Here is a 57,671-nt window from a genome sequence, read left to right on the forward strand (position 1 = left end):
GATGTGGGTGTCAAAAGTATTCCCACAATGAACTTTGCTACGAATAAAACTATGTATATCAGTGGTTATGCTGTAAAATAGAAGCAAATAAATTTTATCTATTTGAGGTTATTCCTATGTCTTTTGTTAGAAATGATTGTCAGCAGTTATCACTTTTTGATTCCCTTGGATTTCTTTCTCAGCGCAAGCTGCAGATACTTAACAAGTCATGGGCTAAACCCTTTTCGGATTACATCTTCACAAAAATTGATGAGATGATTTTTGCACCGTTATACAGTCAGAACTCCAATTCCCGTCCAAATGCACCGATCAACGTAATAGTTGGATGCCTGATTCTGAAAGAACTTAATGGTCTTACAGATGACGAGATACTCGAAGAATGTGAGTGCGATTTCAGATATCAGTATGCACTCCATACAACAAGTTTTGAAAACCAGCCAATCAGTGATCGAAGCTTCAGCAGATTCCGTCAAAGAGTCTATGAGTACGAACTTGTAACCGGTGAAGATCTTATCCATACCTGCATAACTGACCTGGCTGAGCAGATCCGTAAGTTCATGGATATAAGTCCGATGATCAAACGCATGGACAGCATGATGATTGAATCCAACATCAAGCATATGAGCCGTTTGGAACTGATATATACCTGCGTTTCAAATCTCGTTTGCACTATCGACAGAGACGGTGCACATGATCTTGTGAAAGGTTTTGAAGAGTACCTCGACCCTAACAATCGTAATCAGGTTGTCTACTATAAACAGGATATACCACAAAGCGAAAGACTTCAAAAGGTTATCGATGATGCAGCAAAACTCCTTCCTCTTTGTGAGGAGGACTATGGAGAAACTACCGATTATCAGCTACTGGTTCGTGCTATTTCGGAACAGTGCAAAAAAGATGAAAATGGAAATACCATTCCTAAAAGCAAGGGCGATGGTATGGGATCTTCGGTTCTTCAGAACCCGTCAGATCCGGATGCAACATATCGCTCCAAAGCCGGCAAAGAGCATCGCGGATACGTAGCAAACATTGTTGAAACTGTAAATGCCAATGGCTCTGTTGTCACTGATTATGATTATGACGTAAACATTCACAGTGATCAGGATTTCATCAAGGAGCACCTTGAGAAACAACCTGTTACAAATGAACACGAAGCAATAATCGTTGACGGAGCATATAACAGTGAAGAGATCCGTACATTAGCTGAAACAAAGAACATATCAGTACTTTCAACAGGACTTATGGGTCAAAAACCGAAAAAGATTATTGGCAAGTTCGAAATGAGTGAGGATTATAAAACTGTCTTCACATGCCCGGAAGGACATGAAGTAAACAGCACTTATTATGAATCCCGGGATCAACTCAGGATTTCACTTCCAAGTTGTCATTGCAACGGATGTCCTCATCAGAAAGAGTGTAATCCAAGTCTCGGTAAAAGAGTTGCCAGTCTGCTTCTGCCCATGAAAACAATCAGAGCAGAAAAGCGTAACTCCGAACTTGATCCAGAAACTCGAAAAATGATAGGCCGGATAAGAAACGGAGTTGAAACAGTTCCATCGGTCATTCGAAATAAATATCTTGTGGATACAATGCCAGTACGTGGGAAGCTGAGAACAAAACTGTTCTTCGGCTTTAAAGTTGCGGCCTTAAACTTCCAAAAACTCAGAAGATTTATGGATGGCAAGGAATTATGCAGAGGATTTGCCCTGTGATAGGGGCTAATCTCTCTTACTCCTAAGCCCATAACTCGGATTTTCATAGTTTTATTCAGTTGACAAGGTTCAAATGTATATAACTGAGTGTCAATTGCTCACAAAAATGGACTTTTGACCCTCACATCATAGTAATGGTTTATTCAGAAAACTCATTTGTATAATTGTCTCTATGACATATACTGTGGGGATAACATATTGCTCTAAAAATATTTCCATTAACAACTATAAAACTTTTATAATTATGTGTATAGCAAATATAGTATTAAATATTTTGGGCGATATATTGCAGATACCATTTTCGCAGAATTATTATTTCGCTTCTTTAAAAAATGATTATTTGTTAACTACACATAAAGCAGGTTTGTAGATGATAAAGATATACAAGAAAAAGGCTATCCCGCAATCATTGGAAATGATAAGGATCAATGACCAGTATTTCAATAAATATACTGTAGAACTGCTTGATGAGAGAGCGGAGGATATTATTTGGAGTATAGATCGGTCAAAAATGATCGATAAGTACTATATAGAATCGAGATTTGATGGTGCGAAGCTTAATATTGATAAGCTTTCTACCGGATACAGAGAATCAGTATGTCATAATTGGAAGAAATCCGAGAGGTCTGATGCTTACCCAAGATGATATTAATGAGCTTGATAGTGATAGCAAAGATGGACTGACGGTGTTTAAGCTGAAGAAAGCATTTGCATAGAATGTTGTGCAGGGGGACGCTTAATATTGTAGGATTTTCTTAGGGGTACCTGACACCCCCCCGGTTGGAAGATAGATTGGAGTTGTTTTTAATGGATGACGAAAGCCTTTTGACAACAGAAGATATATCGCAGGACCAATGGTGGTTAATGCTTTGGTCATTAATGACTGATATTCCTGCAAATGAATGGAATGAATTCACCTACGATCTAATCTATAAGAATCGATTCTCTTCATCACATAAAGTCATTGATGTTATCAAGGATTTTTCTGAGAGAAGGACAATTATAATCAAGAAAGGGCAAGTCCTTTATCGTGCGAGGGTATACCATCAGGAACCTCTTAAAGAATTCCTTTCGACTTTGGTTAGCGCTACAAACGAAAAGAATGCTTATAACCACGTATTGATAAATGATGAATTAGAATAAGACGTACAGAGTAGGAGTCGATATAATATGCCAAAATCCCCTGATTTTCAGAAACCCGTGACCAAAGCCGTGGAGTGTCCCTTTTGCGGAAAGACTTTTGATTACAGTTTGTATCCGGAGATAGTTATCCCAAGAGATAGGAAACTGAAAAAGAAAGTTCTCAATAAGTCGCTGTTTTTTCCCAGGTGTCCGCACTGTAAGGAAGAAATAAAGCTGAAAGCTGTATGTATGTACCGGGATGACAGTAAGAGGGAATGGTTTGTACTTACGGATTCAAAAGATAAAAAAGTATCGGAGATGTTGAAAACCGGAAACATTAAGTTTGATGAAGTTTTTTCAGAGGATAATATAGTTGATTTAGTGAAAGGCTTCTATACTCGTAGAGTTGTGTTTGATGTTGATTCTTTTAGAGAAAAGATCTTGCTGTCGGATTGCAATTATGATGACAGAATCATAGAGCTTATGAAATTATCGCTATCAACTATTCTTGAAGAGGATATTGGCCAGCCGGTTTATAGGATTTTTTTGGAAGAAACCTCGGGCAACCAATTGGTTTTTACCGCAATAATGGGGAACTCTGCACCTTTTGATTATGTAAACATTAAGACTATACCGAGTGTTTATTTCGATTATAAGGATAAATATTTGGGAAAGCTTGGAGATCCTAATATGGACGAATATATCCTGACAGATCAGCAATGGGCGATGAAGTCTGACTTGTTAAAGGATGAGGATGCCGGGGTTATAATACCGTTTGATTAAGATCAATGGGGGCGTCTTAAATTTTTATAAACGGTATCCACAGATTTGTTCGACAGTATCTGACAAATTTAAAGTTTATTGTTATGAGTGTGGACTCATTTTTGAAGATCGATAGGAGACGAATGTATGAGTGATATGGAATTGAAGCTCAGGAAGGAAATGTATAATCCATATAAACCCTTAACCAGAGAAGAAGTAATAGAACAATTGGCTATTGCAAAAAAACACGCTGATGAAGGCAGAGTCATGGAAGGGCATAGGGCATCTGCGAATATTAGGGAAAAGTATGGATTTTGATGGGGAAATTGAGACTGAAAAAGGAACTACTTTCTGAACGAAATAATATGCATTTGGTTTCCTATAGCAGGTTACATGCTTGATCAAAAATCAAAGATAGTACCGTTTCTGTCTGTGAAGACAGATGATGACTAAGTTTTATATTCTTCTTGCATGGAATGATACTTGGAGTAAGAAGCAAAGAACTAAGCTATTTGCGATATTTTACTGTTTTGAGTAACTAAGTGAGTATTTGAAATATTATAGATGTAGATTTTTAAGAGAGGCGATAGATTGTATCTGATAGAACAATTTAAAGAATTAAATAAGCCAGAAAGAATGGTCTTGACACAGCATAGTAGAAAACGACTATCGGAGAGAGGAATTAAAGTACTAGATATTGTCAATGCCATAAATACTGGAGAAATCATAGAGGATTACCCGGAAGACTACCCTTTTCCAAGTTGTCTGATACTTGGAAAGACTGAGGAGAAGGTTGTACATATCGTGGCAAGTATAAATGATGAAATGATATATCTGATCACAGCATATGTACCTGATTCGGATAGATGGGAAACAGATTGGAAAACCAGAAAGGAGCAGTTATGAAGTGCATGAAATGTGGAAAGGAAATGTTCAAGAGTACTACAACTGAAGCAATTGAACTCGGATTTGGCGTTTTGGTTATTCGTAACATTCCATGTTATAAATGTACTGAATGTGATGAGATTTTCTATACAGGAGATATTGTTCAAAAGATCGAGGAGATTACAGAACGCGTAAAGCTGCTTGTTCAAGAAGTTACAGTTGTGGATTTCGAGAAAGCCACATAGGAGAAGATCATGACTATCAGTGAAAGGATATTTGAGAGATTAAGGCAGCTTTCTATGACACAGCGGGAATTTGCAGAGGAAGCAGGGATACAGCAGAGCACGATCAGCGAGTGGAAGAAGAACAAAACAAATCCATCATCCGATAAGATACTGGCAATATGTAAAGCTCTGGATGTGTCTCCGGAATGGCTTTTGTCAGGGGTTGATCCGGCAGAGAATCGAGGGAAGAACCAGGCATACTATACTGTGGATTTAAATACAGATAGTGGGATACTTGTTTCTGAGTTTAATAAACTGGAAAAATCGCAAAGAGACAGGATTTTAGGATATGTTGCAGCTTTTTCTGCAATGAAACAGGATAAGTAAAAAGGTGGATCTCCAAAGTTTAGTGGGGTTTTCCAAAGTTGTTTGGGGTCACCCCACACAAGTTTGGAGACCCTGGCTTTTTTAGGTCTAAAATTTCTGGAAGTTAACATGAGAACTGAGAAAAATTTGAAGAGATTAAACTGGAAATAGCGGGATTTCTTGATGGTAAGAAATGAGACAAAATGTGAGGTGCACCTAGAAAGTGAAGGGAATTCAATGGTAATCAATGAAGTAAATAAAAAACATATTCATCATCAATTGTGTTAATAGGTAATTTTTCACCTGTGTTGTTTCAACCTTATTGGTTCAAATATTGTGATATCCCTGGGAGCAGAGATGTTCCGATGAACCCTTTTTTCTATAAAAAAAAGCACCAGCAAGAGGTGCTAATGGCTTAAAAAAGAAATCGGGAACATCGACAACCGAAGTTGTATGCCCCCTTTAAGAACGAAGTTCTTTCAATAGTATCTATAAAGTATCATCTCCCAGCTATGCTGTCAAGGATTTTTTTGACAAAGCTATAAGAACTGGTAATTATGTTATTGCTCATAAACCAGTCTTTGTTTTGAACCATGCGGCCCTCAAAAAATTCTTCAAGTTCATCGTAACGCTTCTGTTTTGCTAGAAGAGTTGTATACCAATGGGTTTTTTGATGTCGTAAAAAATGAATGTAGTGGAAATGTGATTATAGCTTATTATGATTTTGTGGTTGCTTTTCAAAATGAACATTTTTATTGTGGTCCGATTATACGAACCGAATTATTAAGAAATCTGTTGATTAATTTGGCCGAAGAAATTCGAAACGCAGAAGAAGACGTGAATTTTTGTGGATAGCTTATTACACAACGATTTATTATGGACCGCAACAGTTAGTTCTTTCGGATGTTTCAAAGAGGAATTTCATGAGGTTGTTGCGACAGTTGTAAAAAATGAGCAGATGATGCCGATAGAATTTGATTTTAGGGATGAGTAGAGAAACTATACGAGAATATAACAGGTACGGGAAGGAAAGCGGTGTAAGTATTTCGTGCGATAGAGAGCTTTTGGCTATTGAAGGTGATCGGTGGGAAGAAAATATTCAAAGTAATCCCGGAAAAATCATAGTTATAGATGAGGATAGCAAATGAATATACATCCGATACCTCCTTTGTACGATGAAAACTCGAAAGTGCTTATTCTCGGCAGCTTTCCCTCAGTTAAATCACGAGAGGCACAGTTTTTTTACGGGCATCCACAAAACAGATTTTGGAAGGTCATGGCCGCTGTTTTTCATGAAAGAGTACCTGATACAGTTTCTGAAAAACGTGATTTTCTTTTGAGGAATCATGTTGCTCTGTGGGATGTTATTCATTCCTGTGAGATTGTAGGCTCATCGGATTCAAGTATAAAGAATGTTATGCCAAATGATCTTAGTATCATACTTGATGCAGCACATATTGAAAGAGTGTTTGTGAATGGTAAGACTGCAGAAAAGTATTATAAGAAATATATAGAAAAGACTCTTGGAATCAAAGCTTTTTGCCTGCCCTCAACAAGCCCGGCCAATGCTTCGTGGAGCATTGACAGGTTGATTAATGCATGGAAAGTAACAAAGTGGGAGTAAGACCCCCATGCGAAAGTATGAGTGTTAGGTTAAGAAAAATCAAGGATGTATGTATTATGCTCAAATGGAGAGAATTGTTCCGTTCTCATATTCTTGAAAGGGGCTGGGATTACGCCAAAGAAGGTAATGTCACAGACCTGGTAAAGACGGATGACAGTATTTCCGCAGTTGTCAAAGGCGGTGAACATTATAAAGTAAAAATCAGGTATTCAGGTTCTGAGATTACCGACGGATACTGTTCATGTCCATATGCCGCGAAGGGCGAATGGTGTAAACATATGGCAGCAGTACTATTCCTTGCGGAGTCAGGGAGTTCTTCAGACGTTAAACAGATAGAAAAGGAAATTGATGGAGTCTTTTACGCCTATGGCGATAGGACGGGATATATAGATTATTATAATGCTATGTCATTTGCATCTGATCTTGATAGTCTCATTAGAAACAGGATTGGTGCACTTATCGATGATGAGAGTTACATGGATGCTTTTAATGCCTCCATTTATGCATACACTAAGCTTGGAAATTGTGATATAGATGACGATGGAGAGATTGCATCGATTTCCAGCACGTGTTATGAGTTGTGGCAGAGCATAATAACCAGCTGTGATCCTAAGGACCGCGAATGTATTAAGGAGTGGTTTGAGGAACATTCAGACGATGGCACGGTTATCGACTATATGGAAGACATGCTGCAGGATTTTCTGAAGTATGAATTGGCATCAGAAGCAGAGCTCAAGGAAATAATAAAAGGACTTGAAGAAAAGATTGAGAGCAGCAGGGGACAGATACAGTGTCCGGGGATTTTTACTTCTTATTATGGTTACAGTATTGATGCGATTAAACTTCGTAATATATTTGCAAGGCGAATAGGAATAACTGAGGAAGAAATTGATAAGTACATGCGAAGGTACATGAGTTTCAGATCGGTACGAGACTATTTTATAAAAAAGGCCACGGAGCAGAACAATACGGATGAAGAAATCAAAATCCTTACACTTGGAAAGGAATTTGAAAAGGATTCTGCTTATACTATGCATTCATATTCAAAACGTCTCATTGAACTATATGTTCGAAATAAAGATAAAGTGGCCGAGAAGTTAGAAAGGAAAGCGGATCTTTTGATTAATCAGGGAGCACCTTTGGAGGACTACAGGGCATATCGGGCTATGTGTAACGATGAGGAGTGGCTGGAAGAAAGATTAAAGATAATAGAATCACGTAATAATGTTGACAAGAGATGTGAACTTCTTGCTGAGGAGAAGATGTATGCCAAGCTGTTTGATACGATTTGGCAACAGAAGGATAAGCTGGGGTTGGTGAATAAATATGGCTTTACTTTGGAAGGTGATTATTCGGAGCAGATTTTGGATTTTTATGCTGAATTTGTTTCCGGATTGGCAGAATCTGCATGCAATCGTTCGCGGTATGATGAACTGAATAGATATCTGATGCGTATGTCACAGTACCCGGGTGGGGAGGAACGGGTAAGACGGTTGGCATTGGAGTGGATAGACAAGTATCCTACGAGGAAAGTTATGGTGAAGATGCTTCAGGGATACCGGAGACATTGTCATAAACAAATCGAAGACTCTGCCTCAGATTGAAGGCAGAGTTTCTGCTTCCGTGATGCGTCTGAGAAACTGTTCCGTGCAGACAAATCATATTTGGGTAACAATACGCTGCGTGTAGCATCTTCAGAAGCGGCGGCAAATAAGATCTTTACAAAATGGAGGATTACATATGATTAAAAATCAATGGTATGCAGTTCTTTCATCACATCAACTCAGGAAGGGAAAGATTATAGGCGTCAGGAGATTCGGTGAGGATATAGTTTTTTTCAGGACAGAGAGTGGAGAGATAGGCTGTCTTAACAGTAGGTGCGCGCACAGGAAAGCCTCTCTTGAAAAAGGCTGGATCAGTAATGAACATATCAAGTGTCCGTTTCACGGCATAGAATATGATATCAATGGTAAATGTGTGTATGTTCCGGCTGAAGGAAGAGCTTCGGTTTATGACCATTCAAGATTTCATATGAGACATTATCATACAAGGGAGATAGGTGGTATCATCTTTGTATGGTATGGTGAGGGAGAACCTGATAAAGATCCGGATGTATTTGATGTGATTAAGGATTCATCCTACAGCTATGATCATATGGAGGACTTTTGGTCTGTTGACTACTCGAGGGTCATAGAGAATCAGCTTGATGTTTCGCATCTTGCATTTGTTCATCGTGATACCATTGGACGTGGAAATAAAACACTGTGTAACGGACCGAAGGTGGTATGGATTGACAGAAACACACTTGAGACCAGTGCCGACAATGAAGTTGATGTGGGACAGACTCCTAAATCTTCTGAAGAGAGCGTGCTAAAAAGTACAAATCTGACATTTAAGTTTCCCAATATGTGGCTTAATCATGTCACCGATAAGCTGATGATACTTGCGTTTTTTATACCGGTTGACGATGAACATGCAATTATCGCATTGAGATTCTACAACAGATTTACGGGAATTAAGGCTATAGACAGGGTGATAGCCATATTAGGAAGTATTGCCAACAGAATCATTGAACGGCAGGATAAACGGATCGTAGAGACTGAGCTTCCGAAGAAAACCGGAATGTTCATAGGAGAATGTCTTTTGGCGTCGGATCTGCCCATACTTGAATACAGAAGGAGAAGGGCTGAACTTCAGAAGGAAAGTACAGTGAAGGATGATGCTTATGCATCGGCTTCTTCTGATGATAAATCAAATGTTGGAGCCGGAACTTTTGATCATGAGTTTTTGAGGAACGTGAGTTTTCGGAAAGGAGATGTGACTATGTCTGAAAACAACATTGTAACTGATGGCAATGAGGCTGGTAAAAAAGTGGAAATGAACACCAAAGCGATGTACAGGCTTTCCTACGGGCTGTTCGTATGTACGGTGAAAAACAGCGAAAAGACCAATGGCTGTATCATCAATACTGCGATTCAGGTGGCATCTTCGCCTAACCGGATTTCGATTGCGGTAAACAAGGCAAATTACACCCATGACATGCTGAAAGAAACAGGTCGCTGCAATGTTTCTGTCATAAGTACAGAAGCGGAGTTCGAACTTTTCAAACACTTCGGTTTTCAATCCGGAAGAGACGTTGATAAGTTTGACGAGAGCTTCAATGCTAAGGATTACAGGATTGCGGAAAATGATATTCCTTATATAACAAAGGGAACCAATGCTTACTTCTCATTGGAAGTGAAAGAATCCGTGGATCTGGGCTCCCATACCTTGTTTATATGTGAACCGGTCATGATGGAGGTGCTGTCGGATGCTGCTTCCTGCACCTATGAGTATTATCAGAAGAACATCAAACCAAAGCCCCAGCCTGTTGGAAAAACAGCAACAGGGAAGACTGTATGGAGATGTACCATCTGCGGATACGAATGGGAAGGGGAAGAGCTGCCGGATGATTTCATTTGTCCGATATGCAAGCATCCTAAAGCGGATTTTGAAAAGATAATAAGATGATGAGCAGCATAACATTTACAGACGCGCAGCCATTTATCTATGCGCAGTGATACACGAATGATTAGTCTCGTAAAGAGCCAGATGCGGAAAAGCCGCACGTCCGGACCGCATCCATAAGTATAAGGTGAGTTACGATAAATTACTATATTAGAATTAATGATCAATGTTATACTGTACCTATACAAACATTTTGTCCCGTGTACATACAGAAAGGAGATTGCACCATGTCAGATAACAAATGGAGATGCAGAGCCCAAGACCTGAAGGGCACAGAAACCGAAAAGAACCTCCAGGCCGCTTTCGCCGGAGAGTCAGAGGCCAGAAACAAGTACACCTTCTTCGCTTCCAAGGCAAAGAAGGAGGGTTATGTACAGATTTCCAATATTTTCGCCGAGACAGCAGCCAACGAGAAGGAGCATGCCGAAATCTGGTACAAGATATTGACCGGCATCGGAAGTACTGTTGACTGCCTCAAGGAAGCAGCAGACGGTGAGGGATACGAGTGGAAAGAGATGTATCCTTCATTTGCAAAGAAGGCAAGAGAAGAAGGCTTCGACGAAATAGCCGAGCTCTTCGAGGGTGTTGCCGCCATTGAAAAGGAACATGAAGAGAGATACAGAAAGCTCCTCAAGAACGTTGAAGACAAGCTTGTATTCTCCCGTGACGGCGACTGTGTATGGCAGTGCAGCAACTGCGGACATATAGTGATCGGAAAGGAAGCTCCGGAAGTTTGCCCTGTATGCAATCACCCGAAGGATTATTTCCAGTTGAAGGCAGAAAACTATTAAAGATATTTACAGACTACCGGCTCCGGTTCGATGAAGAACCACCGGTAGATCAAGGTATGACGATTTGCAGGAGGTAATGTAATGAAACTTGAGAATGTAAGCAATGTAGAAGGTCTTTTTAAAGTTCTTGACAGCTGTAAGGGCAAGATTGAGCTTGTCTCAGAGGAGGGTGATCGTATCAACCTTAAATCAAAGCTCTCTCAGATGATCCTGACAGCCAATCTGTTAAATACAGCAACTATCAAAGAGCTTGAGCTTCTGGTTTCGGATCCTGAAGATATGAAGAAGGTTATATCATTTATGATGCGCGGCGCTGCGGAATAAATACAGCAAAATCTCATTGCCTTTTTAGGTGCTTTATCATATTCTGATATTAGTGATATTCGTGATCCGGACTATGGTAAAAGGAGGAACTAGGACATGAAATTTTATAAGATTGATGACCAGATCGTGATTTCCGACAAGAGCTTATCCGTTGGTGAAGAGCTTGTGACCAATACAACTGATGCGGCTCAGGAAAAGCACGTTCCGGTTGTTAAGGTGGATGGAGATACGGTTTCTGTGTGTGTAGGTTCTGTTGAGCACCCTATGCTCGAGGCGCACTTCATCGGATGGATACTGCTGGAGACTGAGGCAGGATTCCAGATTCACTATCTCAAACCGGGTATGAAGCCTGAAGCAAAGTTCAAGGTTACAGAAAAAGTTGTGGCAGCTTATGAGTATTGCAATCTCCACGGTTTGTGGAAGGCAACTGTTTGATGAATCCGGGAGGTTAAGATATGATGTACGTTTGTAATGTTTGCGGTTTTATCTATGATGAAGAGAATGGAGACCCTGATAACGGAGTAGCAGCAGGAACAAAGTGGGAAGACGTTCCTGAGGACTATGTTTGTCCTTTATGTGGTGTAGGTAAGGATCAGTTCTCACCACAGTAAGAAGAGTTTCTGAGGCAGGTGCGGCGGCACCTGCCTTTTTTCTGCCCATAGATTTGCATAAGTCAAAAAGAGGCTGTATACTAACGTGATAAAAGATATAAGCCGCTGTATATGGTTTCCAAATATGATATACCGTTTCTGAAACCGGAATAAGTTACAGATGGTGCTAACAAAACCAAGGACTGGACGAAGGGTAGTATGACAAGAAAAGAAAGATTCAAAAACAAAATAAAAGAGGTCTATACCTTCATGAGTCTGGTTATAGCATTCATTACAGCAGCGCTGATATGGTATTGGAATGTTGCCCCCGGCTGGGGCGAAGGCTTCTTTGGCTACAGAACCCTCACTTTGGTCGGTATAATGTTTGCCGTTGTATATTTCTTTTTCGCAAAGATGTACGACGCCCACAAGATCGGCCTTTACCGACTCCAGGAGCTGGCATTCTCGCAAATGCTTTCCTTCAGCATCGGTGACTTCTGCCTCTTCGTAGCAACCTTCTTCTGGTTCCACAACTTCAGCCGCATTAGCCTCCGGTTCTTCCTTCTCGGATTCGTCCTTCAGTTTACAGGCATTGTCCTCGTGACCTTTGTCTGTAACCGCCTCTACGCAAGATTCGACGAGCCCCGAAAAATAATGATCGTATACGGTTCACAGGACTATCTCAGACTCCTGAAAAAGATGAAGGAGAAGAAATATCGTTACGAAATCCTGGGAACCTATGAGGATACGACGGATCCGGAGATCATATTTAAAACCCTCAGCAAATGCAAAGACATTTATCTCTGTGATGTTTCCGAGGAAGTAGAGAAGAGAGTGATGATTTTCTGCGACGCTCATCACAAAGACATGCATACGTCCATGGACATGTCAGACCTTCTGAAGCTGAGTCACGAGGTGTCCCACACTTTCGACACCCCTTACCTCAGAAACAAGAAAATGCCGGAGGCCTGGTACTACGCGGGAGTTAAGCGAACCGCCGACGTAATCATTGCCCTCCTCGGCATCCTGATTCTGTCCCCGGTCCTCATCATCACAAGCGTTCTCATCAAAGCCTATGACGGAGGTCCGGTGCTCTATAGCCAGAAGCGTCTCACCAAGGATGGCAGAGTTTTTGATATTTACAAGTTCAGAAGTATGAAGGTGGATTCCGAAAATGGCGTCGCCCGTCTCGCAAGCAAAAACGATGACAGAATCACTCCCGTGGGAAATGTCATCAGAAAGCTGAGAATCGACGAACTCCCACAGCTTTTCAATATCCTGAAAAACGATATGTCCGTCGTCGGTCCGCGCCCCGAGCGCCCTGAGATAGCTGAACAGTACGAAAAGGAAATACCCGAATTCGGCCTCAGACTCAAAGTCAAAGCCGGCCTCACCGGCTACGCTCAGGTCTACGGCAAATACAACACCACCCCCCTGGACAAACTGAAATTGGACCTGCTCTACATCTCCCAGAGGTCTGTCCTTTTTGACCTCCGTATCATCTTCTATACCCTGAAGATTGTCTTCATTCCCGAAAGCTCCGAAGGCGTCTCCGAGGATCAGGTCACAGCCCTTGAAAACAAGTAACAGTTCAGCCGGGATGCCTTATTTCCGCAGTGAACAAGGCGTTACATTGACCCATGTTCCGGTTACCTGCATTTGAGTCATCCTGAATGGCAGGTCACATTGACTCAATTTCATGTAATCAGAATTTGGGTCATCCTGAATGGCAGGTCACAATGACTCAATTTCATGTAATCAGGATTTGGGTCATCCGGAATGGCAGGTCACAATGACTCAATTTCATGTAATCAGGATTTAGGTCATCCTGAATGGCAGGTCACAATGACTCAATTTCATGTAATCAGGATTTGGGTCATCCCGAATGGCAGGTCACATTGACTTATATTCTGAATTCTGAGTTTCAAGGTCAATCTGTGGTTCCAATAACTCCGGATGGTGGGGGAAAGAGCCGACCACGGTCTTCGCGAACCATTGCCGGCTGAACTGTCACCAGAGGTTTCTTCCCTTTACAGAAAAGTAAAGAATTATCTGTAGATTTATGAGCCTCAACTGTGTTAATCTTATTAGGTTAGAGAAATAAAAGGAGTATTAACATATGGAAATGGAAATGAGAGACGAAGTTGAGATCGATCTTCTTCAGTTATGTTTTTTATGTTTGAGAAAATGGAAGGCCATCCTTCTCGCGGGAGTGGTACTTGCGCTGGCCCTTGGAGGTTACAAGGGAGCAAGAGAACTCAGTAAGGTGGGAACGGAAGTTGCTGTCGAGGCAGAGGAAACCGCCGAGGAAAAGGTGACTCAGTATGACGCAACATTAGCCTCATATAAGGCACAGTTTGACCGCCTGAGCGAGACCTTTGAGAAGAATCAGGTTTATGAGCAGGAATCCATAATCATGAACATGAATCCCAACAATTACTTTTCAGGCTCAAGCACCTACTATATAAGTACAGATTACAAGATCATGCCTGACATGACCTATCAGGACGTGGACTATTCAGAGGATATCGCGCAGGCTTACCTGTCTTATCTTACAAGCAGCGAATGTCTATCCTATGTGCAGTCAAAGCTCACCGAAAAGATTCCTGTAAAGTATCTTTCAGAGCTTATAAGGGTTAATGTCACCGGCCGCGTGCTCACCGTCAAGGTTGTGGGAGATACCTCCGGGAGAACTACAGAGATTCTTAATGCTATAAGCGAGGCCATTGATGCCTACAAGAAAGAGGTCGACACCAAGATACATGAGCATAAGCTCGACCTTATGGAGTATTCCGAAGTAGAAAACACTGCTTCTTCAGATGGCTCTGAGTCCGGTTCCGGAAATGATAACTATGTAGCTGATGTTCAGAAACAGTTTTCCGACAGCCAGATCAATCTCACAAACCAGATTTCAACCTTCTACGATAAATACACAAAACTTGCGGATACAAAGGTAAGCGCAGGAAGCAGCAGCGGCAGTGGTATCACAAAATCCCAGGCTGTTAAATCCGGTGTCAAGTTCGGAATCATCGGTCTGATCCTGGGATTTTTCGTAGCAGCAGGCTTTATCGTATTTAAGGCAATAATCGAAGACAAGATCGTAAATGCCGGCGAGATTTCTTATCTGTTCGGACTTCGTATCTTCGGAGACTACAAGTCCGGTGCCAAGTCAGGAGCATTTGACAAGCTTCTTTACAAGCTGTCCTACGGAGATGCATTGCCGGATAAAGAGAAGTTCTATGAAGTAGCTGCCGCCAATGTCAAGACCTTCGCCGCAGCCTTCAAGGATGAGGACATCAAGGAAATCTCCCTTATCGGAAGAATCGACTCCGAAGCCCTGAGCCGCATCGTGAAGTCCATCAACGATATAAACGGCGACGACACCGTTAAGCTGGCCGGCGACATCATCACCGATGCTTCCGCCATCAACGCCATCCGCGATGCAAAGTACACCCTGATCGCCGTTGACCGTACCACCTCCAAAAAGGATCTCCGCACCCAGCTCGAAAAGCTGAAAGGCCTCAAGAAGCACGTCGCCGGAGTCCTCCTGTTCGACTAATTATCATAGATTAATACACCAAGCGCCCAACTTTTGATATGTCCCCGGAATCCTGGACACATATCAAAAGTCGGGCGCTTTTTAATTATCACTCATCTTCCTCGTCATCACTTTGGTCGTCGTCCTCATACCCGTCACGCTCTACAACGTTGCTTGTCGGGGCATACTCCCTGAGATCTGCGGTAGGAGAGACTGTCTGAGATGAATAGCTCTTTGGAATGTTTCCACCCGGCCCAAAGGAATCATCACTTGTGTTATCAACATCAGGTTCTGAATAGGAACTTGATTTTGTACTGCTTGTGTCCGTTGTGCCATCCTCTGAATCCGAGTCAGATGAGCTGCTGGATTTACCTGTTCTGTATATCGTTGTAACAATTTCCGATGATGCAACACCGCTGACTTTAGTTGACTTTGAACTGCTTGAGCTTGAACTCGAACTCTTGCTTGAACTGCTCTTTTTAGAACTCGAGCTATTTGAGGATTTTGTCGTTGTTGAATCCGAGTCATCCGAGCTGCCTGCGTTCTTCTTTTTAGGAGTCGTATACCTTTGTGTGACAAGCTGCATTCCATCAGCTGAATAAACGTAGGAATCATTACCGGTGTTGACATTTGCCCCCATAGGCGTCGGAGCGATGGAAGCCCCATGGATAAATGCTCTCGTCATGGGGACGATACCTTCGTACCAGGAACCGTCCGGCCCCACTACATAGCCGTCCGGCGTCACAGTATTCGTGTAGAGGTAGCCCCTCTCGTCGAAGGCGTAGCACATATAGATCCCGTCGCCGTCATTATCTATCCATTCCCATGCATTTGCGGGATATGTGCCATCGTCGTGAACATACCAGTACCCGGTTTCATTCGCCATCCAGTACCCCGCAAGCCCTGTAAATGCACAGGCAGCGCTCAATGTGATGCACGCCAGTCCGGTCTTTATTAATCTCAATAAACATTGCTTTCTCATTTTTTCTCCCTCACTTGGGGGTCAGACCCCGTTACAAACCACTTACGACTCAATACGAAATCGTTACATTTAAGCTTGCGCTAAATCTTTCTTCTTTGTGCATACAGCAAGCTTACTTTTTAACTTTATGTTATATAGACTCTGAAACAGGTATCATACTTCTTTGAATCGGCTGATTACAGTGACAAAAAATCTTTGCCTGTGAGTCGTCTCACTGCTTCTGCTTTCTATATATTATTTCGCTTTTTTTCAGACCAAATATAACATTTTCGCCCTTGAAATAAGATGAAATTTAGTTTTCAAAGTCTTAAGGTTTTTGTAGGGCGTTTTAGACTTTTTTTAGGTTTGTATGCGGCTTCATGGGACGATCCTGCAATAAAAAACAACGAAGCCTCGTTGTTTGAGTACTTCGTTGTTTTAGGTTTCAATCCTCCGCATATATCCTTATCGCCTGCGGAATGACCGAAACTGTAACTTCCTTCTTTGCTCCGCCATATTCCCCGTCAATAGTCCAGTCGATATCATTATCCGATCTGAATGTCACTTCACTTGTGCGGAAAATCTTTATATGAGGATTGTCAAAACTGCCGTCCCCGGCCGCCATAAGAATCTCACCGATTTCCTGAAGCGCATCCGGCGCCTTAATGAGGATGACCTCGAAGAGACCGTCGCTGAGGGAAGCATTGGCAAGGGCAGGAGTCTTGAAGCCGCCAACCGATGTTGCGTTGGAAACCGCTCCGAAGACATAATCCCCCTCCTCGGTTATGCCGTCATGGCTCACCTCCAGATGATAACGGGTCTGCAGAGAAACCGGCGCCGAAGCCAGCCCGTTTACGAGATATGCCAGATACCCGAGAAGATTTTTCTGATCCTGAGGTGTGGCGTAGCTGACATTTGTAAAGGCCCCGAAAGCAGCCACATAATTAAAATATTTATCCGAAAAGGTGCCAATGTCCAGACGGTAAACCCGGCTGTGCTCCACCCCGTGAATAACCTTTTCAACATCCCCGCTGAGCCCGAGAGTCTTTGCATAATCATTGGTGGTCCCGCTGGGAATGTAAAGCACCGGCAGACTCGACTTTTCCTTGTCGGTTGCCGCCATAAGAGCATTGACCACATGATTCAGAGTCCCGTCGCCGCCGACGCAGGCCACCAGCTTCACACGACTCTTGTATGCCTCAATGATATTCTCTGAAGTGATATTCATCTTCGGAATGATTGGATAAGTAATGACTTCATACCCAAGCTTCACAAGCCCGCTGATGAGTCTGAATACCTTCCCCTTCGCATTCCCCGTCCCCGCATTCTGATTCACCAGAAGGAGAGCCTTCTTGAGAGGCTTCTTCCATTTCTTTTCCTCAGTGCGCGGGTTTTTGGTCAGATTTGTTGAATTGGTTCCATTTGTTCTTGGATTAACGTCAATTTTTTTTGAATTGCTTTCTTTTGCGCCTGCTTCAATATCCATTTTTGCACCTCACAAATCCGGTGGTTCTGTTAGTCAGAGTTGTTTCAACTGTTCAGCTGCTATTATTAATATTCAGCTATTATTATAGATGTTCTATATTTCAAAAAGCAACGAAACCGCCGTAAAACCATATTTTTGTTGACTTTTAAAGAAATACGGCAGCGGCATATACAGGTCTAAACCGGAAATTATTCATTAGTTGCACGCAAATATGACTCCTTTCGCAGAATATGTGATTTTCCCTCCCATTGTGCTATACTACCCTCATCTATAAACGTTTTTTTTCGCCATTTATTTCTGATACAAATATGTAGATTTAATTGGCTGTAAAACAACGTAAACAAAGGAGAAAAGAAACATGTCAAAATATGATTATCTCGTAGTCGGATCCGGCCTTTACGGCGCAGTATTCGCCCACGAAGCCGCAGCCGCCGGCAAAAAAGTTCTGGTTATCGACCGCCGTCCGAACATAGCGGGTAATGTCTACACCGAAGACGTAGAGAAAATCCACGTCCACAAGTACGGCGCCCACATCTTCCACACAAATGACGGAAGAGTCTGGGGCTACGTTCAGAAATTCGCCACCTTCAACCGCTTCACCAACTCCCCGGTTGCCAATTTCCACGGCGAGCTCTATTCCCTCCCCTTCAACATGTACACTTTCAACAAGATGTGGGGCGTGGTAACTCCCGAGGAAGCCGCCGAGAAGATCGAGTCCCAGCGCCGCGAGGCCGGCATTACCGAGTCGAAGAACCTCGAGGAGCAGGCCATCTCCCTGGTGGGCACAGACATTTACGAGAAGCTCATCAAAGGCTACACCGAGAAGCAGTGGGGCCGCCCCTGCACCGAACTTCCGGCCTTTATCATTAAGCGACTCCCCGTTCGCCTCACCTTCGACAACAATTATTTTAATGCTCTCTACCAGGGCATCCCCGTTGGCGGCTACACAAAGATGGTTGCCGCAATGCTTGGCGGTGCCGCGGTCCAGTCCGGCGAGGATTTCGGCAAGAACGCAGCTACTGTCGCTGCCAATGCTCATCCCTGCGAGGCCTATGGCAAGGACGCATCAAATTCCGGCTGCGGAAGCATCGAAGTTCACGTCGGCGTTGACTTCTTCGACGAGTCCGGTGCTCCCCGAAAGGACCTCATCGCCCTCGTCGACAAAGTAGTTTACACCGGCGCCATCGACGCATACTTCGGCTACAAGCTCGGCTACCTCGAGTACCGCTCAGTAAGATTCGAGAACGAACTCCTTGACAAGCCGAACTTCCAGGGTAATGCTGCCGTCAACTACACTGACCGTGAAACTCCCTGGACCAGAATCATTGAGCACAAATGGTTTGAGTTCGGAAAGGATGACGAGGGCAATGACATCCCGAAGACTGTCATCTCCCGCGAGTACTCCAGCGAGTGGAAGCCCGGCGACGAGCCTTATTACCCCGTTAATGACGAGAAAAACGGCAAGCTTTACGAGGAGTACAAGAAGCTTGCAGATGCCGAAACCGGCGTGATCTTCGGCGGCCGCCTCGGCGAGTACAAGTACTACGACATGGACAAGGTTATCGCTTCCGCCCTTGACATGTGCGAGAGGGAACTGAAGTAGTATTGTGAGCTATGGGGGACAGTATTGTGGGTCAATGTTTAAAAGAAAAATCAGTGAGATATGGTGATATTTCCGATTAGCTTATGATTAAAGTAGAAAACATTGAGAAATGGAGATAGTACTGTGAGGTTAGTTGTTAAAAGAAAAGTTTTGAGAATAATTTGTGTTGCATCACTCATCGCGGCCGCCATCCTTCTCCCCGCCTGCGGAAAATCAAACAAAAAAGGAAAAACCGCCAAAAAGCCTTCCTCATCAGCAACCGCTGCATCCCAGGAACGCCGTGTTGAAGTAATAACCGGCACACTTCCGGGAGAAGAGGACGGTTCGGATATGTTGAAGGACAGTTTGGCCGAAAACGGCGGCCTTGACATGTCGGGAAAGACCGGAAGCGACATCGCCACAGCCGGAAACATTAAAAAAGGAGATAATGCTTCCGACGAAACAGGTGATGGAAAGTCGCACGGTGGCACTGAGGAATCAGCTTCTCCCGAGGAGATTCTTCCCATCAACCCCGACGACATGATTGAGTTCACCACGGATTACGGCGACGTGCAGCTCATCCACGACGAAGGCGCCATCAACAACCTGACGGGTGAAGTCGGCGAGGAAAGATACCACGACGGGGACTTGGGATTTTATTACAATGCAAAAGCCGGGATAAAGGCATTGGTCCCCGGGTACTACAATTACTACCAGACAGACGAGCTGGGCTACGACCACTTCTACGTTTTCAGCAATTCCTCCTACCCGCAGATTTCCTTCATGAGCTTCACCGAAGGGGACGGCGAAGAGCTGACGGCCGGCAATTACAAGAGCTATCAGGACAAAATCCTTGACGCCTGCCAAAAGGAGCTGGAGGGCTTCTATCAGGAACGGGCCCGCACCAGCTTCACTATCGGCGATTTCAAGCTGCGTGAATCCGTGTTCAGGGGCCGGCGCGACGGAAAAGCTGTCACCGCCTGCTTGGAACTTTTGTGGAATGCTGACGACCGGTCCATCCTCGGAATCAGCTTTTTCGAATACGATACCGACGGCCAGGCCTACATGGATGACTTCGTAACCATGATTACGGACCATCTGTCTAAAGCTTAAAAATGATGGGCTTTTTGCTGCTTTTTAAAAGAATGGATAGAGTTTCGTTATTTTATATTAATTTTGATTTTGCAAATATCGCTGAATGACGCGGTAATATACGCTCAGATTTCCAAAAATCTAAATTTGCTATAAAATTAAATACAAAGAATTTTAATATTTTCACAATTGAAAATGTCATACTCTTTTGAAAAAAAGGTGGTATAGTATGTCTACGTAAAGGTTATTTGCTAAAACAAAACCGAATTTATGGAGAGAAAAAATGAAGAAAATGAACTTAATCAAAAAAATAGTAGCAACCGCAACCATAGCAGCACTCAGTGTTTCAATGTTCGCAGGAACAGTTATTGCAGGACAGTTTAAAACAACTGAAAAGGGAATCTGGTATGAGAATGATGACGGATCATGGCCTGCAAGTGTTTGGAAGTGGATCGACGAAGACGGAGACGGAAAGTTCCTTTGCTATGCTTTTGATGAGAACGGTTACGTTTATTCAGGCACAACAACACCTGATGGTTTCACAACCGCAGCAGATGGTTCATGGATTAAGGATGGTGTCGCTGTAGTTCGTGATAAATTAGAGAATCTTGATACTACTGCTATAGCAAGTGCAGCTGCACAGACAGCTCAGATGCTTGCAAACGGTGATTCAAAGGCAAGCCAGCAAGAAATTGACAAGCTTAATGGTATACAGACAATTCAGACTTCAGAGACTAAGCAGCTTAGTCTGACTCGCCATACTACAACAAATGTTGATTCAAGCGAGATTGTTCAGACAAAGTATATTTCAAAGAAAACAACTGTAGGTGCAGCAGGTGCAACAACAAGCACAGAGGACGACGGTCCTGATATGAGCCAGACAAGCTTTGATACAAACGGTCCAAGCGTTCCTGAAGGAGCAGCAGTAAGCTCAGCAGCACCTCTTACAGACACTTCAACTATCAACTTCCCTGGTCCTGACGGAAAGTATTCAGATGGTTCAGACGAAGAGTGATAGAATACGCAAATTAGTCTTTACAAGGAAAATTAAATAGGTATTTTGAGTCCATCAACCATCTGCGACAGCACAAAAATGGCTGATGGACTTTTTTGGTATATAACAGAATGGATTACGAAAGCCATAGAATATCTATCTGACAGACCTCCATATGATACATTGAAGAAGATCAAAAGGATGAAGAGGGGAAAATAGCATCTCTATCGAATGTCCCCCCTTGATGTATTTAAGATTCTATAGATGTAAAGGTGAACAACATTTCCGGCAAATCAAATAGCAGGATGACCGACACCGGTCAACCTGCTATTCGGAAGGGAGTTAATTACTAATGAAGGGAATTGAGGCCGGGATTGATGGGTTCCCGCCTCTTAATTAATAGTATTCACAAGTATCTTTGAAATAAGAAGTTGGCGTCATTCTTATTTCCATTTCTCTTTTGTTGACTTAAATATAACTCATCAATCATCACAAAAGTGTCACAGATTTTACTGGATATTTGCTTATCTCTATGTTAGAATTTCTCCTTGTGAGTTATATATTTGAAACTACGGAGGATGTTTTATGAACGCAGTGGGCTGGATAATCTATGTTGTTGCAATCGTTGCAATGTTTTATTTTATTGGTGTCAGACCTTCACAGCAGGAACGTAAAAAGCAGCAGGAACTTCTTGCATCTGTAGCTGTAGGCGATACAGTTCTTACAAGCTCAGGTTTTTACGGAGTTATCATTGACATGACAGATGATACAGTTATCGTAGAGTTCGGTAACAATAAGAACTGCCGTATCCCTATGCAGAAGGTTGCTATCGTTCAGATAGAGAAGCCAAATTCAGGTTCTTCAAGCGACGACAAGAAATAAGAATCGGCTACAATTGAATAATAAAAAATGAAGGCGAGCAGCACACGGATCGATCCGTCAGCTGCCCGCCTTTTTGCCGTCATGACCGAAATTCGTAATAAATACGTAAAACGTAATTGATTGTTACTATACGTCAAATAGCGTAACATAGGACTTAGATAGATTTAGTGATTTTGAGGCGGTGGTGATGAATCTTAAGACTCTTAGAGAGCTGAAGGGAATAAGTCGAAAAGAGCTTGCAGATATGACGGGGATATCTTTCCGCTCGATACAGGATTATGAGCAGGGACATAAAGAGCTTAGTTCGGCAAAGGCAGATACGATCCTGAAAATGGCAGGGGCACTGGGCTGCACCATGGAGGATCTTATCTCGGATTTTGACCTCAGTTCCTTAAAGCCAAGCGAGCTTAAAGAGATGGTATCAGACGAGAATCAGAAATCCAGAGTACTGAGTGCACAGGGTGAAGGTTCATACATTCTAATGCATAAAGACCGGGAAGTAGCCGGCCTTGTACTCGAGTCTGAGACGGGTTCGATCGTTTCGGTGACCCGTGTTATGGATGAAACCCGTATGCCTATAGGAACGGTCGGGGAGGACCGCTTCCTAAAGGCATGGTGGTACCACAGAGCCGCACCGGTTACACAGGGAAATCTGGCGTCAACATTGGAAAAACTCGGATTCCTGTCGCCTCAGGCATATCTTCTCAGGAACCTGGGACTGTCCCTCAACGACGACTACTGGCTGAAACCCCAGGGCAGCAGTCTTACATGGGACGATGTGAACCTTTATAACAATGAATTCGACGATGTTGTTGGTGCAAGCCATTTCACCGGTCTCCCCGTTGATGAGGATTTTTCTATTACGAAGGAGCTTTTTCCAAGCGGGTCAACCAAGGGTAATGTTCCCAAATCCTGGGTTTGCGTGGAAGGGAAGAGATATCTCGTCAAGGGTACCGAGGGCAACAAAACCCAGCAGATCTTCAACGAAGTCGTAGGTGCCTACATTCACAGAAAGCAGCAGAAGTTTGATTTCGTGGATTATGAGTTCTACACCATAGATTACGGTCATGGCAAGAGACTTGGTGTGAGTGCCGAAGCATTCACCTCCGCGGACCTCGAGTTCGTATCTGCACGTGAACTTATCCGGGCAGGAAGGAGGATGCACAAAGGCGCATCGGATTATGACATTTTTGTTAATGCTTGCGAAGATGGCGGAATCCCTAAATCTGATGTGGAAGCATTTCTGGATTATCAGATCCTGACGGACTTCATCATTTCCAATACTGACAGGAACTATGACAATTTCGGAGTGCTGAGAGATGCGGAGACTCTCAAGTTTGTAAAATTAGCACCCATATTTGATTCGGGAAACTCCATGTTCTACGATCTTGACATGAACCATGGAACCCTCGAACTCAACAATATCCCGGTGGACAGTTTCGCCGAGAATGAATTCGGCCTGTTGAGACTGGTCAAGGATCCTTCCATAGTTGAAATGGATAAGCTCCTTACCAACGACGAGCTCAGCAAGGTTCTGGCAAGCTCCAATCGTACCCCCGAGCAGGTGCGAGTGCTTCTTTCCATCTACGACCGAAAGAAGGACATGCTTTTCAAATTAAAGCGCGGTGAGCTGGGCTGGCTGAAGAAGTAAACTGAATTGATTATTGGTTGTTATGGTCTGAAAAGATTCTGACAACTAAGAATATACCTAAAACCTCTTTTTCTCCAAGCGCTGAGATCTGAGCCTTTCTCCTACATGATCTCAGCGCACTTTTTTTGTTTAGTGTTAGTCTTTAAATAGGTCTCTTTTTTTTATATTTAGCCAAGATGTGATTTGATGAAAGCCTACGGCTGAAACTCCGTCTTGCATTAACGCTCCAATGTAGTAAAATCTCTTTAAACATTACCCTTTAGAAAGGAAAGCTCCGGTCGCAACCCTGCGTCCGGATGGCATCTGAAAATATGAAGCAGACATTAATGGCGGTTTTCGGAGGAAGATCAACAGAACATGAAGTTTCCTGCAAATCCGTAGTAAACATTGTAAAAAATATAAATAAGGAAAAATACGACGTGCTCCTGGTGGGTATCACCAAAGAAGGAGAGTGGCTCCTTGCTGAGTCTCTCGATCAGATCATCGACGAAAGTTGGTACAAATCCGGCATCAAGGCCTGCCTTCTTCCCGACGCAAAGCTTCAGTCACTTCTTATAAAGGACAAGTCCGGAGCCATTTCCCTCAGAAAGATCGACGTGATCTTCCCGGCTCTTCACGGCAAAAACGGTGAGGATGGCACCATTCAGGGACTTTTCGAGCTGGCTAAGATTCCTTACGTTGGCTGCGGCGTTCTCGCCAGCGCGGTTTCCATGGACAAGCTTTACACCAAGATCATTTGCAACGAGCCTCTCAGGAAGGTTGGCGTTCGCCAGGCGGAGTATGTTTCCGTTGTCGGCAACGAGATCAAAGATATGGACGAATGCGTTCGCCGCGTTGAGAAGGCATTTGAATATCCCGTTTTCGTCAAGCCCTCCAGCGCCGGCTCCAGCTGCGGCGTGACCAAGGCTTACAATCGCGAACAGCTCATCGAGGGCATCAAAAAAGCCTACGAGGTTGACTACAAGGTTCTTATCGAGGAGACCATCATTGGCCGCGAAGTTGAGTGCGCCGTGTTCAGAGACATTGACGGCAACATCAAGGCCAGCGGCGTCGGAGAGATCAAGGCAGCAGCCGATTTCTATGATTACGATGCGAAGTACAACAATCCGCAGTCCGAAACCGACACTGACCCTGATATTAATGAAGACGACCGGGAACTCATCCGCAAAGCCGCAAAGGTGGTTTTCGATGCAGTTGACGGATTCTCACTTGCCAGAATCGACTTCTTCCTTACGGAGAACGGCCCGGTTTTCAACGAGCTTAACACTCTTCCCGGCTTCACCGCCATCTCCATGTATCCGATGCTTTGGGGCGTAAAGGGAATCGATAAACCGAGACTGGTGCAGGCGCTTATAGATACTGCATTTACCCGACCGACTACCCAGGGGTGACGACCCTAAGAAATTCTTAACTTTTACTTTTGGATTCCTTCAAACACTTTCGTGCAGCCGGTGCTATATTATCTACATAATAAATGTACGAAATACACAATCCTTTATCCTTTTAAATGTTTAAGATTTCAGATAGCCCCGGTCGTTGACCGGGGTTTCTTGTTTCCCATAGACCGTAAGAATTCTGCAAGGGGGTCTGACCCCCTTACAGACTCCTCACGGGGGCGGCTCTTGCCGTAAGATTTTTGTAAAGGGGTCTGCCCCCTTGCATTGTGAATAATTCTGGAGGAAAAATGCGGGTCAGAATAGAGATGAAATCCCGCCAGACAGTAAATGGCGATACAGATATTTTTGATACGGTTTCCGACGGCATATTGAGAGAAGTCGGAGACGGCACACAGATCCTGACCTATTTCCAGGACGGAGTCCACAACGAAATGCGGGTGGACACAGCCGGAAAGGAAGTGACAGTGGTCAGGAACTGGAAGCATGACAACGCTTTCCGCTATAAGGAAAACACAAAGCATGTCATGAACTACGAAACCCCCATGGGTTACATGGAGCTTGGCTTTGACACAAAGCGTGTTGAGATCGACCGGATTCACGCAGAGCTCGTGATGAATATCTTCCTTTCTTACAGCATCACCCAATATGGCAATCCTGTTTCGGAAAATGAGATAGAGATAAGGATCGCTAAGGCGTAGGCGGTGTAGTCCTAAGAATCATAATTGCTAGAACAGTACCGACTCTTGCATAAAGCTAAAATGGACAAAACCATGACTCGGATAGATAAAAATCCGGTTTAGGTCATATAAAGAAACCCACGGTGATGACTCATATTGAAAAATACATGATTTAGGTCATATAAAGAAGCCCACGGGGATGACTCATATTGAAAAATACATGATTTAGGTCATATAAAGAAACCCACGGGGATGACTCATATTGAAAAATACATGATTTAGGTCATATAAAGAAACCCACGGGGATGACTTATATCGAAAAATACTTGATTTAGGTCATATAAAGAAGCCTACGGGAATGACTCATATCGGATAAATATTCAATTGAGGTCATGCAAAAGAACTTTCGAGTATGACTCGCATTAGAAAAAAGCTGAATGCGGTCAAACGATTGCGGTCAAACAGATGGTTTTTTCCTTGCATTTTAACAGCTCAAATAGTAATATTAGGTTCGGCAGTTTATCCGCCACCATGTATTTTTTTGAAAGTCGAGGATTTAATATATGTTTTTAATGGCTATATCAATAGGTACCGTAGGAAAGGTACTTCTCATCATACTTCTGATTCTTCTTGTTATTCTTGGAGTTCTTTACTATTTTGGACGTAAGATGAGTCAGCAGCAGGCAGAACAGCAGCCTATGATCGAAGCCAATACTCAGAACGTTACAATTCTGGTTATAGATAAAAAGAAGATGTCTATAAAGGAAGCTGTAGCAGCAGGACTTCCCAAGCAGGTTGAGGAGCAGACTCCTATGTACTTAAAGCTCAGCAAGCTTCCGGTAGTTAAGGCAAAGGTTGGCCCTCAGATCATGACACTTATGGCTGATCCAAGCGTATTTGATCAGATTCCTTTACACAAAGAGTGTAAGGTGGCTGTTGCCGGAATCTATATCCGTAAGATCCTTTCAGTTCGCGGCGGCGCAATTCCCAAGGCACCTGAGAAAAAGGGCTTCATGGCGGGCCTCAGAAAAAAGGCTGAGCAGCAGCTCAATGAATCAAAGAAATAAATCAAATCATACAAAGCGGTTCACTTTCCGGTGAGCCGCTTTTTTTAGCTCCCCCGACCAGCCCAACCTCTACGCATCACTTCTCCGGCGCCCCGACCTGTCGGCCCCTGCACATTTCTCCCCCGGCGCCCCCGATGCTCCGGGCATCCTGGCCTCGCGCCACTTCTCGCCCATGCCCCTTCTCGACACAATGAAAAACCTCCAACCCATTGCAGTGGGTCGGAGGCTTTCATAAGGAAGTAATTATGAGATTTGTTTATGAAAAATGCTATGCATCTATCTGGCTAAGGTTAGTACATTGCTTTTTCTTTCTTACATGTATAAGTTATCACGAGTAATGTCACAAAAGTGTCACAGATTTTGTATATTTATGAGAAAATTATTTTTTTAAATGCACCCCTTGACTTGAGTCCGCTTCCTGCGATAATATGTATGATACCTATTTTGGGGCCCTAGGCGTATTGCGCCCATTTTTCGGCTTTCAAAATACATGTAACTATTAGGAAACATTTAACCAGATTCATTGAAATGTTGATACATCGAAATACAATGCTCGTAACGATGAATGCACATTTTGAGAACATCCACATCTTTCTATGAATCACAAAGATCAAGCGGGTTTCCCGCAATGGGGTGAACGGTCAATGGAAAAAAGCAAGATGCGTGTCGTTAAAAACGGCAAAAACGTCAGAATGACATTTGCACAGCATGAAGAAGTGCTGGAGATGCCAAACCTGATTGAAGTCCAGAAGGATTCCTACGAGTGGTTCCTTTCAGACGGCCTCCGCGAGGCATTTGATGACATCTCTCCGATCCAGGATTTTGCTGGACACCTTTCCCTTGAGTTCGTAGGCTACAAGCTCTGCGAGAACGAGAAGAAGTACAACATTGAAGAGTGCAAGGAGCGTGATGCAACTTACGCAGCACCTCTCAAGGTAAAAGTACGTCTTATCAACAAGGATAAGGAAGAGATCAACGAACATGAGATATTTATGGGCGATCTGCCTCTTATGACAGATACCGGCTCATTTGTTATTAACGGTGCAGAGCGAGTTATCGTTTCACAGCTCGTTCGTTCTCCGGGCATTTACTATGGTGAGGATCACGATAAGATCGGTAAAGAGCTTTACTCATGTACAGTTATCCCTAATCGTGGTGCATGGATCGAGTATGAAACAGATTCCAATGACGTATTTTTTGTACGTGTAGACAGAACCCGTAAGGTTCCTGTATCTGTATTTATCCGTGCCCTTGGTGTCAGCTCCAATGCCGAGATCATTGACCTCTTCGGTGAAGAGCCGAAACTCATGGCTTCTTTCGAGAAGGAGTCACCTGAGGCTCAGAACTACGAGGGCGGTCTTCTTGAACTTTACAGAAAGATAAGACCCGGTGAGCCGCTTTCAGTTGATTCAGCAAGCTCACTTCTTAATGGCATGTTCTTTGATCCACGCCGTTATGATCTTGCAAAGGTAGGACGTTATAAATTCAATAAGAAGCTTCACTTCAAGAATCGTATCAAGGGACATACTCTCGCTGAGGATGTTATCGATGAGACAACAGGTGAAGTTATCGCACAGGCAGGAGAGGAGATTTCCCGCGATAAGGCTATCGAGATCCAGGACGCAGCAGTTCCTTATGTTTGGATCGATGGTCCTACACGTAAGGTGAAGGTTCTTTCTGCAATGCAGGTAGACCTTAACAAGTACGTTACTTTCGACGCTTCAGAGATCGATTACGATGAGGCTAAGGAGTACGAGCACGTTAAGGAGTACTTTGAAAAGCAGGCTGACCGCACACATGCATCATTAAGCGAAGAGGCTGAGAAGAAGCTTTGGGATGCCCTTACTCTCGAAGAGAAGCAGGCACTTATCGACCAGGATAAGCCTGATGAGCTCGTTTACTATCCTGAGCTTGCAAGACTTATGGAGGAGAATGCTGACGATCAGAGAGCTCTCCGTATAGCCATCATGAAGGATATGCATGAGCTTGTTCCTAAGCACATCACAAAGGAAGATATCTTTGCTTCCATTAACTATTGCATGCATCTTGAGGAAGAGGTCGGAACCAAGGATGATATCGATCACCTCGGAAACCGTCGTATCCGTGCTGTGGGAGAACTTCTCCAGAACCAGTACCGTATCGGTCTTTCCCGTATGGAGCGTGTTGTCCGCGAGCGTATGGCAACACAGGACATCGAGGAGATCACACCTCAGAGCCTCATAAACATTAAGCCCGTAACAGCTTCTGTTAAGGAGTTCTTTGGTTCATCACAGCTGTCACAGTTCATGGACCAGAACAACCCGCTTTCAGAGCTTACACATAAGCGTAGACTTTCAGCCCTCGGACCGGGCGGTCTTTCAAGAGATCGTGCAGGATTTGAGGTTCGAGACGTACACTATACTCACTATGGACGTATGTGCCCTATCGAGACACCTGAAGGACCTAACATCGGTCTTATCAACTCTCTCGCATCCTATGCACGTATCAATGAGTACGGATTCATTGAGGCTCCATACCGTATGGTAGATAAGTCTGATCCACAGAACCCTAAGGTTACCAGAGACGTTGTTTACCTTGCTGCAGACGAAGAGGATAACTACGTAGTTGCACAGGCAAACGAGCCCCTTGATGCAGACGGACATTTCCTTCATGACAATGTTTCCGGCCGTTTCAAAGAGGCTACCCAGGCATTCCCTAAGGCCTCTATCGATATGATGGACGTATCACCTAAGATGGTATTCTCAGTTGCTACTTCCATGATTCCGTTCCTCCAGAACGATGACGCTAACCGTGCCCTCATGGGATCAAACATGCAGCGTCAGGCCGTACCTCTTATGGTTACCGAGAGAGCCGCAGTTGATACAGGTATCTCTGCCAAGGCTGCCGTTGACTCGGGTGTTTGCTGTGTTGCAAAGTCTGATGGTGTAGTTGAGATCTCTGCTTCAAACAAGATCATCATTCGCCGTGACTCCGATGGAACTCTTGATGAGTATAAGCTTACAAAGTTCATGAGATCCAACCAGTCCAACTGCTACAACCAGAAGCCTATCGTATTTGCAGGTGACCATGTAAAGAAAGGTGATGTTATCGCCGATGGTCCTTCAACCTGTCAGGGTGAGATCGCTCTCGGTAAGAATCCTCTTATCGGATTCATGACATGGGAAGGTTACAACTACGAGGATGCGGTTCTCCTTTCAGAGAAGCTCATCCAGAATGATGTTTATACATCTATTCATATTGAAGAGTACGAATGTGAAGCCCGTGACACCAAGCTCGGACCTGAGGAGATCACTTCCGATGTTCCCGGCGTAGGTGACGATGCATTAAAGAACCTTGACGAGCGCGGAATCATCCGCATCGGTGCTGAGGTTCGTGCCGGTGACATTCTTGTTGGTAAGGTAACTCCTAAGGGAGAGACGGAGCTTACCGCTGAAGAGAGACTTCTTCGTGCAATCTTCGGTGAAAAGGCAAGAGAAGTTCGTGATACTTCATTAAAGGTACCTCACGGCGCATACGGCGTTGTTGTGGATGCCAAGGTATTTACAAGAGAAAATTCAGACGAACTCGCTCCGGGAGTTTCAGAGTCAGTTCGTATTTATATCGCACAGAAGAGAAAGATCGGTGTAGGTGATAAGATGGCCGGCCGTCACGGAAACAAGGGTGTATGTTCAAGAGTTCTCCCTGTTGAGGATCTTCCATACCTTCCTAACGGACGCCCTCTCGATATCGTGCTTAACCCTCTCGGCGTGCCTTCCCGAATGAACATCGGACAGGTGCTTGAGTTACACCTTTCTCTCGCTGCAAAGGTTCTCGGCGTAGATGTTTCTACACCTATCTTTGATGGTGCTACAGAGCCGGATATCAGACAGACTCTCATCCTTGCTAACGATTACGCTAACAAGTCATGGGAAGAATTTACAGAATTACACAAGGAAGAGCTTGATCCTGAGGTTTATGAGTATCTCGGTGCTCATCTCGATCACAGAGAGGAGTGGAAGGGTGTACCTATCGGAACCGATGGTAAGGTACAGCTCCGCGATGGACGTACAGGACTTCCGTTCGATGGCAAGACATCTATCGGATTCATGCATTACCTTAAGCTCCACCACCTTGTAGATGATAAGATCCACGCACGTTCAACCGGTCCGTACTCACTGGTTACACAGCAGCCACTTGGTGGTAAGGCACAGTTCGGTGGACAGCGTTTCGGAGAGATGGAAGTTTGGGCCCTCGAGGCTTACGGTGCTGCATACACACTTCAGGAGATCCTTACCATGAAGTCCGATGACGTTGCAGGACGTGTTAAGACCTATGAGGCTATCATCAAGGGACAGAATATCCCTGCTCCGGGTGTACCTGAGTCCTTTAAGGTTATGCTTAAGGAACTTGAGGCACTCTGCCTTGACGTTCGTGTACTTGACGATCAGCAGAATGAAATCGAGATCACAGAGGATCTCTACGATGCTAACCAGGATATGCACCGTCTGCTTTCAGGCGGAGACAACCGTTATGATAAGAATGAGAACCTCGGCCAGTATGGCTTCGCAGCTCAGGAATTCAAGAACGGTGAGCTTGTTGACGCTGATGAAAATATGTCCGCACAGGGTGTAGAGTTGTTCTCGGATGGTGACGATGAGCTTGTGTCAGCATTAGGCGCAGATCTCATGGATGATGGTTTCGGGGATGATTCTTCAGAGGAAGATGATTTCTTTGAGGATAGTGAAGATATCGTTTCGGAGTCTGACGATTTCTCAGACGACGATGAAGTATAATAGGAGGAATACATGGCACAGCTTGATAAAATAAATGAGCCTGTTCAGTTTGATTCGATCAAGATCGGCCTTGCCTCTCCGGAGAAGATTCTGGAGTGGTCTCATGGTGAAGTTAAGAAGCCTGAGACGATCAACTACAGAACTCTGAAGCCTGAGAAGGATGGACTTTTCTGTGAGCGTATCTTTGGACCGGTTAAAGACTGGGAGTGCCACTGCGGAAAGTACAAGAAGATCCGTTATAAGGGTGTTGTTTGTGACCGCTGCGGTGTTGAGGTAACAAAGTCCTCCGTAAGACGTGAGAGAATGGGACACATAGCTCTTGCAGCACCTGTTTCTCATATCTGGTATTTCAAGGGTATTCCTTCAAGGATGGGTCTGATACTTGATATCAGCCCCCGTGTCCTTGAGAGAGTTCTCTATTTCGCAAGCTATATAGTACTTGATAAGGGTGAGACACAGCTTGAATACAAGCAGGTTCTTTCTGAGAAGGAGTACAGAGATGCGGTTGAACAGTACGGCTATGGTTCCTTCCGTGCAGGAATGGGTGCTGAGTCTGTACTTGAACTTCTTAAGAGCATTGACCTCGAAAGAGAGTATACAGAATTAAGACAGGAGCTTGATGACGCTTCCGGTCAGAAGAGAGCAAGAATCGTAAAGAGACTTGAGGTTGTTGAGGCATTCCGCTCATCAGGAAACCTTCCTGAGTGGATGATCCTTACACAGCTTCCTGTCATCCCGCCTGATCTTCGTCCTATGGTACAGCTTGACGGCGGACGTTTTGCAACATCTGATCTTAATGACCTTTACAGAAGAATCATTAACAGAAACAACCGTCTCGCCCGTCTCCTCGAGCTTGGCGCACCTGAGATCATCGTACGTAACGAGAAGCGTATGCTTCAGGAGGCTGTTGATGCTCTTATCGATAACGGTCGTCGCGGACGTCCTGTAACAGGTCCCGGAAACAGAGCTCTGAAGTCACTTTCAGATATGTTAAAGGGTAAGCAGGGACGTTTCAGACAGAACCTTCTCGGTAAGCGTGTTGACTACTCAGGACGTTCTGTTATCGTCGTAGGACCTGACCTTAAGATCTACCAGTGCGGTGTTCCTAAGGAGATGGCTCTCGAGCTTTTCAAGCCTTTCGTAATGAAGGAGCTTGTAAATACAGGCAAGGCACACAACATAAAGAATGCCAAGAAGATGGTCGAGAGACTCGATCCTATGGTTTGGGATATCCTTGAAGGCGTTATCAAGGGACACCCGGTTATGCTTAACCGTGCTCCGACCCTTCACAGACTTGGTATCCAGGCATTCGAGCCAACCCTCGTAGAAGGTAAGGCTATCAGACTTCATCCGCTCGTTTGTGCAGCGTTCAATGCTGACTTCGATGGAGACCAGATGGCTATCCACCTTCCGCTTACACAGGAAGCTCAGGCAGAGTGCAGATTCATGCTTCTTGCACCTAACAACCTGCTTAAGCCTTCAGACGGTGGTGTTGTTGCGGTTCCTTCACAGGATATGGTACTTGGTATCTACTACATCACACAGGAGAGACCCGGTGAGCCTAACGAGGGAATGTTCTTCAAGAGCATTAACGAGGCTATCCTTGCAAAGGAAAACGGCTACATTACCATGCACACAAGGATCAAGGTACGTATCAAGAAGAACCTCAAGAACGAGGACGGTACCGAGAGAACTGTTGAGGGCGTTATCAATACAACTGTAGGTCGTCTCATATTTAATGAGATCATCCCTCAGGATCTCGGATTTGTTGACCGTACAATTCCGGGCAATGAGATCCTTCCTGAGATCGATGAGATAGTTAAGAAGAAGAACCTCAAGAAGATCCTTGAAAAGATAATGGACGTTCACGGTGCTACACAGACAGCATTAAGCCTTGACGACATCAAGTCCATGGGTTACAAGCAGTCTACAATTGCAGCCATGACCGTTTCCATTTCAGATATGACAGTGCCTGCATCAAAGCAGCAGCTCCTTGATGAAGCTCAGAAGACTGTAGACAAGATCGCACGTAACTATCGCCGTGGTCTCGTAACAGAGGAAGAGAGATATCAGGAAGTTATCGATACATGGAAGAAGACCGATGATCAGCTTACTCATGACCTTCTCAGTGGTCTTGATAAGTACAATAACATCTTCATGATGGCTGACTCCGGAGCCCGTGGATCCGATAAGCAGATCAAGCAGCTTGCAGGTATGCGTGGACTCATGGCAGATACAACCGGACGTACCATCGAGCTCCCTATCAAGTCAAACTTCCGTGAAGGTCTTGACGTACTGGAGTACTTCATTTCCGCACACGGTGCTCGTAAGGGACTTTCCGATACTGCGCTCCGTACAGCCGATTCCGGATACCTTACCCGTCGAATGGTTGACGTTACACAGGATCTCATCATCCGTGAGCTTGACTGTTCAGCAAACAAGGACAAGATCCCGTTCCTTGAGATTTCAGAGCTTTCTGACGGACAGGAGAAGATCGAGTCACTTCAGGATCGTATCACAGGACGTTACATCGCTGAGGATATTGTAGATCCTGAGACAGGCAAGACTGTTGTTAAGGCTGACCACATGGTTACACCTAAGCGTGCACCGCGTGTTATCAAGGCTCTTAACAATATGGGCAGAAAGACCATCAAGATCAGAACCGTACTTACCTGCCGTTCAAAGAATGGTGTATGTGCTAAGTGCTACGGTTCAAACCTTGCAACAGGTCAGCCGGTTCAGATCGGTGAGGCAGTAGGTATCATCGCTGCTCAGTCAATCGGTGAGCCGGGTACACAGCTTACCATGAGAACCTTCCACACCGGTGGTGTTGCCGGTGGTGATATCACACAGGGTCTTCCCAGAGTTGAGGAGCTTTTCGAAGCTCGTAAACCTAAGGGACTTGCAATTCTTACAGAGATCCCGGGTGTGGTTGAGATCAAGGAAACCGCTAAGAAGAGAGAAGTTGTTGTTACTGATGATGCTAATGCTCAGTCAAAGACATACCTTATTCCATACGGTTCCAGACTTAAGGTACAGAACGGTCAGGTTCTTGAGGCCGGTGATGTACTTACAGAAGGTTCCATTAACCCTCATGATCTCCTGAAGATCAAGGGCACCAAGGCAGTACAGGATTACATGATCTCTGAAGTTCAGAGAGTATACCGTCTCCAGGGTGTTGAGATTCAGGACAGACATATCGAGATGATCGTTCATCAGATGATGAAGAAGGAACGTATCAACGAAGCAGGTGATTCACACTTCATTCCTGGTACAACTGTTGATCGTCTTGATTTCGAGGATGAGAACGAGAGGCTTATCGCAGAAGGCAAAAAGCCGGCAGAGGGAACAAGAATCATGCTTGGTATCACCAAGGCATCTCTTGCAACAGACTCCTTCCTGTCAGCAGCATCCTTCCAGGAGACAACCAAGGTTCTTACCGAGGCTGCCATCAACGGAAAGAGAGACAACCTTGTGGGACTTAAGGAGAACGTTATCATCGGTAAGCTCATTCCTGCCGGTACCGGCATGAAGCGATACAGAAATGTAGAGCTTTCACAGGATATTGAGGATATCGAGGACGAGACAGAGCAGCTCTTCACACCTGATGAGGCATTCGACATCGATGCTGAAGGCGTTGAGAGAATCGCAGCCCGTCACAGAATCGAGAACCAGAAGAATAATGTACTGTAAATAGTTCTGACTGATGAAGTGTTTAACACTAAACAGTCCGTAACCAAACAGTAATAATAGAAGAAAGGGATCGCGGCTTGCCGCGGTTCCTTTTCACCTATATTCACAAAAAAAGAATATGGGTCAAGTAATCCCCGATACTCAAATGACCTATATCAGCAAAAACGCAATATGAGTCAAGCCCTTTCCTGATACTCAATGACTTAAATCCTCAAAAACGTAATATGGGTCAAGACTATACCTGAAGCTTAATGACCTAAATCTCCAAAATTGAAATTAGAGTCAATACTTTTCCCGGTTTTTAATGACCTATATCCTAAAAAAGGATAAATGAGTCAAGATTTGGACTGATTTTTTATGACCTATATATTTTAAAATGTGATTATGAGTCATGTAGTCTCAGGTTTCACAATGACTCATATCACAAAAAACAGATTATGAGTCAGTTAATAGTGTGGTTTCTTTTGTTATATGAAAATTATATAAATTTGATTGACAATAAAATGTGGTTGAAGTATAGTACTTAGGCGTGCGTGAAAAAACACGCCCTGTTTGGTATTTCAGGTTAAAAAATATACATATTATAAATCTATTGAAAGGAGAACCAAATGCCTACATTTAACCAGTTAGTAAGAAAGGGCAGAACTTCTCAGAAGAAGAAGTCTACCGCACCTGCACTTCAGAAAGGATTCAACTCTTTAAAGAAGGTGGCAACTAACATTTCCGCTCCTCAGAAGCGTGGTGTATGTACAGCTGTTAAGACAGCTACACCTAAGAAGCCTAACTCAGCTCTTCGTAAGATCGCCAGAGTAAGACTTTCAAACGGTTTCGAAGTTACATCATACATTCCGGGAGAGGGACATAACCTTCAGGAGCACTCTGTTGTTATGATCCGTGGTGGCCGTGTTAAGGATCTTCCTGGTACAAGATACCATATCATCCGTGGAACACTGGACACAGCCGGCGTTGCAAACAGAATGCAGGCCCGTTCAAAGTACGGCGCAAAGAGACCTAAGGCTAAGAAGTAATTTAGATTACCTTAGTAAGATTCAGTAATTAAGACATGGTTAAAATGACGGATAATGGAACTCATTATTTATATAAGGTGTGTCCTTGTCCGCATGAACTCGCAAAACACTACAATTAAGTAGCAGTTGCGTAGAGTACCGATGATCTAAAACAAATTTTTAAGGAGGGAAGTAACGTGCCACGTAAAGGACATACTCTGCACAGAGACGTTCTCGCAGACCCAATCTACAATTCAAAGATTGTAACAAAGCTTGTTAATTCCATCATGCTTGATGGTAAGAAGGGTGTTGCACAGAAGATCGTTTATGGTGCATTCGACATCGTCGCAGAGAAGAGCGGCAAGGAAGCTACAGAAGTATTTGAAGAGGCTATGAACAACATCATGCCTGTTCTTGAAGTTAAGGCTAAGCGTATCGGTGGTGCCACATATCAGGTACCTATGGAGGTTAAGCCTGAGAGACGTCAGACACTTGGCCTTCGTTGGCTTACAGAGTTTTCACGTAAGAGATCTGAGAAGACTCAGGCTGAGAGACTCGCTAACGAGATCATGGACGCTGCAAACAATACCGGTGCAGCTGTTAAGCGTAAGGAAGAGATGCATAGAATGGCTGAGGCTAACAAGGCATTCGCGCACTACAGATTCTGATAGGAGGAAAACACTTTGGCTACCAGAGAATATTCACTTGAGCATACAAGAAATATTGGTATCATGGCACATATCGATGCCGGTAAGACTACATTGACAGAGCGTATCCTCTTCTACACAGGTGTTAACCACAAGATCGGTGACACACACGAAGGAACAGCAACCATGGACTGGATGGCACAGGAGCAGGAGCGTGGTATCACTATCACATCCGCTGCTACCACATGTCACTGGACACAGGAGTTCGAGCACAAGAAGATTGAAGGTGCTCCTGAGCACAGAATCAACATTATCGATACTCCGGGTCACGTAGACTTCACAGTTGAGGTTGAGCGTTCCCTTAGAGTACTTGACGGTGCTGTAGGTGTGTTCGACGCTAAGTCCGGCGTTGAGCCACAGTCTGAGAACGTTTGGAGACAGGCTGATACATATCACGTACCAAGACTGGCATTCATCAACAAGATGGATATCGTAGGTGCTGATTTCTTCCATTCTGTTCAGACTATCGTTGATCGTCTTGGTAAGAACTGCGTTATGGTTCAGCTTCCTATCGGACGTGAGGACACATATGTAGGTCTCATCGACCTTATGGAGATGAAGGCTTACTACTATAGAGATGACAAGGGCGAAGACATCGAGATCACAGCTGTTCCCGATGATATGAAGGATCAGGCTGAAGAGTACCACACAAAGATGGTAGAGCAGATCGCTGAGCTCGATGAGGAACTCATGGAGAAGTACCTTGAGGGTGAGGAGCTTACTATCGAAGAGATGAAGAAGGCTCTTCGTAAGGCTACAATTGCAGGTGATGCAATTCCTTGCCTCTGCGGTACAGCTTACAGAAACAAGGGCGTACAGAAGCTTCTTGATGCTGTTATCGATTATCTCCCGGCTCCTACAGATGTTCCTGATGTTACAGGTACAGATATGGACGGAAATGAGGACACAAGACCTTCATCAGATGATGCTCCGTTCGCAGCTCTTGCATTCAAGATCATGACTGACCCGTTTGTAGGTAAGCTTGCATATTTCCGTGTATATTCAGGTACACTTAAGACCGGTTCTTACTGCCTGAACTCTACAAAGGACAAGAAGGAGAGAGTTGGTCGTCTTCTTCAGATGCATGCTAACAAGAGACAGGAACTTGATGAAGTATTCTCAGGTGATATCGCAGCTGCAGTAGGATTCAAGATCACTACAACAGGTGACACAATCTGTGACGAGCAGCACCCTATCATCCTTGAGTCTATGGAATTCCCTGAGCCTGTTATCTCTGTTGCTATCGAGCCTAAGACCAAGGCTTCACAGGGTAAGATGACAGATGCTCTTGCAAAGCTTGCTGAAGAGGATCCTACATTCCGCGTAAGAACTGATGAAGAGACAGGACAGACAATCATTTCAGGTATGGGTGAGCTTCACCTTGAGATCATTGTTGACCGTCTTCTCCGTGAGTTCCACGTAGAGGCTAATGTTGGTGCTCCTCAGGTTGCCTACAAGGAGACATTTACAAAGGCTGTTGATGTACAGGGCCGTTATGTTCACCAGTCCGGTGGTTCAGGTATGTACGGTGATTGTAAGGTTAAGTTCGAGCCGATGGATGCAAACGCTGAAGAGACCTTCAAGTTTGAGTCTACTGTTGTCGGTGGTTCTATCCCTAAGGAGTACATTCCTGCTATCGAGAAGGGTATCAGAAACGCAGCTCAGTCAGGTATTCTTGCCGGCTATCCTGTACTTGGTATCCATGCTAATGTTTATGATGGATCATACCATGATGTCGATTCTAACGAGCGTGCATTCGAGTTCGCCGGTTCAATCGCATTCAAGACAGCTATGGAGAAGGCAGATCCAGTTCTTCTTGAGCCTATCATGAAGGTTGAGATCGTAACTCCTGAAGAGTACATGGGTAACGTTATCGGCGATGTAAACTCTCGTCGTGGACGTATCGAGAGCATGGAGGACATCCCTTCAGGCAAGCAGGTTAACAGCTTTGTACCTCTTGCAGAGATGTTCGGTTATGCAACAGACCTTCGTTCAAAGACACAGGGTCGTGCAAACTACTCAATGTTCTTCGATCACTATGAGAAGTGCCCTAAGAACGTTCAGGATGCTGTTCTCAAAGAGAAAAAAGGCAAATAATTAAAAATATTTAAAAAAAGTCAGTATTTTTGGGCTAAGATAAGCATCTGAATGCCCAAAAATACTTGATAAAATAAACTAACAATGATAAAATCATGTTTGCTGATTGCAAGGAGATACTTTGCGATTGGCTTAATGTACTGCACGGAGCATGCGAGCGCATGCATGGTGCTTGACATGATATTCGTTGTATTACATTTTCCAGGAGGAATTGAAAAATGGCAAAGGCACATTTCGAAAGAACTAAGCCACATGTTAACATCGGTACCATCGGTCACGTAGACCACGGTAAAACAACTCTTACAGCTGCTATCACAGCAGTTCTCGCTGACAGACTTGGACTTGATCCAGCTGTTCCTTTCGATCAGATCGATAAGGCTCCGGAAGAGAGAGAAAGAGGAATCACTATCAACTCTGCACACGTTGAGTATGAGACAGAGAACCGTCACTATGCTCACGTTGACTGCCCGGGCCACGCTGACTATGTAAAGAACATGATCACTGGTGCTGCTCAGATGGATGGTGCTATCCTCGTTGTTGCTGCAACTGATGGTGTTATGGCTCAGACAAGAGAGCATATCCTTCTTGCTCGTCAGGTAGGTGTTCCTGCTATCGTTGTATTCCTTAACAAGTGCGATATGGTTGACGATCCTGAGCTTCTTGAGCTCGTAGAGATGGAGGTCAGAGACCTTCTTAACGAGTATGAGTTCCCAGGCGATGAGATTCCTGTAGTTCAGGGTTCAGCTCTTAAGGCTCTTGAGGATCCTAAGAGTGAGTGGGGCGACAAGATTCTTGAGCTTATGAAGCAGGTTGATGAGTACATTCCTGCTCCTGCACGTGAGACAGATAAGCCTTTCCTTATGCCTGTTGAGGACGTATTCACAATCACAGGTCGTGGAACTGTTGCTACAGGCCGTGTAGAGCGTGGTGTTCTTCACCTTAACGATGAAGTTGAGGTTGTAGGTATTTCTGAGGAGACTCAGAAGACTGTTGTAACCGGTATCGAGATGTTCCGTAAGACTCTTGATGATGCTCAGGCTGGTGATAACGTAGGTCTTCTCCTTCGTGGTATCAACCGTGATCAGATCGAGAGAGGTCAGGTTCTCTGCAAGCCGGGTTCAGTAAAGTGCCACAGCAAGTTCACTGCTCAGGTATACGTACTTACAAAGGATGAAGGTGGACGTCATACTCCTTTCTTCACAAACTACAGACCTCAGTTCTATTTCAGAACAACAGACGTTACAGGTGTTTGCCACCTTCCAGAGGGTACAGAGATGTGCATGCCTGGTGATAACACAGAGATGAGTGTAGAGCTCATCCACCCTGTAGCTATGGAAGAGGGTCTTCGTTTCGCTATCCGTGAGGGTGGTAGAACAGTAGGATCTGGAAGAGTTGTTTCTATCACAGAGTAATTCTTCGATTCCTAGTATCACTAGATGAATTTTCAAAAGAGCGTAGAGATTTTCTCTACGCTCTTTTTTTGAACAATATTATTCGTAAACATCAATTATTGTTTACTCATTTAACTTATCTTGAGGAAATGGAGTTTAGAGTCAACCCAAGAATCGTCATACGTTAGATTAATAAATTAATAAGGGGAAAGTAAAGAAAGCGACATGACTTTAGCCTTTTTTCTTATAGTGGGATATTGTAAACTATATGTGTAAAACTATGTATATTTGTAGTTTGTCTCATATATCAAAACTGTTAAATCCTGCTGGTTTTGATAGGCAGACTGGTATAGGATAAAGCCGGAGGTATTGACAGCGGTATGTCATAATAAAACGGCGAAATACCTTTTTTACAGAGGAGTAGCGTATGAAATTAATGAAGAGGGCTTTAATTGTGGCAGCAGCTATGAGTGCCATGTTTTCATTTTTGGCTTTTGCGGGAGATACCCCAACAGGCGTTACCATCGATAAAAGCGGAAGTGATCTTACAATTTCATGGAATGCACCTGATTTTGATGGAATTGATAAGTACCAGGTTCAGCTGTATAAAGTGAAAAATTCTGAAAATTTGAATAGTAATGATTCAAAATCAGGATCTGCAAAAACTGTAGATGGTGATGACACAAGCGTAGAAATAAGTGTTAGCAGTAAGGGATATTACTATGCGAAAGTCAGAATGAAGGATGTAAATAATAAATGGCATTCATGGTCTTCTGCAAGTGATCATGTTACTGTTACAAGTGATGATATAGGAAATTCAGGATCTCACCCCGGTGGAGGCTCAGGATATACTTCCAATGTCAGTCCCAGCGGCACAGGCACCGTTATCTATACAACAAATTATACCGGTGGAAATACTGCTTATAACAGCGAAGGAACCTTATACAATACAGCAACTTATGGTCCCATGGCAGGCAACCTTGCGGCAACAGGTCTGACAAAACTCGGTGATCCGAATGCCATGAACCCAACAACCAATAATGTTTACAGTTCTTCATCAACTGTTGCCAACACTAAGTATGTGTCAGCATTTACATATCTTAAAACCGGGTGGCAGTTCGATCAGGCGGGCATGTGGTATCTTTATGATGACGGTACTTATCCCGTTAGCTGTTGGAGACTAATAGACGGAGCTTACTATCATTTTAATCCTTCAGGATATCTCGAGGTTAATACCTGGGTGCTTGAGGCCAATGGATGGAGATATGTTGGCGCTGATGGAAAGATGTGTACCGGATGGTACATGATGAATAATAAGTGGTATTATTTCAATACAAATGATGGCGTTTTACAGGGACCTGGAATCATTGTAGTTGATAACAAATTCTATTATATCCAGCAGGACGGTTCCAGAGTTCAGAACAACTGGGTAAACGGATATTACTACGGAGCAGATGGAGCATTAACAAATGGATAAGAAGCTTAGAGACCTTAACGATGTCGATAAGGTGCTTAAAGAAAAATCGGCTGATGAGAATATTGAGCCAAGAAAAGGACGTCGCCATACGGCTATGCACAATGATGTTTTTGACATCGATGAGCTGAAGGGAATGCTTGTTATTCCGGCTATCGTGATCGTTTTGATGATCATCATAGTGATACTTGACAGAGATCCGTCCACAGAGGTAAAGGCAGATAATACTACAAAACCACAAACTGAAACAGCAGCTATTCCCGAGACTACAGTGGAGGAGACTGAAGATCCGACAATAGTTCGTGAATATCATGATGAATATCTGACTGCATTTTTTGAAAAGTTTTTCGATGCACGCCTGAATTCGGACGTAGATACTCTTTACAAATTGACGGGAGTCACCAATCAGACTCCTGAACAGAGTGAGCTTCTGAAATCCCAGCTTCAGACTCAGGCAGGCTACATTGAATCCTACTCAAACATAAGGCAGTATGCCGTAAATGCTCTTGAAGAAAATTCACGACTTGTATTCGTGACCTATGATGTGAAATTCAGAAGAGTCGATACATTGGCACCGGGAATCATGTACTGCTATGTTAAAGTAAATGATTCCAACCAGTTCGAGATTATCGAGAACCTGAGCCCGGATCAGACAAAGTTTGTAAATGAATATATTACAAGTCATGAAGAAGTTCAGGAGCTGATCAATACAACAAACTCAAATCTCCTTCAGGCAATAACAAGCGATGAGCGTCTGGCAGTAATCTATGACGCTTTCCAGAGCGGTCGTATCTACACCGACAGCCAGGAAGCCATCGACAGCCAGGTTTCCCTCATTGCCATCGACGGCAACGAAGTAGTCACCGAACCCGCAACAGAAGCCGCCGAGGAAACTGAAGCGGAGAATGAGGCTGGTACAGAGACTGGCGCAGTAATTGAGAATACTTCTGAAACAGAAAGCCAGAGTCAATAACAGAAGGGATTACAAGAGTTTAGCTGGGTTTTCAAAGTTATTTAGCTTTAGACATTAAACTGACCACCCTTGAGTTAGTCCGAAATCTAACGATAGGGTGGTCGGTTTTTTAGTGGCAAGATGCCGCCATGTAGTATATAATATATTGAATTTGTCGTGAGACTGTTCCCATAACAAAGGAGATTTAGAAATGGATACAAAAGATTTTTACTATGACCTGCCGGAAGAGCTCATCGCTCAGGACCCGCTTGAGAAGCGTTCAGACTCAAGGCTACTGGTGATGGACAAGAATACCGGAGACATTGAACATAAACACTTTTACGATATAATCGATTACCTTCAGCCGGGAGACTGCCTTGTCATCAATGATACAAAGGTTATCCCCGCAAGACTTCACGGTGTCAAGGAGGAGACCGGAGCTCATGTTGAGGTACTGCTTTTACAGAGAAAGTCTGCCACAGACTGGGAGTGCCTCGTAAAGCCCGGAAAGAAAATGAGAAACGGTGCCAGAGTTTCCTTCGGTGATGGACTACTGAGAGGTGAAGTCATTGAAACGATAGATGACGGAAACAGAATCATTCGCTTTGAGTTTGACGGAATCTGGGAAGAGGTTTTGGACAAGCTTGGGGAAATGCCTATTCCTCCGTACATTCATCACCAGTTAAAGGAAAGAGAAAGATATAATACCGTTTATGCAAAAAATGACGGTTCAGCCGCTGCGCCTACAGCAGGTCTGCATTGGACCAAAGAGCTTCTGGAGGCGGTGAAGGCGAAGGGTGTGGAGATCGCCCACGTTACTTTGCATGTCGGTCTGGGAACCTTCAGACCGGTCAAGGCTGAGAAGATCGAGGAGCACCATATGCACAGCGAGTTCTATGTTGTGGAGCAGTCCGAGGCGGACAAGATAAACAAGGCCCACGCCGAGGGACACAGAGTCATCTGCACGGGAACTACCTCTTGCAGAACCGTTGAGTCTGCGGCACTTCCGGACGGAACCATGCCCGCAACATCCGGATGGACAAACATTTTCATCTACCCGGGCTACAAGTTCAAGTGCATGGATGCCCTTATCACAAACTTCCATTTGCCGGAGTCTACGCTTGTGATGCTGGTGTCAGCATTTGCCGGAAGGGAGCATGTGCTTAATGCTTACAATACCGCTGTGAAGGAGAAGTACAGGTTCTTCAGCTTCGGCGACGCTTGCTTCTTCGCTGATCTTAGAGATAAACATTAAGGTGTATGACACGCAAAAGAACGATAGAAGGTAGTCTGCGTGTCTAAACAGAGTTGTTTAAAAAAACAAGCAAAATAGGAAATAAAATGAGAATAAATAAACGATTATCGGAGCTTGGCGTTTGCTCCAGAAGAGAGGCAGACCGTTTGGTGGAGGCCGGACGTATCACCGTGAATGGAAAGCCGGTGGAGATGGGACAGCAGGTTACGGAGGCGGATTCCATCGAGCTTGACGGAACATGCGTGAATCCCCATGCCTTAAATGCCAATGCCAAAAATCCGGAGGAGCGTTTCCTTCTGGCCACTGAATCTACAAAGATGATGGAGAGATACGGGGAGCAGATTTCCAGGGACGGCAAGGACTATGACAAGCCTGAGCCGGTGCTCCTTGCCTACTATAAGCCTCGCGGGGTTGTCTGCACAACCTCCGACAAGGATAAGTCCACCAATATTATAGAAGCCATCAACTATCACACTCGTGTTTACCCCATAGGAAGACTTGATAAGGAGTCCGAGGGACTTATCCTTCTGACCAATCAGGGGGATCTGGTGAACCGCATTAACCGTGCCCGGAATTATCACGAAAAGGAGTACGTGGTTACCACCGACAAGGCTCTTACAAAGGAATTCCTGGACAAGCTTGCGGATGGAGTTTATCTTAAGGAGCTTAATGTTACCACCCGGCCCTGTGAGGTTTGGCAGGACATGACATTGGCACCGAAGGTAAGACAGCATGAGTTCCACATCGTCATAACCCAGGGGCTGAACCGCCAGATCAGAAGAATGTGCGCGGCCTACGGCTATAAAGTTAAGAAGCTTAAGAGGATCCGTATCATGGATCTCACTTTGCACGGCTTAAAGCCCGGGCAGTACAGGGAGATCGAGCTCAGTGAAGTGACGGATGATCTTGAGAATTTGTGATGGAGGAAAGGTATGGCTGATTCAAACCAAAGAATGAAGGACCTCATCAAAACCCTGAACGAAGCAGCAAGAGTCTACTATGTTGAGGGAAATGAGATAATGTCCAATTTTGAGTACGACCGTCTTTATGACGAGCTTCAGGCTCTCGAGGAAGAGACCGGAGTTGTGCTCAGCGGTTCCCCGACTCAGAGGGTAGGATACGAGGTTCTTTCGGAGCTTCCAAAGGAGGCCCACAAAAGCCCCATGCTTTCTCTCGATAAAACAAAATCCGTGGAGGATCTTGCGGCATGGCTTCAGGATAAGGTTGGTCTTCTCAGTTGGAAGATGGACGGACTTACCGTAGTTCTTACCTATAGAAATGGTGAGCTTGAAAAGGCTGTCACCAGAGGAAACGGCGAGATAGGTGAGGTTGTTACTCAGAATGCCAAGGCATTTGACAATGTCCCCACCAGGATAAGCTTCAAGGGAGAGCTGGTTCTGAGAGGCGAAGCAATCATCAGCTATTCTCATTTTAATGAAATAAACGAGACCATTTCCGAAGCGGACGCAAAATACAAGAACCCGCGAAATCTCTGCTCGGGATCGGTACGTCAGCTTGACGCAAGAGTAACCAAAAGCCGCCATGTGGAGCTGATGGCATTTGCACTGGTAAGCGCTGTGGAGGCGGACGGCTCAGAGGTGGATTTTGGAAACTCAAGGGAAGCCCAGTATCTGTTTTTGAAGAAACTCGGATTCGATGTGGTGGACTATAAAAAGGTTACTAAGGATAATATTTCGGAAACAGTGCAGTGGTTTTCCGAGGAGATAAAGACCAATGACTTCCCCTCCGACGGCCTGGTTCTGATTTACGAGGATATTGCCTACGGCCTCAGTCTCGGCCGCACAGCCAAGTTCCCAAGAAATGCCATTGCTTTCAAATGGAGCGACGAGCAGGCGGAAACCACACTTCGTGAGGTGGAGTGGTCCCCAAGCCGTACGGGACTTATCAATCCTGTGGCAATCTTTGACCCCGTGGAGCTTGAGGGCACAACCGTTACGAGAGCCAGCCTTCACAACATTTCCTATTGTGAGGACATGGACCTGGGAATCGGCGACAGAGTGACTGTTTATAAAGCAAACATGATCATCCCTCAGATTGCGGATAACCTTACAAAAACCGGTGGTCTGGAGCCGCCGAAGATGTGCCCGGCCTGCGGTCACGAAACCGAGATCCGCATGGACAATGAGGCGAAGTTCCTGTATTGCCGGAACCCCGAGTGCCCTGCCAAGAAGATAAAGAATTTCTCCCTGTTTGTGAGCCGGGATGCTCTTAATGTTGACGGCCTCAGCGAGCAGACATTGGAAAAATTCATCGGCCACGGATTCATTCACACCTACAGCGACGTTTTCCATCTCGACAGATACCGTGACGACATCGTTTCCATGGAAGGCTTCGGCGAGAAGAGCTATGAGAATCTCACAAAGGCCGTTGATAACTCAAGGAATACCGAGCTTTACAGACTGATCTACGGTCTCGGCATCGCAGGTATCGGTCTTGCCAATGCTAAGGTCCTGTGCAGATTCTTCGGGAATGACATTGACAGACTCCGGAAGGCTACGGTAGAGGAGTTACTCGAGATCGAGGGCATCGGACAGGTTCTTGCGGAGAACATTGTAAAGTACTTTGGAGATGAGAAGAAGACTTCGGAGCTTCAGGGGCTTTTACAGGAGCTGACTATCCAAAAGCAGGATGAGAGTGATGATACCCCTAAGACTCTTGAAGGAATGTCTGTGGTTATCACCGGGTCACTCACACATTTCTCGAACCGTAAGGAGCTTCAGGACTTGATAGAGAAGGCAGGCGGCAGAGCAGCAGGTTCAGTTTCCGCAAAAACCGCATATCTTGTGAATAACGATATAACCTCAACCTCCGGCAAGAACAAGAAGGCGAAGGAGCTGGGGGTTCCGATTGTTACTGAGGAGGAATTCCTGAAGATACTCGGAATATAATAGTTGATAAGAAGGATGCTGTAACAGAAAAGCAGTTCCCGTAGGTATTCGGTAAACAGTAAAAGATGTGTAACGGGTGATTCACATGGTTTTTAACTCACTGGGATTTCTGGTATTTTTTCCCATCGTGCTAATCATATATTATATAGTGCCCAAGGGGTTTCAGAATTTCTGGCTGCTTCTTTCGAGCTACTGGTTCTACATGAGCTGGAATCCGCGGTACGGTCTTTTGCTTTTGATCTTCACCATCTTCACCTATATATGCGGGCTTGTCTTGGGGAAAGATTCAGGAGCAGCCCGGGAAGTTTCCGAAGAGAGCGGAGGAACAGAAACGTACACCGGTTCAGGATCAGGAGCCATTATTAATCAAGGGAAGCCTGACCACGGGACTACAAGATTTCATGGCGTAATAGAGGAAAGTGGGACATCCATGGCAGCCCGGGCTAATCCGGGAGAGATCGGAGTGACAGAGGTCGGCCACGGTATGAAGGGTGTGAATTCGAAACGAAAGCGGATCCTGGCATTTTCCTTGTTTGTGGTTTTCGGCCTCCTTGCATTCTTCAAGTACACGAATTTCCTGTTGGATAATGTCTCCGGCCTGCTTGCAAGGCTTTCCGTCAACCTGTCTGTGGACCATCTCAGCATCGTGATGCCCGTTGGCATTTCCTTCTTTCTGTTTCAGTCGGCGGGGTATCTTATTGACGTTTACAGGAAAGAAATACCGGCTGAGAAGAATTTCATCAACTACGCCCTTTTCGTAAGCTTTTTCCCTTCCATTCTTTCGGGTCCCATCGGACGGGCGCCGGCTTTGCTGCCCCAGTACCTTAAGCCCAGGAGCTTTGACTGTGACAGTGTCTCGGAAGGTTTCCTTCTCATGCTTTGGGGATTTTTCCTGAAGCTGGTGATTGCGGACCGTGCAGCAATCCTGGTGAATAATGTTTACGCCGGGTATCATAACATTTACGGCTCAGCCATAGTGGCAGCCACAGTGATATATGGAATCGAGATTTACTGCGATTTCTGCGGTTACTCCACCATAGCAACAGGCGCTGCAAAGATGCTTGGCGTCCGGCTTATGGATAATTTCAACTGTCCTTACTTCAGCGTTTCGGTTCAGGATTTCTGGCGCCGCTGGCATATATCCTTATCAAGCTGGTTCAGGGATTATCTGTATTTTCCCCTGGGAGGAAGCCGCTGCAATATTTTCAGACGCTGCTTCAATATCATGGTGGTGTTCATCGTCAGCGGTCTCTGGCACGGAAGCCAGTGGAGCTACATTGTCTGGGGAGCTTTAAACGGAATTTACCAGATCATCGGAAGCCTTCTTCTTCCTATAAGAATTAAAGTTTTGGGTTTATTCGGCTTTGATAAAGATGTTCTTGATCCAAAGAAAAACCCTGCTTTTATTGATTTCAAGATGACTTTGCTGAAGCTTATCAGAATCCTCATCACCTTCTGCCTCATCGATTTTGCCTGGCTCTTTTTCAGGGCAGCAGGACTCAGGGATGCTGTTATGATGCTTCAGCAGATACGCTGCAATTTCGGAGCATCTCAGTTCAGCCTCCAGTACCTTTACTCTCTGGGACTTGATATGAAGAATTTCCGGCTGCTGATTTTCGCCACGGTTATCCTTTTCATCGGAGATTTTGTGAAATATCGCGGAGCCTCCGTAGGAATGTGGGTTCTTCAGAGGCCAATGATTCTGCGGGAGCTTATCATTGCCCTGTTCATACTTTTTATTCTGATCTTCGGAATATGGGGTAATGCCTACAATGCGTCAAGCTTTATTTATTTTCAGTACTGATACAAGATTTGAATGCTGGTCCTGTTTTAGAGCCGAAAAGAATTACGGCTATTTGTAAGAAATTACGGTTGGAAAACAGTGTTAATAGATGAGAGAAATATCAGACAGACTTTAAGACATGATCTGATGCATTAAATGTACATCTAACTAATTGTGCTATACAGATGGGGAGAGGACACCTTGGAACTATCAGGTATCTGTTTGTATTTGGGATTATAATGCCAAAGGTGACGGAATGGGTATTAATATGAAATATTTCAAACGGGTTCTTTCCGTTATTTTGGTGGTGGTTCTGGTCTTCGGAGGCATTTTCCTTGCAGACAAGGTAACCGAAAGAACGGTGAGCCGGAAAAAATATATTAAGTTTTTTTCTGAACAAAAAGAATATGATGTACTGTTTTACGGCTCCAGTCATGTGCTGAGCGGTATACAGCCCATGGAGATATGGGATAAGTACGGCATAACCAGCTATAATCTGGCGGGACATGCGGCATCCCTTGGGATGTCTTACTGGGTGCTTCGGGAGAGCCTTCAGTACCATAAGCCTAAACTTGCGGTTCTGGATATTTACGATATGTATGCATTTGACCAGCCATACATGGATGTGAGTTTTATGCATTATTCATTGGATGCCTATCCCATGAACAGGATTAAGTTTGAGGCGGTTCGGGATCTTTTGAAGGGAAGATCCACAGGGGAAATGACGGAGCTGTTTTTTCCGTTTTCTGTTTATCACAGCAGATGGAATGAGGTTAACGAACAGTCCCTGAAAGAATCCTTCAGTGATGATTATTTCAATACCAACTACGGCTCCGAAGCAAGATACGGTGTGGCCGTTCCACTGGACATCGACAGAGTCCCGGCTTCAGATGTGACAGAAGGATCCGTGGGAGCTGACGATTACATCAGAGGCTTTGTAAAGATATGTGAAGACGCGGGGGTTCAGGTTTGTTTCATGAGGATGCCTTATCCGGCATCGGTTGAAAACCAGCGTGCTGAAAACAGAGTTATGAAGCTGGCAAAGGAGCTGGGGGTTGAGGTCATTGACATGATGTACGATGTGGAGGGAATCACCGGCGATTCGACAGGCATCGGCAAAGAGCAACTGACAGTGGATAATTTATTTGGAACCGGAAATGAATCCGTTCAGGTTGAAAGTGCAGGTGTAATTCAGCGTAATACAGATTTGGCTGGAATCGAAGCTGAGGTAAATAGCAGGAAACTCAGTTCCATCGTGGTTGACTGGGACACTGATCTGGTGGACCCCAATGCTCATCTGAACGCCTATGGTGCATACAAGGTAAGCTTGTTCCTGGGGGAATGGCTGAAGAGATGTTACGACTTCTCGGACAAGAGAGAGGACTCCGAATACGCGAACTGGAATGAAGATTTTTCAAAGTTTTATCTTCCGGCTCTCAATATAGATCTGGCGCTTCAATCGGATTTCAAGACCTGCCTGATGCTCTCGGCCTATCCTGAATATGAAACAGAGCTGCAGGTGACAGAGCATTATAAGCCTGATGAGGTTTGCGAGAAACTCATAAAGGAACATGGCGACCGTATAACCATAGGTACCTTTAGGGAAACGAACTGCGAGGATGGTGCTGAAGCAGAAGAAACAGATTCCACTGAAATCGGTGAAGCTGTTTCCGATAAACCAGAGGAAGCCGACGTCACCGGAACAGGAGAAACATTCGAAGGCTTTACATTAGAACCCGGGCAGACGGCATATTTCTATGATCTGGACGGGCAGACCCTGGGAACAGAACCGGACGCATCAACCCTTACAACCCCTGTGGCAAGGATTTTTGTAAAGCTTCGTGACACCGGCGAAGTGGTGGCTGATAAAGTATTTCTTCAATAGAAAGGACATAAATGAATACTGACAACTTTGACATATTTTTTCCTCACCTTGGGGTGGGAATCGAGCATCTGAAAAATGACATTCACATCTTTGGGTTCCGTATAGCTTTCTATGGAATGATCATTGGCTTCGGAATGATTCTGGGATTTCTTATTGCAAGCATTGATTACAAGCGACGGGGCCTCAAAGTGGATGACATTCAGGACATGGGACTTTACACTATCGTTTTTGCTATCCTTGGTGCGAGAGCCTATTATGTTGCCTTTGAGTGGAAGTATTATTCACAGCATATTAATGAGATTCTGAACATCCGTCAGGGTGGACTTGCCATCTATGGCGGCATCATTGTAGGCATTATCGGCTGCACACTTTTCTGCAAGCTAAAAAAGATCAATGTCCTCTCCATGATGGATTCAGCGGTTCTCGGACTTCTGGTGGGCCAGAGTGTGGGAAGATGGGGCAACTTCTTCAACACCGAGGCCTTTGGCGGATACACAGATTCTCTCTTTGCTATGAGGATAAAGGAGTCTATCGTAAACTCCAATATGCTGAATCAGGATGTGCTGGAGCATGCAGTAAAAATCGGAAACGAACTGTTCATCCAGGTTCACCCCACATTCTTCTACGAGTCAATGTGGAACCTTTGTACAGTTATCATCTTCTTCCTGATGGCACCCAAAAAGAAGTTTACCGGACAGATCATATTCCAGTACCTTCTCACCTATGGGATCGGACGATTCTGGATCGAAGGACTTCGCACGGATTCCCTCTACCTCTGGGGAACCAACATCGCAGTATCCCAGGCATTGTCCGCCTTCATCGCCATCCTGGGCGCCGGCCTCCTGATTTACAACTTCGCAAAAGTCAAAAAGCAGGGCCCCGACAAAGTGCTCCTGGCCGAACGTGCAGCCCTTGCAGCAGGCGAAGTAAAACCCGAACAGAGATCTTAGTCAGAGAAGTTCTCGGCTGCTTTTTTTATCCTCATACAGCATTATATCATCACCCAAAACGCCGACATTTAATGTAGATAAGCTGCATTATGTCCGGCGTTTTTTGCCGCCCTCGAATACGGAGAAACCATGATCCAGAAGACCTTCATCGTACATGACGAAAGTGAGACCTTTGAATTACTTGCAAGCGCAAAGCTGTATTCCCTTTACCAGAATGCCAGGAGTACCTTTGCCTTTTTAAGCTGCTCCAACGCGACGCACATCCAGATTCAGCAGGTAGGCAGAGTGCTGAAAAGCGCCTACCCGGGAATCAAACTGATAGCGGGATCCCAGGCAGTAAATGATGGCATAAATGGAAGGTGTACAGTAAGGATAAGCTTCTTTTATTTTGATGAAGCCGAAGTGGAAACCTGTACCCTTGACTATAACAGCTTAAGTCGGGAGGAAGCCATAAGCCGTGCGGTGGAGTTTCTTAACTTACATGAAAACCTAAAGGGTGTCTGCGTCATGTCTATAGGCGGAGACATAGGAAGCAGATATTTTTTGGAGAAGGTTTCCGCACCCTTCCCGGGGGTGCCCTTCTTCGGAGGCCTTGCGGGAGAACCGGTGGAGTCTAAGCTTCCGGAGGATCAGTCAGGCTTTATCATGACAGATCATATGACAGACAGAGGCATTGCCCTGGCTGCATTTTTCGGTGAGAACCTTCATATCATGATGAACCAGCAGCTGCCATGGAAGGCGGTAGGTCGTGAGCTTACCGCAAAGATAGACAAAACCAAAAAGAATAAACTGGCGGATATCTGCCTTACAAGTCTTGATGATCAATCTCCGGTTGATATTTACAAGCATTACCTCGGGGTGGAGCTTAATGATTATTTCCTTCAGAACGTGAGGGAATTTCCACTTATCGCAAACCATAATGAGGAAAAGAATATATTCATCCCTATGGATTTCAATGACTCCGGAGAATTGTTTTACAACGGCGGCATACGTGATGGTGACAAGCTGAGGCTTGGTTACGGAAACCCGGAGGACTTTCTCAGAAAAGCAGATGCCGGCAGTAAGATAATTGATTCCTTCGGTGCGGAGGGGCTTCTTATTTTCGTGTGCTATATCCATAAGATGATACTTAAGGATAAGAGTGGTGAAGAAATAAAATGCTATCTCAGAAACTGTGTGGGACTTAATTATTATTATGCAATGGGTGAGATCTGCGGTTTTGCAGGGAACGGAGAGATCCAGAACGGAACACTGGTGGCAGTTGCCATGAGAGAGGGAGAAAAGAATGCGGAGGTTAAGAATGATCTTTTCAAGCTCCAAAGTGACTATGGCAAACGGGACATAGTCCCTCTTAATGAGCGACTTCTGAATTTCCTGGAGGTCACCACCAACGAGTACGACGAGATGGCCCATATTGCAGAGCAGGCCAACAAGGCAAAGTCGGATTTCCTGTCCAACATGTCTCATGAGATCCGCACCCCTATCAATGCTGTCCTGGGAATGGATGAGATGATCCTCAGGGATACCGAGGAGCCAAAGACCCGTAAGTATGCCGAGAACATCCAGGATGCCGGCAATATTCTGCTTTCCCTGGTAAACGACATACTTGATTTTTCAAAGATCGAAGCCGGAAAGATGAACATTATCCCGGTGGAATATGATTCCAGATCCGCTCTGAATGATCTTCTCAACATGGTGAAAAAGCGTGCCCAGGACAAGGGCCTCGACCTGAGAGTCCAGGTGGATCCCAGAATTCCCTGCATCATGCGCGGCGATGTCATCAGGCTGAAGCAGATCGTTCTCAATATAATTAACAATGCAATTAAGTATACAAACTATGGCTCAATCCTGATTCGCGCGGTTCTCCTCAATATGGATCATGATGCCGGCACAGTTATCCTTAGGTGTAATGTTATCGACAGCGGCGTAGGCATCAAGCGGGAGGATATCCCCAGGCTTTTCAATGCCTTTGACCGCATCGAGGAGAAAAGAAACCGGGGCGTGGAGGGAACGGGCCTCGGCATAAACATTACCCAGAAACTCCTTCAGGCCATGGACAGCCATCTGGAGGTGGAAAGTATCTACGGCATAGGGTCAATCTTTAGCTTCAATCTGAAGCAGGAGGTTGTGGACTGGTCACCGGTGGGTAACTTTGCGCTTCTTATCAGTAAGGACAGACGCCAGAATCAGGTTTACAAGCCGGGCTTCACTGCGCCCAAGGCCAGGATTCTGGTGGTGGATGATGCCCCCATGAATCTTCATGTGGTGGAAGGGCTTCTGGACGGAACGGAGATTCAACTCGACACGGCGGTCAGCGGCGCGGACTGTCTCATCTGGATACAGCAGAACCGCTATGACCTGATACTGCTGGACTACCGCATGCCGGAGATGGACGGCATCGAAACCCTGCATGAGATTCGGAAGCTCGGGGACTGGAGGGCTACGGTTCCGGTTATCTGCCTTACGGCCAATGCCATGACCGGCGCCCGTGAGCAGTACCTGAAGGCAGGTTTCGACGACTATGTGACGAAGCCTATCAAGCCTCAGCTTCTTGAAGAGGCCATAATCCAGTATCTTCCCAGGGAGCTTGTGAACCTTAAGGATGCTCCGGCAAAACCTGTGGACGAAGAGGGCAGATCTGCCGAGATCAGAACGGATGGTCAGGGTAATGTTTCCGGCCCGCCGTATCCGGCCTCCCTTTTCATGAATGAGGAGCTGGACATTTACCATGCTCTCAATGCCTGCGCCGGCCCCAAGATGTTTGTGAGGAGCCTCAAGGAGTACATCAGGAGATTCCCCGCTGCGGTGGAAGAGATACAGGCACTTTATGACAGCCGGGACATCAAGGGCTTCACCATCAAGGTTCACGCTCTCAAGAGCTCTTCCTTCCTGGTTGGCTTTGTGAGACTGAGCCGTCTCTGTGCCCTTCTCGAGAAGGATGGGGACGCGGGAGACATTGCCGACATCGACGAAAAGGTACCGGAGCTCTTCCTTCTTGCAAAGAAGATAATGTCCTATGAGTATGACTTTGAAGAAGGAAAGACCGGAGGCATGGGAGAAATCGATCCCGCAGGTCTTCAAAAAGCCTATGGCGCCATAAAGGAAGCTATAGAGGAGTACGATTTTAACAAGCTCACCGGCATACTTGAATCCTTATCCAGATATAACCTGCCGGAAAAGGAAAGAGACAGAGTAAAGCGACTCTCTGATGCAGCAGACGAGTTCGAGTGGGAACAGATGAGCGAAATACTAAACGAATCGTAATGGGGTCAGCCCCCCATTACTGTTACCACAAGACAGCTCGTCGACGACGGCGTCTACCACAAACATATTTTGAGTCATATAGGACTCTAAGATGTACAAATTAGCTCTGACATGGTACACTAGGTGCGCTGTATCAGGGCTTCTTTGAATTAGAGAAGCTTGGATTATATGGAAATTCAACACTTTTTAAGGAGATATAAATTATGAAGCTTGGAATCGGCGTCAGTGCCTGATTTCACGTATCTCTCCATAAGTTCTTAAGCCTTATTATTTCGGAATTCCCAAATATCATAAATTTCACATAAATTCCCATATCTTCATAAAAAATATAAAATATTAGCGTAGCGATAGCGTAAGTACTGGCGTAGTTCGGTAGACTTGGCCATGATGATAAGTAAGTGATAATAATAGTTACTTCCCAAAATGAGCCTTAGTGCATACGCGCTTATTCATGAGCGCCTTGATAAATACAAAACAAACCCTTCCGGGTATGTCATTAGATGGATAATTACTTCTGCTATTTGACATGAACTGCGGAGGGTTTGTTTTTTTAGATCTAACCGATTTATTTACCAACTTATTTACCAATGTGATATAATGAATCTGGTTGGTAAATACATTGGTAAAAAGGTTGGTAAATCTATGAGTTTGACAGATAAGATTATCGAGCTATGTTCTTATGACGATGAACAAGAATGGTTTGAATTTAAAGAGAACTGGTTTCAGCCGGAAGAGCTTGGAGAATATGTTTCTGCGTTGTCGAATGCAGCAGCATTTCATTATCAGGAAATGGCGTATTTTATTTGGGGTGTTAATGATGATACTCATGAGATAGTTGGAACCAATTTTAATCAGTACTGTGACTATAACAAAGAACCGTATCAAAATTACTTGGCTAGAAATCTTTCTCCAAGTATTAATTTTTCTTTTGAAGAGGTAGAAATCAACGGTAAAAGAGTAGTTGCATTACTTATTCCACCGGCAACGGAAATCCCCACATCTTTCCGTGAAACTCGTTTTATCAGAATTGGATCTTCAAAAAATAATATAAAGAAATATCCAAAACGTGAAATCCAGCTTTTTAAAATTTTGGACGGGCGTATAGAAACTATAGAGACTATTCCAGCAAAATATCAGGACTTAACCTTTAACAAACTGTTTGGATATTATGGCTCAAAAGGGATAGTTCTTAAAGAAGAAACGTTTGAGAAAAACTTAAAACTTAGAAATAAAGACGGTGAGTATAATATGCTTGCCCAGCTTCTATCAGATAATTCTCATATACCGCTCAGAGTTTCAATATTTGAGGGGAAAACGAAGAGTGCGCCTTTGTTTTCTGTTCGAGAATTTGGCAATAATTGTATTCTTTATTCGTTGGATAGTTTGCTCCAGTATGGAGATGTTTTGAATATTATACAAGCGGATGAAACAGACAGAGTCGTTGAACGCAAAGAAGTACCTTTGTTTGATAACAAAGCATTTCGCGAGGCTATTATTAATGCAGTACTTCATAATTATTGGGTGTCCGGAAATGAACCGATGATTTCAGTTTATTCTGATAGAATCGAAATATTATCCAGAGGGACCTTGGCACCGGCACAGACAATGGAAGGGTTTTATCTTGGTGAGTCTGTTCCGGTTAATGAGAAATTATCGGAGATATTCTTGCAACTGCATATTAGTGAAAAGTCTGGAAGAGGAGTTCCTACCATTATTGACACATATGGCAAGGATGCTATTACCTTTAGAGAAAATTCAATTGTGGTTACGATTCCGTTTAACAGGCTTAATGAAGTTGGTAAAAAGATTGGTAAAAAAGTTGGTAATTCCGATGTGGATAGACCTATATTAAATCCCAGAAGGCAGACAATCCTGTTAGAAATCAAGCAGAATCCATATGTAACAAAACACGAACTTTCAGAAATAATAGGTATAAGTACTACAGCCATTGATAATAATATTGCTTATTTGAGAAATAATGGTTTTATTGAGAGAGTTGGTAAAACTAAAGGTGGATATTGGGAGGTTATTGAGTGATTAAACCAGATTAGAAATTAAAAAATACTAAATGGTAAGGAAAGTGGAAAAAAGGAGTGCTATTATGACAGAACAATTCAAATGGGTAGATTATTACGAGGAGTTTGCATCAAAGCTTCTTGAGTATAGGAACAACAGAAAAGAACTTATAGATAAAATTGTAAAAGTTTATGATATCCTGTTATTTTTTTTGATGCAAAATGCGCAGATGTTCTGCAAGCGCAATTTTTTTGCAGAAACGCATATATACAGACTTTATGC

General features: G+C 44.5%; 44 protein-coding genes and 1 pseudogene (1 of these 45 running past the window's edge). 43 read left to right on the top strand and 2 right to left on the bottom strand.

Features of this window, described 5'->3' with window-relative positions; all coding sequences use genetic code 11:
* The first annotated feature begins 116 nt into the window (after positions 1-116).
* The 18 genes and pseudogenes from T357_RS21390 to T357_RS0104130 all read left to right on the top strand — a co-directional run bounded on the left by T357_RS21390 (position 117) and on the right by T357_RS0104130 (position 15,466).
* Complete coding sequence (locus T357_RS21390; RefSeq protein WP_044916073.1) at positions 117-1,712, top strand: transposase; 1,596 nt, start codon at positions 117-119, stop codon at positions 1,710-1,712.
* Between the two features lie 370 nt (positions 1,713-2,082).
* On the top strand, positions 2,083-2,358 hold the full coding sequence (locus tag T357_RS18960; protein WP_049962255.1) for a hypothetical protein: 276 nt from the start codon (positions 2,083-2,085) through the stop codon (positions 2,356-2,358).
* 161 nt (positions 2,359-2,519) lie between these two features.
* A complete protein-coding gene (locus T357_RS0104050; protein WP_031549007.1) occupies positions 2,520-2,855 on the top strand; it encodes a hypothetical protein in 336 nt (111 codons plus the stop codon).
* Between the two features lie 27 nt (positions 2,856-2,882).
* Positions 2,883-3,617, top strand: a complete 735-nt coding sequence (locus tag T357_RS0104055) for a CpXC domain-containing protein (protein WP_031549009.1) — start codon at positions 2,883-2,885, stop codon at positions 3,615-3,617.
* A 126-nt stretch (positions 3,618-3,743) separates the two neighbouring features.
* Complete coding sequence (locus tag T357_RS21095) at positions 3,744-3,914, top strand: hypothetical protein (RefSeq protein ID WP_155991221.1); 171 nt, start codon at positions 3,744-3,746, stop codon at positions 3,912-3,914.
* A 273-nt stretch (positions 3,915-4,187) separates the two neighbouring features.
* Positions 4,188-4,502, top strand: a complete 315-nt coding sequence (locus T357_RS0104065) for a DUF4258 domain-containing protein (RefSeq protein WP_031549012.1) — start codon at positions 4,188-4,190, stop codon at positions 4,500-4,502.
* Entirely contained in the window at positions 4,499-4,726 is a 228-nt protein-coding gene (locus tag T357_RS0104070) for a YgiT-type zinc finger protein (protein WP_031549015.1), read from the top strand. The genes T357_RS0104065 and T357_RS0104070 overlap by 4 nt, the downstream gene beginning before the upstream one ends.
* 9 nt (positions 4,727-4,735) lie before the next feature.
* The gene (locus T357_RS0104075; protein WP_031549018.1) at positions 4,736-5,092 is read left to right on the top strand and encodes a helix-turn-helix domain-containing protein; all 357 of its coding nucleotides are present in this window, start codon (positions 4,736-4,738) and stop codon (positions 5,090-5,092) included.
* A 1,123-nt stretch (positions 5,093-6,215) separates the two neighbouring features.
* The gene (locus T357_RS0104085) at positions 6,216-6,695 is read left to right on the top strand and encodes a DNA-deoxyinosine glycosylase (protein WP_044916074.1); all 480 of its coding nucleotides are present in this window, start codon (positions 6,216-6,218) and stop codon (positions 6,693-6,695) included.
* Between the two features lie 56 nt (positions 6,696-6,751).
* Positions 6,752-8,299 (top strand): SWIM zinc finger family protein, encoded by a 1,548-nt coding sequence (locus tag T357_RS0104090; RefSeq protein WP_031549023.1) that lies wholly within the window; start codon positions 6,752-6,754, stop codon positions 8,297-8,299.
* Positions 8,300-8,435: 136 nt separating this feature from the next.
* Positions 8,436-9,383 (top strand): annotated as a pseudogene (locus T357_RS22120) (Rieske 2Fe-2S domain-containing protein); the annotation flags it as partial.
* A gap of 189 nt (positions 9,384-9,572) precedes the next feature.
* A complete protein-coding gene (locus T357_RS22125; RefSeq protein ID WP_031549418.1) occupies positions 9,573-10,205 on the top strand; it encodes a flavin reductase family protein in 633 nt (210 codons plus the stop codon).
* A 224-nt stretch (positions 10,206-10,429) separates the two neighbouring features.
* Positions 10,430-10,993 (top strand): rubrerythrin, encoded by a 564-nt coding sequence (rbr, locus tag T357_RS0104105; RefSeq protein WP_031549026.1) that lies wholly within the window; start codon positions 10,430-10,432, stop codon positions 10,991-10,993.
* 81 nt (positions 10,994-11,074) lie between these two features.
* A complete protein-coding gene (locus T357_RS0104110) occupies positions 11,075-11,317 on the top strand; it encodes a hypothetical protein (protein ID WP_031549030.1) in 243 nt (80 codons plus the stop codon).
* Between the two features lie 96 nt (positions 11,318-11,413).
* Positions 11,414-11,752, top strand: a complete 339-nt coding sequence (locus tag T357_RS0104115; RefSeq protein WP_031549033.1) for a desulfoferrodoxin family protein — start codon at positions 11,414-11,416, stop codon at positions 11,750-11,752.
* Between the two features lie 20 nt (positions 11,753-11,772).
* Positions 11,773-11,928: a rubredoxin gene (rd, locus tag T357_RS20785; RefSeq protein WP_029200277.1), complete on the top strand. Its 156-nt coding sequence runs from the start codon at positions 11,773-11,775 to the stop codon at positions 11,926-11,928.
* Between the two features lie 198 nt (positions 11,929-12,126).
* Complete coding sequence (locus T357_RS0104125) at positions 12,127-13,494, top strand: exopolysaccharide biosynthesis polyprenyl glycosylphosphotransferase (protein WP_031549036.1); 1,368 nt, start codon at positions 12,127-12,129, stop codon at positions 13,492-13,494.
* A gap of 532 nt (positions 13,495-14,026) precedes the next feature.
* Complete coding sequence (locus T357_RS0104130; protein WP_031549039.1) at positions 14,027-15,466, top strand: hypothetical protein; 1,440 nt, start codon at positions 14,027-14,029, stop codon at positions 15,464-15,466.
* A gap of 88 nt (positions 15,467-15,554) precedes the next feature.
* On the opposite strand, the gene T357_RS19965 is transcribed toward T357_RS0104130, so the two are convergent.
* Positions 15,555-16,427 (bottom strand): hypothetical protein, encoded by an 873-nt coding sequence (locus T357_RS19965; RefSeq protein ID WP_049962256.1) that lies wholly within the window; start codon positions 16,425-16,427, stop codon positions 15,555-15,557.
* Positions 16,428-16,851: 424 nt separating this feature from the next.
* On the bottom strand, positions 16,852-17,892 hold the full coding sequence (locus T357_RS0104140) for a diacylglycerol/lipid kinase family protein (protein ID WP_049962257.1): 1,041 nt from the start codon (positions 17,890-17,892) through the stop codon (positions 16,852-16,854).
* Positions 17,893-18,250: 358 nt separating this feature from the next.
* Between T357_RS0104140 and T357_RS18965 the strand changes: the two genes are divergently transcribed.
* From T357_RS18965 to T357_RS0104275, 25 genes are all read left to right on the top strand, one after another.
* The gene (locus T357_RS18965; RefSeq protein ID WP_044916075.1) at positions 18,251-19,495 is read left to right on the top strand and encodes a UDP-galactopyranose/dTDP-fucopyranose mutase family protein; all 1,245 of its coding nucleotides are present in this window, start codon (positions 18,251-18,253) and stop codon (positions 19,493-19,495) included.
* A gap of 123 nt (positions 19,496-19,618) precedes the next feature.
* Positions 19,619-20,587 carry a hypothetical protein gene (locus tag T357_RS0104155; protein ID WP_031549048.1) on the top strand — a complete coding sequence of 323 codons (969 nt, stop codon included), beginning with the start codon at positions 19,619-19,621 and terminating at the stop codon, positions 20,585-20,587.
* A 262-nt stretch (positions 20,588-20,849) separates the two neighbouring features.
* Positions 20,850-21,581, top strand: a complete 732-nt coding sequence (locus T357_RS19970; RefSeq protein ID WP_031549051.1) for a hypothetical protein — start codon at positions 20,850-20,852, stop codon at positions 21,579-21,581.
* A gap of 564 nt (positions 21,582-22,145) precedes the next feature.
* A complete protein-coding gene (yajC, locus tag T357_RS0104165; RefSeq protein WP_031549054.1) occupies positions 22,146-22,442 on the top strand; it encodes a preprotein translocase subunit YajC in 297 nt (98 codons plus the stop codon).
* 187 nt (positions 22,443-22,629) lie between these two features.
* Positions 22,630-24,093 (top strand): helix-turn-helix domain-containing protein, encoded by a 1,464-nt coding sequence (locus tag T357_RS18975; protein ID WP_044916076.1) that lies wholly within the window; start codon positions 22,630-22,632, stop codon positions 24,091-24,093.
* A 311-nt stretch (positions 24,094-24,404) separates the two neighbouring features.
* Entirely contained in the window at positions 24,405-25,484 is a 1,080-nt protein-coding gene (locus T357_RS0104175) for a D-alanine--D-alanine ligase family protein (protein ID WP_031549059.1), read from the top strand.
* 293 nt (positions 25,485-25,777) lie between these two features.
* On the top strand, positions 25,778-26,188 hold the full coding sequence (locus T357_RS0104180; RefSeq protein WP_031549062.1) for a DUF1934 family protein: 411 nt from the start codon (positions 25,778-25,780) through the stop codon (positions 26,186-26,188).
* A 542-nt stretch (positions 26,189-26,730) separates the two neighbouring features.
* Positions 26,731-27,234 (top strand): hypothetical protein, encoded by a 504-nt coding sequence (locus T357_RS0104185; RefSeq protein ID WP_044916077.1) that lies wholly within the window; start codon positions 26,731-26,733, stop codon positions 27,232-27,234.
* A gap of 644 nt (positions 27,235-27,878) precedes the next feature.
* On the top strand, positions 27,879-32,006 hold the full coding sequence (rpoB, locus tag T357_RS0104195) for a DNA-directed RNA polymerase subunit beta (RefSeq protein WP_155991227.1): 4,128 nt from the start codon (positions 27,879-27,881) through the stop codon (positions 32,004-32,006).
* 12 nt (positions 32,007-32,018) lie between these two features.
* Complete coding sequence (gene rpoC / locus T357_RS0104200) at positions 32,019-35,699, top strand: DNA-directed RNA polymerase subunit beta' (RefSeq protein ID WP_044916078.1); 3,681 nt, start codon at positions 32,019-32,021, stop codon at positions 35,697-35,699.
* Between the two features lie 608 nt (positions 35,700-36,307).
* The gene (gene rpsL, locus T357_RS0104205; RefSeq protein WP_029200263.1) at positions 36,308-36,727 is read left to right on the top strand and encodes a 30S ribosomal protein S12; all 420 of its coding nucleotides are present in this window, start codon (positions 36,308-36,310) and stop codon (positions 36,725-36,727) included.
* 176 nt (positions 36,728-36,903) lie between these two features.
* Positions 36,904-37,374, top strand: coding sequence for a 30S ribosomal protein S7 (gene rpsG / locus T357_RS0104210; protein WP_029200262.1), 471 nt, complete (start codon positions 36,904-36,906; stop codon positions 37,372-37,374).
* A 15-nt stretch (positions 37,375-37,389) separates the two neighbouring features.
* Positions 37,390-39,510: an elongation factor G gene (gene fusA, locus T357_RS0104215; RefSeq protein WP_031549076.1), complete on the top strand. Its 2,121-nt coding sequence runs from the start codon at positions 37,390-37,392 to the stop codon at positions 39,508-39,510.
* 218 nt (positions 39,511-39,728) lie between these two features.
* Entirely contained in the window at positions 39,729-40,922 is a 1,194-nt protein-coding gene (gene tuf, locus T357_RS0104220; protein WP_031549079.1) for an elongation factor Tu, read from the top strand.
* Between the two features lie 406 nt (positions 40,923-41,328).
* Positions 41,329-42,378 (top strand): PspC-like choline-binding domain-containing protein, encoded by a 1,050-nt coding sequence (locus T357_RS0104225; RefSeq protein ID WP_031549082.1) that lies wholly within the window; start codon positions 41,329-41,331, stop codon positions 42,376-42,378.
* Positions 42,371-43,348, top strand: a complete 978-nt coding sequence (locus tag T357_RS0104230; protein WP_031549085.1) for a hypothetical protein — start codon at positions 42,371-42,373, stop codon at positions 43,346-43,348. Before T357_RS0104225 ends, T357_RS0104230 begins: the two co-directional genes overlap by 8 nt.
* Before the next feature lie 190 nt (positions 43,349-43,538).
* Positions 43,539-44,582, top strand: a complete 1,044-nt coding sequence (gene queA / locus T357_RS0104235) for a tRNA preQ1(34) S-adenosylmethionine ribosyltransferase-isomerase QueA (RefSeq protein ID WP_031549088.1) — start codon at positions 43,539-43,541, stop codon at positions 44,580-44,582.
* 86 nt (positions 44,583-44,668) lie between these two features.
* Positions 44,669-45,502, top strand: coding sequence for a pseudouridine synthase (locus tag T357_RS0104240; RefSeq protein ID WP_044916082.1), 834 nt, complete (start codon positions 44,669-44,671; stop codon positions 45,500-45,502).
* 12 nt (positions 45,503-45,514) lie between these two features.
* Complete coding sequence (gene ligA / locus T357_RS0104245; RefSeq protein WP_031549094.1) at positions 45,515-47,491, top strand: NAD-dependent DNA ligase LigA; 1,977 nt, start codon at positions 45,515-45,517, stop codon at positions 47,489-47,491.
* Between the two features lie 85 nt (positions 47,492-47,576).
* Positions 47,577-49,295 (top strand): MBOAT family O-acyltransferase, encoded by a 1,719-nt coding sequence (locus tag T357_RS18980; protein WP_031549097.1) that lies wholly within the window; start codon positions 47,577-47,579, stop codon positions 49,293-49,295.
* A 235-nt stretch (positions 49,296-49,530) separates the two neighbouring features.
* Positions 49,531-51,159: a hypothetical protein gene (locus T357_RS18985; protein WP_049962258.1), complete on the top strand. Its 1,629-nt coding sequence runs from the start codon at positions 49,531-49,533 to the stop codon at positions 51,157-51,159.
* 11 nt (positions 51,160-51,170) lie between these two features.
* A complete protein-coding gene (gene lgt, locus T357_RS0104260) occupies positions 51,171-52,109 on the top strand; it encodes a prolipoprotein diacylglyceryl transferase (protein WP_081828043.1) in 939 nt (312 codons plus the stop codon).
* A 129-nt stretch (positions 52,110-52,238) separates the two neighbouring features.
* The gene (locus T357_RS19975) at positions 52,239-55,373 is read left to right on the top strand and encodes a response regulator (protein WP_049962259.1); all 3,135 of its coding nucleotides are present in this window, start codon (positions 52,239-52,241) and stop codon (positions 55,371-55,373) included.
* 597 nt (positions 55,374-55,970) lie between these two features.
* Positions 55,971-57,410 (top strand): RNA-binding domain-containing protein, encoded by a 1,440-nt coding sequence (locus T357_RS0104270; protein ID WP_242840058.1) that lies wholly within the window; start codon positions 55,971-55,973, stop codon positions 57,408-57,410.
* A 64-nt stretch (positions 57,411-57,474) separates the two neighbouring features.
* Positions 57,475-57,671, top strand: partial view of a hypothetical protein gene (locus T357_RS0104275; protein WP_031549108.1) — the 5' portion only. It continues 34 nt past the right edge of the window; 197 of the gene's 231 nt are visible here — the first part of the coding sequence; it begins with the start codon at positions 57,475-57,477; the stop codon falls past the right edge of the window.

It is taken from the genome of Oribacterium sp. FC2011 (assembly GCF_000701645.1).
GTDB lineage: Bacteria > Bacillota > Clostridia > Lachnospirales > Lachnospiraceae > Oribacterium.

Coding starts and splice junctions, on each gene's coding strand:
- T357_RS21390 (WP_044916073.1), top strand. CDS start 117: ATGTCTTTTGTTAGAAATGATTGTCAGCAGTTATCACTTTTTGATTCC.
- T357_RS18960 (WP_049962255.1), top strand. CDS start 2,083: ATGATAAAGATATACAAGAAAAAGGCTATCCCGCAATCATTGGAAATG.
- T357_RS0104050 (WP_031549007.1), top strand. CDS start 2,520: ATGGATGACGAAAGCCTTTTGACAACAGAAGATATATCGCAGGACCAA.
- T357_RS0104055 (WP_031549009.1), top strand. CDS start 2,883: ATGCCAAAATCCCCTGATTTTCAGAAACCCGTGACCAAAGCCGTGGAG.
- T357_RS21095 (WP_155991221.1), top strand. CDS start 3,744: ATGAGTGATATGGAATTGAAGCTCAGGAAGGAAATGTATAATCCATAT.
- T357_RS0104070 (WP_031549015.1), top strand. CDS start 4,499: ATGAAGTGCATGAAATGTGGAAAGGAAATGTTCAAGAGTACTACAACT.
- T357_RS0104075 (WP_031549018.1), top strand. CDS start 4,736: ATGACTATCAGTGAAAGGATATTTGAGAGATTAAGGCAGCTTTCTATG.
- T357_RS0104085 (WP_044916074.1), top strand. CDS start 6,216: ATGAATATACATCCGATACCTCCTTTGTACGATGAAAACTCGAAAGTG.
- T357_RS0104090 (WP_031549023.1), top strand. CDS start 6,752: ATGCTCAAATGGAGAGAATTGTTCCGTTCTCATATTCTTGAAAGGGGC.
- T357_RS22125 (WP_031549418.1), top strand. CDS start 9,573: ATGAACACCAAAGCGATGTACAGGCTTTCCTACGGGCTGTTCGTATGT.
- rbr (WP_031549026.1), top strand. CDS start 10,430: ATGTCAGATAACAAATGGAGATGCAGAGCCCAAGACCTGAAGGGCACA.
- T357_RS0104110 (WP_031549030.1), top strand. CDS start 11,075: ATGAAACTTGAGAATGTAAGCAATGTAGAAGGTCTTTTTAAAGTTCTT.
- T357_RS0104115 (WP_031549033.1), top strand. CDS start 11,414: ATGAAATTTTATAAGATTGATGACCAGATCGTGATTTCCGACAAGAGC.
- rd (WP_029200277.1), top strand. CDS start 11,773: ATGATGTACGTTTGTAATGTTTGCGGTTTTATCTATGATGAAGAGAAT.
- T357_RS0104125 (WP_031549036.1), top strand. CDS start 12,127: ATGACAAGAAAAGAAAGATTCAAAAACAAAATAAAAGAGGTCTATACC.
- T357_RS0104130 (WP_031549039.1), top strand. CDS start 14,027: ATGGAAATGGAAATGAGAGACGAAGTTGAGATCGATCTTCTTCAGTTA.
- T357_RS19965 (WP_049962256.1), bottom strand. CDS start 16,427: ATGAGAAAGCAATGTTTATTGAGATTAATAAAGACCGGACTGGCGTGC.
- T357_RS0104140 (WP_049962257.1), bottom strand. CDS start 17,892: ATGGATATTGAAGCAGGCGCAAAAGAAAGCAATTCAAAAAAAATTGAC.
- T357_RS18965 (WP_044916075.1), top strand. CDS start 18,251: ATGTCAAAATATGATTATCTCGTAGTCGGATCCGGCCTTTACGGCGCA.
- T357_RS19970 (WP_031549051.1), top strand. CDS start 20,850: ATGAAGAAAATGAACTTAATCAAAAAAATAGTAGCAACCGCAACCATA.
- yajC (WP_031549054.1), top strand. CDS start 22,146: ATGAACGCAGTGGGCTGGATAATCTATGTTGTTGCAATCGTTGCAATG.
- T357_RS18975 (WP_044916076.1), top strand. CDS start 22,630: ATGAATCTTAAGACTCTTAGAGAGCTGAAGGGAATAAGTCGAAAAGAG.
- T357_RS0104175 (WP_031549059.1), top strand. CDS start 24,405: ATGAAGCAGACATTAATGGCGGTTTTCGGAGGAAGATCAACAGAACAT.
- T357_RS0104180 (WP_031549062.1), top strand. CDS start 25,778: ATGCGGGTCAGAATAGAGATGAAATCCCGCCAGACAGTAAATGGCGAT.
- T357_RS0104185 (WP_044916077.1), top strand. CDS start 26,731: ATGTTTTTAATGGCTATATCAATAGGTACCGTAGGAAAGGTACTTCTC.
- rpoB (WP_155991227.1), top strand. CDS start 27,879: ATGGAAAAAAGCAAGATGCGTGTCGTTAAAAACGGCAAAAACGTCAGA.
- rpoC (WP_044916078.1), top strand. CDS start 32,019: ATGGCACAGCTTGATAAAATAAATGAGCCTGTTCAGTTTGATTCGATC.
- rpsL (WP_029200263.1), top strand. CDS start 36,308: ATGCCTACATTTAACCAGTTAGTAAGAAAGGGCAGAACTTCTCAGAAG.
- tuf (WP_031549079.1), top strand. CDS start 39,729: ATGGCAAAGGCACATTTCGAAAGAACTAAGCCACATGTTAACATCGGT.
- T357_RS0104225 (WP_031549082.1), top strand. CDS start 41,329: ATGAAATTAATGAAGAGGGCTTTAATTGTGGCAGCAGCTATGAGTGCC.
- T357_RS0104230 (WP_031549085.1), top strand. CDS start 42,371: ATGGATAAGAAGCTTAGAGACCTTAACGATGTCGATAAGGTGCTTAAA.
- queA (WP_031549088.1), top strand. CDS start 43,539: ATGGATACAAAAGATTTTTACTATGACCTGCCGGAAGAGCTCATCGCT.
- T357_RS0104240 (WP_044916082.1), top strand. CDS start 44,669: ATGAGAATAAATAAACGATTATCGGAGCTTGGCGTTTGCTCCAGAAGA.
- ligA (WP_031549094.1), top strand. CDS start 45,515: ATGGCTGATTCAAACCAAAGAATGAAGGACCTCATCAAAACCCTGAAC.
- T357_RS18980 (WP_031549097.1), top strand. CDS start 47,577: ATGGTTTTTAACTCACTGGGATTTCTGGTATTTTTTCCCATCGTGCTA.
- T357_RS18985 (WP_049962258.1), top strand. CDS start 49,531: ATGGGTATTAATATGAAATATTTCAAACGGGTTCTTTCCGTTATTTTG.
- lgt (WP_081828043.1), top strand. CDS start 51,171: ATGAATACTGACAACTTTGACATATTTTTTCCTCACCTTGGGGTGGGA.
- T357_RS19975 (WP_049962259.1), top strand. CDS start 52,239: ATGATCCAGAAGACCTTCATCGTACATGACGAAAGTGAGACCTTTGAA.
- T357_RS0104270 (WP_242840058.1), top strand. CDS start 55,971: ATGAATCTGGTTGGTAAATACATTGGTAAAAAGGTTGGTAAATCTATG.